Annotated in this window: 49 protein-coding genes and 1 tRNA gene (1 of these 50 running past the window's edge); 33 read left to right on the forward strand and 17 right to left on the reverse strand. The window is 64.0% G+C overall.

The annotated features are described in order from the left end of the window. Positions 1-214: 214 nt before the first annotated feature. The 4 genes from rplU to ACVOLI_RS03685 all read left to right on the forward strand — a co-directional run bounded on the left by rplU (position 215) and on the right by ACVOLI_RS03685 (position 2,558). Complete coding sequence (gene rplU, locus ACVOLI_RS03670) at positions 215-523, forward strand: 50S ribosomal protein L21 (protein WP_282269142.1); 309 nt, start codon at positions 215-217, stop codon at positions 521-523. A gap of 19 nt (positions 524-542) precedes the next feature. Further along, positions 543-803, forward strand: a complete 261-nt coding sequence (rpmA, locus tag ACVOLI_RS03675; protein WP_282269141.1) for a 50S ribosomal protein L27 — start codon at positions 543-545, stop codon at positions 801-803. Positions 804-971: 168 nt separating this feature from the next. Then, positions 972-2,030, forward strand: a complete 1,059-nt coding sequence (gene obgE / locus ACVOLI_RS03680) for a GTPase ObgE (protein WP_481533568.1) — start codon at positions 972-974, stop codon at positions 2,028-2,030. A 207-nt stretch (positions 2,031-2,237) separates the two neighbouring features. After that, positions 2,238-2,558 (forward strand): hypothetical protein, encoded by a 321-nt coding sequence (locus ACVOLI_RS03685; protein WP_481533569.1) that lies wholly within the window; start codon positions 2,238-2,240, stop codon positions 2,556-2,558. A gap of 78 nt (positions 2,559-2,636) precedes the next feature. Here ACVOLI_RS03685 and rpsT read toward each other — a convergent pair whose 3' ends face one another. Then, complete coding sequence (gene rpsT, locus ACVOLI_RS03690) at positions 2,637-2,906, reverse strand: 30S ribosomal protein S20 (protein WP_057629708.1); 270 nt, start codon at positions 2,904-2,906, stop codon at positions 2,637-2,639. A gap of 115 nt (positions 2,907-3,021) precedes the next feature. On the opposite strand from rpsT, the gene murJ reads away from it, so the two are divergent. The 5 genes from murJ to ispH all read left to right on the forward strand — a co-directional run bounded on the left by murJ (position 3,022) and on the right by ispH (position 10,052). After that, positions 3,022-4,623, forward strand: a complete 1,602-nt coding sequence (gene murJ / locus ACVOLI_RS03695; protein ID WP_481533612.1) for a murein biosynthesis integral membrane protein MurJ — start codon at positions 3,022-3,024, stop codon at positions 4,621-4,623. 65 nt (positions 4,624-4,688) lie between these two features. Further along, on the forward strand, positions 4,689-5,636 hold the full coding sequence (locus ACVOLI_RS03700) for a bifunctional riboflavin kinase/FAD synthetase (protein ID WP_481533570.1): 948 nt from the start codon (positions 4,689-4,691) through the stop codon (positions 5,634-5,636). Continuing rightward, positions 5,633-8,464 carry an isoleucine--tRNA ligase gene (ileS, locus tag ACVOLI_RS03705; RefSeq protein ID WP_481533571.1) on the forward strand — a complete coding sequence of 944 codons (2,832 nt, stop codon included), beginning with the start codon at positions 5,633-5,635 and terminating at the stop codon, positions 8,462-8,464. The genes ACVOLI_RS03700 and ileS overlap by 4 nt, the downstream gene beginning before the upstream one ends. A 78-nt stretch (positions 8,465-8,542) precedes the next feature. Next, entirely contained in the window at positions 8,543-9,049 is a 507-nt protein-coding gene (lspA, locus tag ACVOLI_RS03710) for a signal peptidase II (RefSeq protein ID WP_481533572.1), read from the forward strand. Positions 9,050-9,101: 52 nt separating this feature from the next. Next, positions 9,102-10,052 carry a 4-hydroxy-3-methylbut-2-enyl diphosphate reductase gene (gene ispH, locus ACVOLI_RS03715; RefSeq protein WP_481533573.1) on the forward strand — a complete coding sequence of 317 codons (951 nt, stop codon included), beginning with the start codon at positions 9,102-9,104 and terminating at the stop codon, positions 10,050-10,052. A 55-nt stretch (positions 10,053-10,107) separates the two neighbouring features. Here the strand turns inward: ispH and ACVOLI_RS03720 are convergent, their stop codons facing one another. Beyond that, positions 10,108-11,058: a LysR family transcriptional regulator gene (locus tag ACVOLI_RS03720; protein ID WP_481533574.1), complete on the reverse strand. Its 951-nt coding sequence runs from the start codon at positions 11,056-11,058 to the stop codon at positions 10,108-10,110. Between the two features lie 153 nt (positions 11,059-11,211). Here ACVOLI_RS03720 and ACVOLI_RS03725 point away from each other — a divergent pair, with 153 nt between their 5' ends. The 9 genes from ACVOLI_RS03725 to cyoD all read left to right on the forward strand — a co-directional run bounded on the left by ACVOLI_RS03725 (position 11,212) and on the right by cyoD (position 20,441). Beyond that, a complete protein-coding gene (locus tag ACVOLI_RS03725; protein WP_481533575.1) occupies positions 11,212-12,804 on the forward strand; it encodes a GMC family oxidoreductase in 1,593 nt (530 codons plus the stop codon). Further along, positions 12,804-13,061, forward strand: a complete 258-nt coding sequence (locus ACVOLI_RS03730) for a hypothetical protein (protein WP_481533576.1) — start codon at positions 12,804-12,806, stop codon at positions 13,059-13,061. The genes ACVOLI_RS03725 and ACVOLI_RS03730 overlap by 1 nt, the downstream gene beginning before the upstream one ends. Before the next feature lie 18 nt (positions 13,062-13,079). Further along, entirely contained in the window at positions 13,080-14,561 is a 1,482-nt protein-coding gene (locus ACVOLI_RS03735) for an aldehyde dehydrogenase family protein (RefSeq protein WP_481533577.1), read from the forward strand. A 63-nt stretch (positions 14,562-14,624) separates the two neighbouring features. After that, complete coding sequence (locus tag ACVOLI_RS03740; protein ID WP_481533578.1) at positions 14,625-15,629, forward strand: catalase; 1,005 nt, start codon at positions 14,625-14,627, stop codon at positions 15,627-15,629. Positions 15,630-15,692: 63 nt separating this feature from the next. Continuing rightward, a tRNA-Thr gene (locus ACVOLI_RS03745) sits at positions 15,693-15,768 on the forward strand. A 596-nt stretch (positions 15,769-16,364) separates the two neighbouring features. Further along, positions 16,365-17,468 carry a ubiquinol oxidase subunit II gene (gene cyoA, locus ACVOLI_RS03750; protein WP_481533579.1) on the forward strand — a complete coding sequence of 368 codons (1,104 nt, stop codon included), beginning with the start codon at positions 16,365-16,367 and terminating at the stop codon, positions 17,466-17,468. Between the two features lie 2 nt (positions 17,469-17,470). After that, a complete protein-coding gene (gene cyoB, locus ACVOLI_RS03755; protein ID WP_303747026.1) occupies positions 17,471-19,468 on the forward strand; it encodes a cytochrome o ubiquinol oxidase subunit I in 1,998 nt (665 codons plus the stop codon). Further along, positions 19,465-20,103 carry a cytochrome o ubiquinol oxidase subunit III gene (cyoC, locus tag ACVOLI_RS03760; protein WP_481533580.1) on the forward strand — a complete coding sequence of 213 codons (639 nt, stop codon included), beginning with the start codon at positions 19,465-19,467 and terminating at the stop codon, positions 20,101-20,103. The genes cyoB and cyoC overlap by 4 nt, the downstream gene beginning before the upstream one ends. Then, on the forward strand, positions 20,103-20,441 hold the full coding sequence (cyoD, locus tag ACVOLI_RS03765) for a cytochrome o ubiquinol oxidase subunit IV (RefSeq protein ID WP_282271076.1): 339 nt from the start codon (positions 20,103-20,105) through the stop codon (positions 20,439-20,441). The genes cyoC and cyoD overlap by 1 nt, the downstream gene beginning before the upstream one ends. 390 nt (positions 20,442-20,831) lie before the next feature. On the opposite strand, the gene ACVOLI_RS03770 is transcribed toward cyoD, so the two are convergent. After that, positions 20,832-22,892, reverse strand: coding sequence for a putative bifunctional diguanylate cyclase/phosphodiesterase (locus tag ACVOLI_RS03770; RefSeq protein WP_481533581.1), 2,061 nt, complete (start codon positions 22,890-22,892; stop codon positions 20,832-20,834). 133 nt (positions 22,893-23,025) lie between these two features. Between ACVOLI_RS03770 and radA the strand changes: the two genes are divergently transcribed. Beyond that, positions 23,026-24,408: a DNA repair protein RadA gene (gene radA, locus ACVOLI_RS03775; protein ID WP_481528516.1), complete on the forward strand. Its 1,383-nt coding sequence runs from the start codon at positions 23,026-23,028 to the stop codon at positions 24,406-24,408. A gap of 343 nt (positions 24,409-24,751) precedes the next feature. Here the strand turns inward: radA and ACVOLI_RS03780 are convergent, their stop codons facing one another. Beyond that, entirely contained in the window at positions 24,752-25,543 is a 792-nt protein-coding gene (locus ACVOLI_RS03780; protein ID WP_481533582.1) for a cytochrome C assembly family protein, read from the reverse strand. Positions 25,544-25,653: 110 nt separating this feature from the next. On the opposite strand from ACVOLI_RS03780, the gene ffh reads away from it, so the two are divergent. The 5 genes from ffh to cls all read left to right on the forward strand — a co-directional run bounded on the left by ffh (position 25,654) and on the right by cls (position 31,027). After that, positions 25,654-27,033, forward strand: coding sequence for a signal recognition particle protein (gene ffh, locus ACVOLI_RS03785; protein WP_282266648.1), 1,380 nt, complete (start codon positions 25,654-25,656; stop codon positions 27,031-27,033). Between the two features lie 38 nt (positions 27,034-27,071). Further along, a complete protein-coding gene (locus tag ACVOLI_RS03790) occupies positions 27,072-27,506 on the forward strand; it encodes a hypothetical protein (protein WP_282266650.1) in 435 nt (144 codons plus the stop codon). A gap of 32 nt (positions 27,507-27,538) precedes the next feature. Further along, entirely contained in the window at positions 27,539-28,612 is a 1,074-nt protein-coding gene (locus tag ACVOLI_RS03795) for an NAD(P)H-dependent flavin oxidoreductase (RefSeq protein ID WP_481533583.1), read from the forward strand. Beyond that, entirely contained in the window at positions 28,609-29,403 is a 795-nt protein-coding gene (locus ACVOLI_RS03800; protein WP_481533584.1) for an aminotransferase class IV, read from the forward strand. The genes ACVOLI_RS03795 and ACVOLI_RS03800 overlap by 4 nt, the downstream gene beginning before the upstream one ends. A gap of 124 nt (positions 29,404-29,527) precedes the next feature. Then, entirely contained in the window at positions 29,528-31,027 is a 1,500-nt protein-coding gene (gene cls, locus ACVOLI_RS03805; RefSeq protein WP_481533585.1) for a cardiolipin synthase, read from the forward strand. A gap of 9 nt (positions 31,028-31,036) precedes the next feature. On the opposite strand, the gene ACVOLI_RS03810 is transcribed toward cls, so the two are convergent. The 4 genes from ACVOLI_RS03810 to ACVOLI_RS03825 form a co-directional block, all read right to left on the reverse strand. Beyond that, complete coding sequence (locus ACVOLI_RS03810; protein WP_481533586.1) at positions 31,037-31,657, reverse strand: HD-GYP domain-containing protein; 621 nt, start codon at positions 31,655-31,657, stop codon at positions 31,037-31,039. Between the two features lie 98 nt (positions 31,658-31,755). Next, positions 31,756-35,343: a transcription-repair coupling factor gene (mfd, locus tag ACVOLI_RS03815; protein WP_481533587.1), complete on the reverse strand. Its 3,588-nt coding sequence runs from the start codon at positions 35,341-35,343 to the stop codon at positions 31,756-31,758. Positions 35,344-35,479: 136 nt separating this feature from the next. Continuing rightward, entirely contained in the window at positions 35,480-36,025 is a 546-nt protein-coding gene (locus tag ACVOLI_RS03820) for an N-acetyltransferase family protein (protein WP_481533588.1), read from the reverse strand. Between the two features lie 96 nt (positions 36,026-36,121). Next, positions 36,122-36,979 carry a 23S rRNA (adenine(2030)-N(6))-methyltransferase RlmJ gene (locus ACVOLI_RS03825; RefSeq protein WP_481533589.1) on the reverse strand — a complete coding sequence of 286 codons (858 nt, stop codon included), beginning with the start codon at positions 36,977-36,979 and terminating at the stop codon, positions 36,122-36,124. A gap of 163 nt (positions 36,980-37,142) precedes the next feature. On the opposite strand from ACVOLI_RS03825, the gene creB reads away from it, so the two are divergent. The 7 genes from creB to ACVOLI_RS03860 all read left to right on the forward strand — a co-directional run bounded on the left by creB (position 37,143) and on the right by ACVOLI_RS03860 (position 46,156). Further along, on the forward strand, positions 37,143-37,844 hold the full coding sequence (gene creB / locus ACVOLI_RS03830) for a two-component system response regulator CreB (RefSeq protein ID WP_481533590.1): 702 nt from the start codon (positions 37,143-37,145) through the stop codon (positions 37,842-37,844). Between the two features lie 3 nt (positions 37,845-37,847). Next, entirely contained in the window at positions 37,848-39,284 is a 1,437-nt protein-coding gene (creC, locus tag ACVOLI_RS03835) for a two-component system sensor histidine kinase CreC (RefSeq protein WP_481533591.1), read from the forward strand. A gap of 82 nt (positions 39,285-39,366) precedes the next feature. Beyond that, positions 39,367-40,713, forward strand: a complete 1,347-nt coding sequence (gene creD, locus ACVOLI_RS03840; protein WP_481533592.1) for a cell envelope integrity protein CreD — start codon at positions 39,367-39,369, stop codon at positions 40,711-40,713. 67 nt (positions 40,714-40,780) lie between these two features. After that, a complete protein-coding gene (locus ACVOLI_RS03845) occupies positions 40,781-41,191 on the forward strand; it encodes a hypothetical protein (protein WP_481533593.1) in 411 nt (136 codons plus the stop codon). Positions 41,192-42,022: 831 nt separating this feature from the next. Then, positions 42,023-43,615, forward strand: coding sequence for a M20/M25/M40 family metallo-hydrolase (locus ACVOLI_RS03850; protein WP_481533594.1), 1,593 nt, complete (start codon positions 42,023-42,025; stop codon positions 43,613-43,615). A gap of 641 nt (positions 43,616-44,256) precedes the next feature. Next, positions 44,257-45,657, forward strand: coding sequence for a glutamate--tRNA ligase (gltX, locus tag ACVOLI_RS03855; RefSeq protein WP_481533595.1), 1,401 nt, complete (start codon positions 44,257-44,259; stop codon positions 45,655-45,657). A 13-nt stretch (positions 45,658-45,670) separates the two neighbouring features. Continuing rightward, complete coding sequence (locus ACVOLI_RS03860) at positions 45,671-46,156, forward strand: Fur family transcriptional regulator (protein ID WP_282266682.1); 486 nt, start codon at positions 45,671-45,673, stop codon at positions 46,154-46,156. A 280-nt stretch (positions 46,157-46,436) separates the two neighbouring features. Here ACVOLI_RS03860 and ACVOLI_RS03865 read toward each other — a convergent pair whose 3' ends face one another. The 8 genes from ACVOLI_RS03865 to ACVOLI_RS03900 form a co-directional block, all read right to left on the reverse strand. Beyond that, positions 46,437-48,131 (reverse strand): amidohydrolase, encoded by a 1,695-nt coding sequence (locus ACVOLI_RS03865; RefSeq protein WP_481533596.1) that lies wholly within the window; start codon positions 48,129-48,131, stop codon positions 46,437-46,439. 189 nt (positions 48,132-48,320) lie between these two features. Further along, positions 48,321-49,478, reverse strand: a complete 1,158-nt coding sequence (locus ACVOLI_RS03870; protein WP_481533597.1) for an HlyD family secretion protein — start codon at positions 49,476-49,478, stop codon at positions 48,321-48,323. Further along, positions 49,475-51,139 carry an MFS transporter gene (locus tag ACVOLI_RS03875; protein WP_481533598.1) on the reverse strand — a complete coding sequence of 555 codons (1,665 nt, stop codon included), beginning with the start codon at positions 51,137-51,139 and terminating at the stop codon, positions 49,475-49,477. The genes ACVOLI_RS03870 and ACVOLI_RS03875 overlap by 4 nt, the downstream gene beginning before the upstream one ends. Continuing rightward, positions 51,136-51,705: a TetR/AcrR family transcriptional regulator gene (locus tag ACVOLI_RS03880; RefSeq protein ID WP_481533599.1), complete on the reverse strand. Its 570-nt coding sequence runs from the start codon at positions 51,703-51,705 to the stop codon at positions 51,136-51,138. Before ACVOLI_RS03880 ends, ACVOLI_RS03875 begins: the two co-directional genes overlap by 4 nt. Positions 51,706-51,781: 76 nt before the next feature. Further along, positions 51,782-52,993, reverse strand: a complete 1,212-nt coding sequence (locus ACVOLI_RS03885) for an MFS transporter (protein ID WP_481533600.1) — start codon at positions 52,991-52,993, stop codon at positions 51,782-51,784. Then, complete coding sequence (locus ACVOLI_RS03890; protein WP_481533601.1) at positions 52,990-53,418, reverse strand: MarR family winged helix-turn-helix transcriptional regulator; 429 nt, start codon at positions 53,416-53,418, stop codon at positions 52,990-52,992. Before ACVOLI_RS03890 ends, ACVOLI_RS03885 begins: the two co-directional genes overlap by 4 nt. Before the next feature lie 110 nt (positions 53,419-53,528). Then, positions 53,529-53,912: a hypothetical protein gene (locus ACVOLI_RS03895; RefSeq protein ID WP_481533602.1), complete on the reverse strand. Its 384-nt coding sequence runs from the start codon at positions 53,910-53,912 to the stop codon at positions 53,529-53,531. 100 nt (positions 53,913-54,012) lie between these two features. Further along, on the reverse strand, positions 54,013-56,211 hold the full coding sequence (locus ACVOLI_RS03900; RefSeq protein ID WP_481533603.1) for a TonB-dependent receptor: 2,199 nt from the start codon (positions 56,209-56,211) through the stop codon (positions 54,013-54,015). A 138-nt stretch (positions 56,212-56,349) separates the two neighbouring features. On the opposite strand from ACVOLI_RS03900, the gene ACVOLI_RS03905 reads away from it, so the two are divergent. Together ACVOLI_RS03905 and ACVOLI_RS03910 are read left to right on the forward strand one after the other, a co-directional pair. Then, a complete protein-coding gene (locus tag ACVOLI_RS03905) occupies positions 56,350-56,766 on the forward strand; it encodes a MerC domain-containing protein (RefSeq protein WP_282266698.1) in 417 nt (138 codons plus the stop codon). Between the two features lie 105 nt (positions 56,767-56,871). Next, positions 56,872-57,051, forward strand: a complete 180-nt coding sequence (locus ACVOLI_RS03910) for a 30S ribosomal protein THX (protein WP_296251805.1) — start codon at positions 56,872-56,874, stop codon at positions 57,049-57,051. Positions 57,052-57,146: 95 nt separating this feature from the next. Here the strand turns inward: ACVOLI_RS03910 and ACVOLI_RS03915 are convergent, their stop codons facing one another. Continuing rightward, on the reverse strand, positions 57,147-57,671 hold the 3' portion of the coding sequence (locus ACVOLI_RS03915; protein WP_481533604.1) for an alkaline phosphatase family protein. The gene runs 726 nt beyond the window's last position; the window shows 525 of its 1,251 coding nt (coding positions 727-1,251); its start codon lies off the right edge, out of view; its stop codon occupies positions 57,147-57,149.

The following is a 57,671-nucleotide window of genomic DNA, read 5'->3' on the forward strand; positions in this document are numbered from 1 at the left end:
GGGGTTTGTTTTTGGGGGTAATTTGCCTGTTTGGCCTGGGGTGTTTCCGGGCTGTGGGCGGTTTGCGGGGGGGGGGCTTAAACGGGGGTTCCGGCCCGGCGGGTCAGGGCAGGGGGTGGGTTGACCCGAGCTTGGTCTGCCCGGTAAAATCCCGCTTCTGTCCGCCCTCGATGGCGGGCAAGGCGACCACAATAACTACAGAGGAAGTCTGGTCATGTATGCAGTTCTGGTAACTGGCGGTAAGCAGTACCGCGTCGTTCAGGGTGAAACCCTGCGCGTGGAAAAACTCGAAGTCGAAGCTGGCAACGAGATCAAGTTTGACAACATCCTGATGCTCGGCGATGCCGACGGCATCAAGCTGGGTGACGCGCTGAAGGGCGCTTCGGTGACCGCCAAGGTTGTGGCCCACGGCCGCGCCGACAAGGTCCGGATCATCAAGTTCCGTCGCCGCAAGCACCACATGAAGCGTCAGGGTCACCGTCAGTACTACACCGAAATCGAAATCACCGGCATCGCCGGCTAATTGCTAAGGAGAATCCGTCATGGCACATAAAAAGGGCGTAGGTTCCTCGCGCAACGGTCGCGATTCCAACCCGAAATACCTCGGCGTCAAGATCTTCGGTGGCCAGGCCATCGAAGCTGGCAACATTATCGTGCGTCAGCGCGGCACCCAGTTCCACCCGGGTGCAGGCGTCGGCCTGGGCCGTGACCACACGCTGTTCGCGCTGGTCGATGGCAAGGTTGAGTTCACGGTGAAGGGTGCCAACAAGCGCCGTACCGTCAGCGTTGTCACGGAAGCTTAATTCCGTACGCGCAAGCCGCCCATACTCCGGTGTGGGCTGCTGACGAGAGCCCCGCTTCGGCGGGGCTTTTCGTTGGAACCCCGACATTCCGGGGTGCAGTGCCGATAATGGGCTGTACCTGCTTCTGCTATTCCCCAATCCCCATTTCCCAATCCCGGCGTTAAATTCATGAAACTTGTAGACGAAGCGGAGATCGAAGTCATCGCTGGCAAAGGCGGCAATGGCTGTATCGGCTTTCGCCGCGAAAAGTTCATTCCGCTCGGTGGTCCGGATGGTGGCGATGGCGGCAATGGCGGCAGCGTCTGGATCCGTGCCGACGAGAACCTGAACACCTTGGTCGACTTCCGTCATGACCGCATCTTCAAGGCGCAGCGTGGCGAGAACGGCATGGGCCGTCAGGCGTATGGCAAGGGCGGCGAAGACCTGGTCATCACCGTGCCGGTCGGCACCGTGGTGATGAACGTCGACACCGACGAAGTCATTGGCGACATGACCACGCATGGCGATCGCCTGCTGGTGGCCAAGGGTGGCAAGGGTGGCCTCGGCAACATGCACTTCAAGAGCTCCACCAACCGCGCGCCGCGTCAGGCGCTGCCGGGTGAAGAAGGCGAGGAGCGCCTGCTCAAGCTGGAGCTGAAGCTGCTGGCCGACGTGGGTCTGCTGGGCTTCCCCAATGCGGGCAAGAGCACCTTGATCCGTGCGGTTTCGGCGGCAACGCCGAAGGTCGCTGATTACCCGTTCACCACCTTGTACCCGAACCTGGGTGTGGTGAAGGTCGAGAATTACCGCAGCTTCGTGATCGCCGATATTCCGGGCCTGATCGAGGGTGCGGCTGACGGTGCTGGCCTGGGCGCGCAGTTCCTGCGCCATCTGCAGCGCACCCGTCTGTTGTTGCACCTCGTCGACATCTCGCCGATGGAAGGTGGGGTTGAGGGCATCTCCCCGGTTGAGCAGGTGCGTGCGATCGAGCGCGAGCTGGGCAAGCATGACCCGGAACTGCTGGAGAAGCCGCGTTGGCTGGTGCTGAACAAGGCCGACCTGATGTTCGAGGACGAGGCCAAGGCAGCGGCTGAGCAGGTCATCAAGGAGCTTGGTTGGACCGGCCCGTGGTATCTGGTGTCGGCGCTGGGTCGTGAAGGTACCTGGCCGATCATGAAGGACATCATGGCCTTCTTTGATCAGCAGAAGATTCTGGAAGCTGAAGAGCGTCACGCCGCGGGCGAGTAAGTTTTTCGCCGGCAGTTGATGTTTGAGGAAAGCCCGGCGAAAGCCGGGTTTTCTGTTTTGGCTTTAGTTTTAGCTGTGGCTTTGGCTTTGGCTTTGGCTTTGGCTGTGGCTTTGGCTGTGGTTTTGGCAGTGGCTGGTGCTGGTGCTTGTGCTTAAAGCCCCTCTCCCGGCTGCGGGAGAGGGGTTGGGGTGAGGGCAAGCTTTTGCTTGAAAAGCCAAACCCAGGTCAAAGGCTCCCTCATTCGCCCTCCGGGCACCTTCTCCCGCAAGCGGGAGAAGGGAATTGTTCAGGTTTTTCTTGGCCGGCCCAAAGCCAAGGCCAAGGCCAAAGCCAAAGCCAAAGCCAAGGCCAAGGCCAAGGCCAAAGCCAAGGCCAAGGCCAAGGCCAAGGCCAAAGCCAAGGCCAAAGCCAAGGCCAAGGCCAAGGCCAAGGCCAAGGCCAAGGCCAAAGCCAAGGCCAAAGCCAAAGCCAAAGCCAAAGCCAAAGCCAAAGCCCTGCGGGAGGGGGGCCTGCCTCACTTCCCCTGAAAATCGCCCAACAAAAAACCCGACACAAGGTCGGGTTTTTCATGCCGGGAGTCTTGCGACTCCTGGTGATCGCACGGATCAGGCAGCCTTGATGGCCTTGATGCGAGCGGTCAGACGGCTCTTATGGCGCGCAGCCTTGTTCTTGTGAATCAGGCCACGGGCGCTGAAACGGTCGAGGATCGGCTGGGCGACGGCAAAGGCTGCCTCGGCGCCAGCGGCGTCGTTGGCATCCAGAGCCTTGATCACCTTCTTGACGGCGGTGCGCAGCATCGAACGCTGAGCCGTGTTGCGCGCGTTGCGCACAACGGTCTGCTTGGCGCGCTTCTTGGCGGACTTGATATTGGCCACAGTGGTGGTTTCCTGAAAATCGGTGTGGTGGGAACAGCAAGCATGCAAGTATGATGGCTGTCCGATTGAACGTCAAGTCAAGTTGTCAAGGGGGCCGTGGGTGAGTTCACCGCGCATGTTGCGGGGGCTGCTGTCGTTCAGCAGCATGACGATGATTTCCCGGGTTCTTGGCCTGGTTCGTGATCAGGTTATCACTACCACCTTCGGTAGTAACGCGGTCACCGACGCCTTCTGGGTGGCGTTCCGTGTGCCCAATTTCCTGCGTCGCCTGTTCGCCGAAGGCTCCTTCGCCACGGCGTTCGTGCCGGTCTTCACCGAGGTCAAGGAAACCCGTCCGCATACCGACCTGCGCGAGCTGATGTCGCGGGTGTCGGGTACCTTGGGTGGCGCGCTGCTGGTGGTCACCGCATTGGCGCTGATCTTCACGCCGCAGCTGGCCTTCCTGTTCAGCAGTGGTGCGACGGATCCGGCCAAGCAGGGCTTGCTGATCGACCTGTTCCGGCTGACCTTCCCGTTCCTGCTGTTTGTCTCACTGACCGCCTTGGCTGGCGGTGCGCTCAATAGTTTCCAGCGATTTGCCATGCCGGCGCTGACGCCGGTGATCCTCAACCTGTGCATGATCGCCGGCGCGCTGTGGTTGGCGCCGCGGCTGGGCGGCACGCCGGAGAAACAGATTCTGGCATTGGGCTGGGCGGTGCTGGCGGCAGGTGTGCTGCAGCTGTTGTTCCAGTTGCCCGGGCTGAAGGGCATCAATCTGCTGACCCTGCCGCGTTGGGGCTGGAACCACCCGGATGTGCGCAAGGTGCTGACCTTGATGGTGCCGACCCTGTTCGGCTCTTCGGTGGCGCAGATCAACCTGTTGCTGGACACCGTGATCGCCGCGCATCTGACTGACGGCTCGCAGTCCTGGCTGTCGTTGGCTGATCGCTTCCTGGAGCTGCCGCTTGGCGTGTTTGGGGTGGCTTTGGGGACGGTGATCCTGCCAGCGTTGGCCCGTCATCACGTCAAAACCGACGGCGAGGGCTTCTCCAATGCGCTGGATTGGGGCCTGCGCATGACCTTGCTGATCGCAGTGCCGGCGATGCTGGCACTGCTGCTGTTGGCCGAACCGCTGATCGCCACGCTGTTCCAGTACAAGAAGTTCACCGAATTCGATACCCAGATGACCGCACTGGCGGTCTACGGCCTGAGCTTCGGTCTGCCGGCATTCGCCTTGCTGAAAGTGGTGCTGCCCGCGTTCTACTCGCGTCAGGACACCAAGACCCCGGTGCGTGCCGGTCTGGTCGCGCTGGTCGCCAACATGGTCTTCAACTTCATCCTGCTGGCAGTGGTTTTCCACCTCATGGTGCCGCCGGAGCTGAAGGCGCAGGGCGTGATGGTGGCGCTGGGCAAGCAGCCGGGCCTGCATCTGGCGCTGGGTATTGCCAGTGCGTTGTCCAGCTACCTGAACCTGATCCTGCTTTGGCATTGGCTGGGCAAGACGGGCGTCTATCAGCGCCGGCCGGGCTGGGGGGGCTATCTGCTGCGTCTGGCGTTGGCCTGTGCGGTGATGGTGGCGGTGCTGCTGGGCCTGCTGCACTGGCTGCCGGCGTTCACGCCGATGGATAAGTGGCAGCGTGCCAGTGCCCTGGCGCTGCTGGTCGGCGCCGGCGGTGCGAGTTATCTGCTGGCAATGGTTGCGATGGGCTTCCGTCCGCGCGACCTGCGCGGCCACTGAGCTGCCCGTTATACTTCAGGGCTACACACGACAGAACCGGCCCGTATGGGCCGGATCCGGATGGAATGAGCAGGCTTTTTAGAGACGTCGAAGGCGGGGTGTTGTTCCCGCAGGGAAGCGTGGTCTGCATTGGTGCCTTCGATGGCCTGCACCTGGGCCATCGGGCGCTGGTGCGCCACGCGGTTGCCCGTGCCCGCGCCTTGGGTGTGCCGGCCGTAGCCTTGGGCTTCGAGCCGCTGCCGCGCGAGTTCTTTGCCAAGGACAACCCGCCGCCGCGGCTGATGCTGGCGCGTGACAAGGTCGCCACCCTGCGTGAGCTGGGGGTCGACAGCGTCGGCCTGCTGCGCTTTGACGCCAAGATGGCGGCGATCACCGCCGAGGACTTCGTCCGCGACATGCTGGTGCGCCGGCTCGGTGCGCGTGAAGTCTGGATCGGTCCCAAGTTCCATTTCGGCAACCGCCGTGGCGGCGATATCGCACTGCTGCAGGCGATGGGCGCCGAGCTCGGCTTTGTCGCCGACGAGATCGAGCCGGTGCACCTGAACGGCGAGCGCATTTCCAGCACCCGCATCCGCGAGTTGATCGTGGCCGGCGAGTTCGCCCATGCCGGCGAATTGCTGGGTCGTCCGTATGCGATCGGCGGCCGGGTCGTGCGCGGGCGTCAGCTCGGGCGCACCCTGGGCTTCCCCACCGCCAACTTGCGTTTCCCGAAAACACCCGCACTTTCTGGTATCTACGCTACGTGGGTACACGGTGTGTTCGAGCAGCCATGGCCGTCGGTGTCGAGCTTTGGCACGCGCCCCACGGTTGAAGGTGTGGAGCCGCTGCTTGAGGCACATCTGTTCGACTTCAATGGCGACCTGTACGGCCGTCACATCGAAGTTGAGTTCGTGGCCAAGCTGCGGGATGAAGAGAAGTTCAACGGTCTGCCGGCATTGACCGAGCAGATGCACCGCGACGCAGAACAGGCGCGTCGCATCCTCAACGAACACAGATTGCGAGCTACCGCGTGAGCCAGGATTACAAAGCCACCCTCCATCTGCCGGCAACGGAATTCCCGATGCGCGGCGACCTGCCCAAGCGTGAGCCGGGCATCCTGGCACGTTGGGAAGAGCAGGGTATTTACGCGCAGCTTCGCGACAACGCGAAGGGTCGCCCGCTGTTCGTGCTGCATGACGGCCCGCCGTATGCCAATGGCCAGATCCACCTGGGTCATGCGGTCAACAAGATCCTCAAGGACATCATCGTCAAGTCGCGCTACCTCGACGGCTTCGATGCGCCCTACGTGCCGGGCTGGGATTGCCACGGCCTGCCGATCGAAATCGCGGTCGAGAAGAAGTGGGGCAAGGTTGGCGTCAAGCTTGATGCCGAGCAGTTCCGGCAGAAGTGCCGTGAGTACGCCGAAGAGCAGATCAACCTGCAGCGCTCTGACTTCAAGCGTCTGGGTGTGATCGGCGATTGGGAGAACCCGTACAAGACGCTGAGCTTCGACTTCGAGGCCAATGAAATCCGTGCGTTGGCCAAGATCGTCGCCAATGGCCACCTGGTGCGCGGCGCCAAGCCGGTGCACTGGTGCTTCGACTGTGGCTCGGCGCTGGCTGAAGCTGAAATCGAGTACCAGGACAAGACCTCGCCGGCCATCGACGTGGCGTATGCCGCGCGCGATTCCAAGGCGCTGGCGGCCAGCTTCTGTGTCGATCTGCCGGCCGGTGTGGAAGTGGCGGTGCCGATCTGGACCACCACGCCGTGGACGCTGCCGGCATCGCTGGCGGTGTCGCTGGGTGCAGATATCGAATACGCGCTGGTTGAAGGCCCGGCCCACAACGGCCAGCCGCGCTGGTTGGTGCTGGCTTCTGCCCTGGCTGAGCGCTCGCTGGGCCGCTACGGCGTGGCCGAGGTGGTCGTGCATGGTCACGCCAAGGGTTCGGCGCTGGAGAACCAGCTGCTGGCGCACCCGTTCTATGCCAACCGTGACATCCCGCTGCTCAATGGCGAGCACGTGTCCGATGCCGACGGTACCGGTGCGGTGCACACCGCGCCTGGCCACGGCCAGGAAGACTTCGCGGTCAGCCAGCAGTACGGCTTGATGGACAAGTACAACGCCGGCCAGATCAATCCGGTCGATGGCCGTGGCGTCTACCTGTCGTCGACGCCGCCGGCTGGCACGGTTGAGCTGGCTGGCCAGCACCTGTGGAAGGCACAGCCGCTGATCGTCGATGTGCTGCGCGAGAGCGGCGCACTGCTGGCTTTCTTCGAGATCCAGCACAGCTACCCGCATTGCTGGCGCCACAAGACGCCGGTGGTGTTCCGCGCCACCCCGCAGTGGTTCATCTCGATGGACAAGGCCAACCTGCGCAATGATGCGATGGCTGCCATCGACAACGTGGGCTGGTTCCCGAGCTGGGGCAAGGCGCGTATCAGCAGCATGGTCGACGGCCGCCCGGACTGGTGCATCAGCCGCCAGCGCACCTGGGGTGTGCCGATTGCCTTGTTCACCCACCGCGAAACCGGCGAGCCGCACCCGCGCAGCGTCGAGTTGATGCAGCAGGTGGCCGACCGCGTGGAGCAGGGCGGCATCGACGTCTGGTATTCGCTGGACGCCACCGAACTGCTTGGCGATGAAGCCGCCCAGTACGAAAAGGTCACCGACATCCTCGATGTCTGGTTCGACTCCGGCGTGACCCATGAAGGCGTGCTGCTGGCACGTGGCTATGGCAAGCCGGCCGACCTGTACCTGGAAGGCTCCGACCAGCACCGCGGCTGGTTCCAGTCCTCGCTGCTGACCGGCGTGGCTATCGACAAGCACGCGCCGTACAAGCAGTGCCTGACCCACGGCTTCACCGTGGACGAGCACGGCCGCAAGATGTCCAAGTCGTTGGGCAACGGCATCGAGCCGCAGGAAATCATGCGCACCCTGGGCGCCGACATCCTGCGCCTGTGGATCGCCTCGGCCGATTACAGCAACGAGATGTCGCTGTCGCAGGAGATCCTCAAGCGCAACGCCGACGCCTACCGCCGCCTGCGCAACACCGCGCGCTTCCTGCTCGGCAACCTGGACGGTTTCGATCCGGCCCAGCACCTGGTTGCGTTGCCGGACATGGTCGCCCTGGACCGCTGGATCGTGCATCGCGCGTTCGAGTTGCAGGAGAAGATCAAGGCTGCCTACGCCAACTACAACATGGCCGAGATCGTGCAGTTGCTGCTGAATTTCTGCAGTGTCGACCTGGGTTCGTTGTACCTGGACGTGACCAAGGACCGCCTGTACACGATGCAGGAAGATTCGCGCGGCCGTCGTTCGGCGCAGACGGCGATGTTCCACATCGCCGAAGCGTTCGTGCGTTGGGTTGCGCCGATCCTGACCTTCACCGCCGAAGAGCTGTGGGGCTACCTGCCGGGCAAGCGCGTCGACAACGTGCTGTTCTCCACCTGGTATGAGGGCCTGGCGCCGTTGCCGGCGGATGCACAGCTGACCGCTGCCGATTTCGACCAGCTGCTGGCGCTGCGCGAGCAGGTCTCCAAGGTGCTGGAGCCGATGCGTGCCAATGGTGCCATCGGTGCGGCGCTGGAAGCCGAGATCACCGTTGCTGCCAACGAAGAGCAGGCCGCACGCTGGCAGCCGCTGGCCGAAGAGCTGCGCTTCCTGTTCATCAGTGGCGATGTCAGCGTGCGCCCGGCCACCACCGACGAGGTGTTTGTCAGTGCGCAGCCGACCGACAAGGCCAAGTGCGTGCGTTGCTGGCATTACCGCGCCGATGTCGGCTCGGTCGAGGCGCATCCGGAGCTGTGCGGCCGTTGCGTCAGCAATATCGACGGCGCTGGCGAAAACCGTCGCTGGTTCTAATCAAACCGTAACGCGGAGCGGGTGGGGTGGCGAGCAGCGCTCCATCCGTTTCATCGCAGTCAACTACAGGCGTACTACATGCAAGCAAAGGCTGTTAAACCCAATGCGATGATCTACCTGCTGGTGTCCGTGGCCGTGATCGGCCTGGACCAGTGGAGCAAGGCCTGGGTGCTGTGCAGCCTGCCTGAGTTCACCCCGGTGCCGGTGATCGATGGTTTCTGGAACTGGTACCGCACCTACAACACCGGCGCGGCATTCAGCTTCCTCAGCGACGCCGGTGGCTGGCAGCTGTGGTTCTTCACGTTTCTGGCCATCGCGATCAGTGGCCTGATGGCGTTCTGGCTGTCGCGCACGCCGCGCGCCAACTGGCGCAGTGCGCTGCCGTATGCGCTGGTGATAGGCGGTGCCATCGGCAACGTCATCGACCGCCAGATTCATGGTCACGTGGTTGATTTCATCCAGTGGTATATCGGTGATCACTACTGGCCGTCGTTCAACATTGCCGACGCGGCGATCGTGGGCGGCGCCATCGGCATCGCCTTGATGGGTCTGCTTGATGGCAAGGCCGAGAAAAAAGCCGGATGATGCCGGCATCTGTTCCCGCATTAGCGACCGTCAGCGGTCGGAGTCGTTGAAGATGGACGTATTGCTCGCCAATCCCCGTGGTTTCTGTGCCGGTGTAGACCGCGCCATCGAGATCGTCAAACGCGCCATCGAAACCCTGGGCGCGCCGATCTATGTGCGCCACGAAGTGGTGCATAACCGTTTCGTGGTCGATGACCTGAAGGCACGCGGCGCCATCTTCGTTGAAGAGCTCGACGAAGTGCCGGACGGCAATACCGTCATCTTCAGCGCGCATGGTGTATCGCAGGCAGTGCGTATCGAAGCCGATCGCCGCGGCTTGAAGGTGTTCGATGCCACCTGCCCGCTGGTGACCAAGGTGCATCTGGAAGTTGCACGCCACTGCCGTGCTGGCCGCGATGTGGTGCTGATTGGCCACGAAGGTCATCCCGAAGTGGAAGGCACGATGGGTCAGTGGAACCGCGAGAATGGCAAGGGCAGCATCTACCTGGTCGAGAGCGTGGAAGATGTGGAAGCGCTGCAGGTCTCGCAGCCGGAAAATTTCGCGTTCACCACCCAGACCACCTTGTCGGTGGATGACACCCGTGCAGTGATTGAAGCACTGCGCAAGCATTTCCCGATGGTGCAGGGGCCGAAGAACGACGACATCTGTTATGCCACGCAGAACCGCCAGGATGCGGTGCGTGACCTGGCTACGCAGTGTGATCTGGTGCTGGTGGTCGGTTCGCCGAACAGCTCAAACTCCAACCGGCTCAGCGAACTTGCACGTCGTGAGGGCGTGGAGTCGTACCTGATTGATGGGGCGGACGAGATCGATCCGCAGTGGGTGGTTGGCAAGCAGCACATCGGCCTGACCGCTGGTGCATCGGCACCGCAGGTGCTGGTGGATGGCGTGATTGCACGGCTGCGCGAGCTCGGCGCTGGCAGTGTCCGTGAAACCGGCGGCGAGCCGGAGACCATGGTGTTTGCGTTGCCCAAGGAGCTGCGTCTGCGCCTGGTGGACTGAGTTTTCGCCTGGTATCGCAGCTGATGAAGCCGGCCGTAGGGTCGGCTTCACTCGTTCAGGGCTGGCCCGACGCTGCGGTGCTGGTGATGTTGAACAGGTTGCCTGCTCGCTTCGAGATGAACTCGATGAAGACGCGCACGCGCAGTGCCTGTGCGGACATCGGTGGCCATACGAGGAAGACGCCGAGCGGCGCGACAGCGTTGCTTTGGAGCACTTCCTGAAGTCGGCCAGTGGCGATGTCCTCGCGCACCACAAAGTCCGGTAGTTGCACGATGCAGAGTCCGGCCACGGCTGCTTCTACCAACGCACCGGCATCGTTGAGGTGGCAGTCCGGGGCGGGGATCGGAGGCTTGGAGATGGTGTGGTTCTGGAACCGCCAAGGTTCCAGCCGCTGATTGCCGCGGTGGCGGTAGTGAAGGCAGCAGTGGCTGCCCAGCTCGGCGATCGAGGTTGGCGTGCCGTTCTCGGCAAGATAGCCCGGCGAGGCGCAGGTGATCAGTGCATACGATCCCACGCGCCGCGCCTGCAGGCTGGAATCTTCGAGCTCGCCGGCCCACAACGCCAGATCAAAACCTTCCTCGATGATATCGGGTCGAGGAAGATCGAAACTGAGCGCAACCTTGACCTCCGGATAGAGTGCGTGGAAGTCGTGCAATGCGGGCACCAGGAACCTGCGGCCCAGAACGGGAGTGGCGGTGATCCGCAGGCGGCCGCGTGGCGTGCCTTGGCGCGTGTTCAACTCGCGCTCTGCCTCCTGTAGGTCCTTCAATACCTTGTCGACGTAGTGGTACAGCACCTCGCCTTCGTCGGTAAGGGCCAGCGAACGGGTAGTGCGGTTCAGCAGGCGCGTGCCCAGGCGGAACTCGAGGCGTTCCACTGCCTTTCCCACTGCCGAAGCGGATAGGCCCAATTGCCGGCCTGCGGCCGAGAAGCCACCCGTCTGCACGGCAGATGCGAACGCGATCAAGCCATTCAATGATTCCAGCGATGAGAGGACTGAGGACATTTTTTCCTGAGTGTCATGACGTGTGCAGGGATTCCGCCTGCGCCGGCTGGGGTCGAGGATGGCCACCGTGGTCCCGGTGCCAGCAGTGCTTGCATCAACGTTCGCAGGTGACGGGCGGTGGCAGGAAGGATGGGTTGCGAGGAGATGTTCGCCATGGTTACTCGGCAAAAATACGCGGGTACAGGCATGCAGGTGCAGGGTGACAGTGCGCATGCAGTGGCGGTTTCGGGCCATTCGTACTACGACGTGGTCATTGTCGGCGGTGGCTCGGCCGGCGCGGTGATGGCGAGCCGGCTCAGCGAGGATCCATTCCGGCGCGTGCTGTTGATCGAAGCTGGGCAGGCTTATGCGCCGGATGCCTATCCTGATGCGGTGCGGTTGCAGCACATCATCGGTGGCGATTCCGCACACGACTGGGGCTACTCGGCCGAACCCAACATCTATGGCGCGACGATGCAGGTGCCACGCGGCAAGGTGCTTGGTGGTTGTTCTGCGGTCAATGCGGGTGTGGCGATGCGCGCACCCGCTGGTGACTTCGAGCGTTGGACCGCGGCCGGTCTTGAGCATTGGACCGCGCAGGAGGCTTTACCGTTCTTCCAGCGCAGCGAACGCACTGTGCACGGTAACGATGCCATGCATGGGCGAGGCGGACCGTGGCCTAACCACTACCTGCAGGATGACGAAGTCTCGGACATGCAACGCGCCTTCGTGGCCTCCGCCGTGCAGGCCGGGTTTGCCAGGGTGACCGACTTCAACGGCGAGCAACCGTTCGGTGTTGGTCCTTACCCGATGAACAACCGGATGGGGCAGCGGCTCAATACCGGCATGACCTATCTATCCCTGGATGTACGGATGCGCCCCAATCTGTGCATCCGCAGCCAGACCCTGGTGGACCGGGTAGCGTTTGAGGGTCGCCGCGCAGCGGCGGTGGTGTTGGCTGATGGTCAGCGCATTGAAGCCGACAGCATCGTCCTGAGTGCGGGCACCTATGGCACCGCAGCGGTGCTGCTGCGCTCGGGTATTGGTCCCGCCAATGATCTACTGGAGCTGGACATTGATGTGGTTGCCAATCTTCCAGTCGGTCAACGCCTGCAGGAGCACCCGTTCTTCTACACCACCTGGGCCGCGCGCCCGGATCGGCTCGGTCTGCCGGTGCCACCCGTGGGTGCGATTCTGTGGGCGCAGTCATCCAAGGCGGCTGCCAATGTCGGGGACTTCCACGTCTCGGCAGTGCATTACGGTGATCCGCAGGCATCGCCCACTGGCGCCATCTTCATGCTGGCTTTGGCGCTGACCCGGCCGCGCTCGCTGGGGAGGGTGACGCTGCGCTCGCGTGCTGCCGATGCGGCGCCGATCATCGCGCTCAACCTGCTGGCCGACGCGCAGGACCGGCAATTGATGGTGGAGGGCATCGAGCTGATCCGGCGCATTGCCCGGCAAGGACCACTGGCGTCGATGATCGCAGAGGAACTGGTGCCGGGCGCGCTGTCGAGCTCATACGAGGACGTGGAAGCGGCGTTGCCGATGGCCCTGGATATCTACCACCATCCCACCTCCACCGCGCCAATGGGCGGTGCCAACGATGTACATGCGGTACTCGACTACCAGGGACGTGTGCGCGGCATTGATGGCCTGCGCGTTGCCGACGCCTCGGCGTTCCCTGATGTTCCCTGCGTGGCAACCAACCCAACGGTAATCATGCTGGCTGAGCGCATCAGCCAATGGATGCGGGATACGGACGGCTGATGTGGCGCACCGAGCTCGTACCGCGCTTGAAGCGTACCGCGCTGATCTGGCTGGCGGTGTATCCGACCGTGCTGACGGTGGTGAGTGTGCTCGGTCCGTACGTCGGGCAATGGCCGTTGCCGCTGCGGGTGCTGGGGTCGACGCTGGTCATCGTACCGATCGTGGTCAATATCAGTGCGCCATTGGTGGAAACGCTGGTATCTGCAGTGCGTCGCTATTGGCTGCGTCACAAGCAGCGGTCGACCAGTCATGAGTAATCAATGTGTGGAGGTCACATGAGCAGTGCAACCAGGTCCCCCGCGCAACTGCGCCGCGCGGCCAACTGGATCAACGGCATTCCGCGCTTTGATGGTGTGCTCAAGGATTCGATCAACCCGGCTACCTATGAGGTGATCGGCAGCTACCCGGACAATGGCCGCGCGGCGGCGATGGCGGCGGTGTCTGCCGCATCTCAGGCGTTCCAGCAGACCATGTGGGCGCACGACCATGAGCTGCGTACACGGGTGCTGGAGCAGCTGGCGCAGGCGTTTGAACGCAATCGCGCGCGGCTGGCGGAGATCCTGTCGTTGGAGAACGGCAAGATCGCTGCCGAGGCCGCGTTCGAGCTGGACATGGTGCCGAGCAAGCTGCGTTATTCGGCGGCGACGGCGATGCTGGAAGCAGGCCGTGCTCTGCGACCAAAACCGGGACGGCTGTCGATGGTCCTGCGTCAGCCAATGGGTGTGGCGGCGGTGATCGCACCCTGGAACTCGCCGGTGGTGCTGACCATCCGTTCGTTGGCGCCGGCACTGGCGGCCGGTTGTACCGTGGTGATCAAGTTGCCGTCGCAGGTGGCGCAGACCGCCAGCACCATGGCCAGGATCATGGCCGAGGCCGAATCACTGCCGCGCGGTGTGATCAACCTGTTTTTCGAAAGCGGCCCGGAAGGTTCCAGCTACCTGGTGGATGCACCGCAGGTGCCGGTGGTCAGTTTCACCGGTTCCACCCGCACCGGTCGTGCCATCAGCAGCAGCGGCGCGAAACACCTCAAGCGTTTCGGCATGGAGCTGGGTGGCAAGACACCGATGATCCTGTTCGAGGATGCCGATCTGGCGCAGGCGCTGCCGGTGATCGAGAAAGCACTGACGGTATTCAGTGGTCAGTTCTGCATGACGGGCTCACGGCTGCTGGTACACGACCGCATCTACGACGCGGTGCGCGATGGCATGGGCGCGCGCCTGCACATGGTCAAGGTCGGGCCCGCGTCCGACCCAAGCAGCGACATGGGGCCATTGATCGACCGCGCCAATGTGCAGCGGGTTGAAGCGGTGGTGCAGGAGGCAATCCGTTACGGTGCGGTGGTGGTTGAGCGCGGTGGGCCCATTACCAGCGGCCCGCTGCGCAAGGGCGCGTTCTTCCGTCCGGCCCTGCTGGAAGTGTTCGACAACGCGTTGGACATCATCCAGCAGGAAACCTTTGGTCCAGTGCTCACCATTCAACGCTTCAGCGATGAGGCGCAGGCGATTCGCCTGGCCAACGACAGCGAGTATGGATTGGCGGCCAGTGTGTGGACGCGCGACGTTGATCGCGCGCTGCGCGTCGCTGAAGCGCTTGATGCGGGCTCGGTCTGGATCAACGACTGGGCGCGGGTGTTCGACGGCACGGAGGAGGGTGGTTTCAAGCAGTCAGGGCTCGGGCGGCTCAATGGATTGGCCGCCTTGGAGGATTTTCTGGAATACAAACATATCGCGCTGCACCCAGGCTTGGGAGAGCGCTGACCAACGCCGCATCTTCGCGAGCTGCTGTTTGCTGCCACGGTGGTGCGGTGGGAGGACACGGCGATGGCGACAGACATGTCGCAGGCGTTGTTTGCTGCCCTGCAGGCCGGGGCGAAAGTTGCAGCTGGCGGCCGGGTGAATCATGCGCGCGGCCTGCTGGTGGAAGGCCACTTCCGCGCCACTGCAACAGCACCACAGTTCTGCATGGCGGCGGTATTCGGCGGCGAGGATCTGCGCGTGTTGGCGCGCTTCTCAAGCTCGGGCGCCAATCCGCATATTGATCAGCGCAGTCCCGCAGGCGAGCCGCGCGGCCTGGCGCTGCGGATCGGCAACAAGGCGGCGATGGTGCTGGTCGGTCACTCGCTCGAAGGCTTCCCGGCCAGTGACCCCGAAGCGTTTCTCGCTTTCTTGAATGCCGTGAATCAGCGTGAGCGCGCGCCAGCGATGCTGGCCGCACAGATGGCCGGTTGCCCGGCTGTCGCGCACTTCGAGGAATTGCGTGCGGGTGCAGTGACCAGCAGCTTCAGCGCCTTGGATTACCTCATGCTGCACGCCTACCGGCTGATCGCCACGGACGGACATGCACGGATCGGCCGCCTCAGCGTGCGCGCGACCAAACCCTACGTCGCTCGCGCGCCGCCGGACGGTCCGGACTACCTGGACAAGCGCCTGCGCGGCGAGCTGTCCAAGGGCAGCGTGGTATTCGCCCTGCTGTTCACCCCGGTACCCGAAGGCGAGGACCCGAGCGACATCACCCGCGGCTGGGACCCTGCCACACCGTCGTTCGCGCTGGGCCACATCTGGCTGGAACGTCTGCTGCCGCAGCAGGCCAGCCAGCGCAGAACCGTGTTCGACCCCGCGTTGCTACCGGCGGGGATGGGCTTTGCCGGCGACCCGATGCTGCATGCGCGGTTGCAGGCGTATCGGTTGGCTGCGGCGCGGCGGTTGGGGGGGGTAAGGGGGCGTGGCGCCGGGCTACCAGCAGTGGCTTTCCCCTTGGCGCTTGGCGCGTCGTGGCCACTCCGGGACATCGCAGGGCCACGGCAGTGGCAACCGTCCGAGGTTTGAGACGGCTCCGTGCAAAGGGCGGATTGACCGCGGCTACCCGCTTTGCCTACAATTCGCGCCTTCGCCGGAATAGCTCAGTTGGTAGAGCGGCGCATTCGTAATGCGTAGGTCGTAGGTTCGATTCCTATTTCCGGCACCAGATCAGGCCCGCTTAATGCGGGCCTTTTCTGTTGGTGAGGCGGTGGGCTGAGCTGCGAGGGATCGTTGTGTTGCTCCTGTCCGTCGCCTGTCTCGCTGCACTGTTGGTTGTGGATTGGTGACAAGCAGTGGTGTGTTTGGTTGCGCTTGCGCCATCGGCTGCTGGCCCGGCTTGCGACACACGACGCGTAAGGCTGCCGATCATGTCGCAGGTGGGCTACTCATGAACCTGAACGAGGCGGCATCTGCACAGACACATGCGGCCATTCATCGCAGCTGGTGTGAATGCAACGGGTCCGTGCTTCTGGCGTTGGTGCGAATGCGAAGCGACGCAGCCGTTGCGAACGGCTCGGCACTTTGCCGAATCTGCCCCTTGTCCTGCGCAGGTGCGACAACGTGTCGCACGGAGTTGCCCGCTTTTGCTGCGCGAAATCATTGTCAATCCCTTTCTTAAGTGGTGTGTGAAGGCCTAAAATTGCGGGGCTGAAATCTGACAACCCCCTACATGTCTCCCCGGTGGGCAATCCCCGGGCGCTTGTTCGCGTTTGCATGTATGGGCTTGCCAGGTCCGGCTCTCCCTCGCAATTGGATCGACCGATGATTCCGTTGAAAACTCTTGGACGCTTTTTGCGTCCGGGCCTCATTGTCGCTATGGCCGTCATGATGACGGGCTGCGACTGGGCCCTGTTTGACCCCAAGGGCCAGATCGCCCGGGACGAACTCACGCTCCTGATCACCTGTACGGTGCTGATGCTGCTGGTGGTCATCCCGGTGATCGTGCTGACGCTGGTGTTCGCGTGGAAGTACCGCGCATCCAACACCAAGGCCCGTTACGAGCCCAACTGGTCTCACTCCACCGCCATCGAAGTGGTGGTCTGGTCGATCCCGTGCATGATCATCCTGGTCCTGGCCGTGCTGACCTGGCGTTCTTCGCATGCGCTGGATCCGTACAAGCCGCTGGAGTCCGATGCCAAGCCGGTGGTGATCGAAGCGATCTCGCTGGACTGGAAGTGGCTGTTCGTCTACCCGGAAGAGAACATCGCCGTGGTCAACGAGCTGACCTTCCCGGTTGATGCCCCGCTGAACTTCAAGATCACCGCCGATACGGTGATGAATGCGTTCTTCATTCCGCATCTGGGCAGCATGATCTACTCGATGGCCGGCATGGAGACCAAGCTGCACCTGATCGCCAACGAGGCCGGCAGCTATGAAGGCCGCTCCTCGCATTACAGCGGTGCAGGCTTCAGCAAGATGCATTTCACCGCGCATGCGGTGAGCAATGAGGAATACCAGGCCTGGTTGGCCAAGGTGCGCGGCGATGCCAAGGTCATGGACCAGAAGGCATTCGCCGAACTCACCACCGAGCAGAACCACGACTGGCACCCGGTGACCTACTACGGCAGCACCGAGAAGGGCCTGTTCGACACCATCATTGCCAAGCATGCCGGTGAGAACCACCACTTCGGCATGAAGCACGATGGCAAGAAGATGTCGCACGAAGGTGCTGGCCACGAGGCGATGCAGCCCGAAGCCATGGACCACGCTGCGATGGGCCATGACGCGATGGACCACGCCGCCATGGGCCACGAGGCTCCTGCCGCCGCTGCGCCTGCTGCCGCCACGGCTGACGGCCACGCCGGTCACACTGCCAACGAGCCCGCCGAAGCCGCACATGCCGGCCATGGCGCCTCGGGAGAATGACGATGCTTGGAAAACTCTCTCTTGATTCACTGCCGCACGATCCCATCGTGCTCACCACCCTGATCGGCGCGATGCTGGGCGGCCTGGCTGTTGTAGCCGCGGTCACCAAGTTCAAGCTGTGGGGCTACCTGTGGAAGGAGTGGTTCACCTCGGTGGACCACAAGAAGATCGGCGCGATGTACCTGATCGTGGCGTTCGTGATGCTGCTGCGCGGCTTCTCCGACGCGATCATGATGCGTGCCCAGCAGGCAGTTGCTGCTGGCGGTGCCGAAGGCTATCTGCCGCCACACCACTACGACCAGATCTTCACCGCCCACGGCGTGATCATGATCTTCTTCGTGGCCATGCCGCTGATCACCGGTTTGATGAACCTGGTGGTGCCGCTGCAGATTGGTGCGCGCGACGTTGCCTTCCCGTTCCTGAACTCGCTGAGCTTCTGGCTGTTCGTCGCAGGCTGCGGCCTGATGATGATCTCGCTGTGGATCGGTGAATTCGCCGCGACCGGTTGGCTGGCGTTCCCGCCCTTGTCAGGGTTGGAATACAGTCCAAGCGTAGGTATGGATTACTACATCTGGGCGCTGCAGGTCTCCGGCCTGGGTACCACGCTGAGCGGTATCAACTTCTTCATCACCATCCTCAAGATGCGTAGCCCGGGCATGAAGCTGATGCACATGCCGGTGTTCAGCTGGACCGCCCTGGTCACCAACCTGCTGATCATTGCTGCCTTCCCGGTGCTGACCATCACCCTGGTGCTGCTGACCCTGGACCGTTACCTGGGTACGCACTTCTTCACCAACGATGGTGGCGGCAACGCCATGCTGTACATCAACCTGATCTGGATCTGGGGCCACCCCGAGGTCTACATCCTGGTGCTGCCGGCATTCGGTGTGTTCTCTGAAGTGATCGCCACGTTCTCGCGCAAGACCCTGTTCGGCTACAAGGGCATGGTCTACGCCACCTGTGCGATCGGTGTGCTGTCGTTCCTGGTGTGGTTGCACCACTTCTTCACCATGGGCTCGGGTGCCAACGTCAATGCCTTCTTCGGCATCACGACGATGATCATCTCGATCCCGACCGGCGTGAAGATCTTCAACTGGCTGTTCACGATGTACCGCGGCCGCGTGCACTTCACCTCGCCGGTGTTGTGGACCATCGGCTTCATGGTCACCTTCACCATCGGCGGCATGACCGGCGTGATGTTGGCGATCCCGGCCATCGACTTCGTGCTGCACAACTCGCTGTTCCTGATTGCCCACTTCCACAACGTCATCATCGGCGGCGTGGTGTTCGGCATGTTTGCCGGTATCACTTACTGGTGGCCGAAGATGTTCGGCTTCACCTTGAATGAAACCTGGGGCAAGCGCGCGTTCTGGGGCTGGTTCATCGGCTTCTACGTGGCCTTCATGCCGCTGTACGCACTGGGCTTCATGGGTGCTACGCGTCGTATGCAGAGCTACCCGAACATGGACTACCAGCCGTACTTCATCGTTGCCGCTGTCGGCGCCGCGATCATCGCCCTCGGCATCCTGTGCCAGGTGATCCAGATCGCCGTGTCCATCCGCGACCGCAAGAAGAATGCTGACCTGACTGGCGATCCGTGGGATGCCCGTACCCTGGAGTGGGAAACCGCTTCCCCGGTGCAGTTCTACAACTTCGCTACCCTGCCCAAGGGTGAGGAGCTGGACGAATTCTGGCACCGCAAGCAGCGCGGCGAAGCCTGGCAGAAGCCGGCCAAGTACAGCGACATCCACATGCCGAAGAACACCGGTACCGGTGTTGTCATCGGCGCGTTCAGCCTGGTGCTGGGCTTTGCGATGGTCTGGCACATGTGGGTGCTGGCCATCATCGGCCTGGTCGGCATGATCGCCACCTTCATCTACCGTACCTTCGACAAGGACGTGGATTACTGGGTGCCGGCTGCCGAGGTGGAACGTATCGAGAACGAACACCGTAAGCACCTGGAAGCTCAGGGCTTGGTGAAGACCGAGGTGAAGGCATGAGCACGAACGCCCACACGATGACCCACGGTTCCGCAGCGCACGCTGCGGACCATGGCGATGACCATCACGAGCATCACGACACGAGCGAGAACACCGTCTTCGGTTTCTGGGTGTACCTGATGAGCGATCTGCTCATCTTCGCCACCCTGTTCGTGACGTATGTGGTTTTGTCCGGCGGCACCAATGGTGGCCCGTCGGCCAAGGACCTGTTCGAGCTGCCGTTCGTGGCGTGGGAAACCGCGCTGCTGCTGGTGTCCTCGCTGACCTTCGGCCTGGGCATGATCGCCATGCACCAGTCGAAGAAGGGCCTGATGTTCTTCTGGCTGGTCATCACCTGGCTGCTGGGTGCCGGCTTCATGGGCATGGAAATCTGGGAGTTCAACCACCTGATCCATAACGGCCACGGCCCGGACAAGAGTGCCTTCCTGTCGGCGTTCTTCGCCCTGGTGGGTACCCACGGTCTGCACGTGACCGCTGGTCTGCTGTGGTTGGCGGTGATGTTCGTCCAGCTCAAGCAGGATGGCCTGACCCCGCGCAACAAGACCCGCATGGCGTGCCTGAGCCTGTTCTGGCACTTCCTGGATCTGGTCTGGATTGGCGTGTTCTCTGTCGTTTATCTGTCGGGAGCGATGTAATGTCCGCACATGACAATCATGCACACGGTGCCGCTGGTGAGAGCCACGGCAGCGTCAAGTCTTACCTGATCGGCTTCGTGCTGGCAGCCGTGCTCACCATCATCCCGTTCTGGGTGGTGATGAGTGGTGGCATGTCGTCCTTCGCCACTGGCGCGGTGATCGTGGTTGCAGGCATCCTGCAGCTGCTGGTGCACCTGGTGTTCTTCCTGCACCTTGACCGTTCCTCGGCTGCCCGCTGGAACGTCAATGCCGGCATGTTCACTCTGGTGGTGATCGGCATCATCGTGCTGGGCACGCTGTGGGTCATGTGGAACATGAATCACCACATGATGCACTGAGCGGCTTGATCGCTTGATGCACAGCAAAGGCCGCCGCAAGGCGGCCTTTGTTTTTGCTTTTTGTAGTGCCGAGCGATGCTCGGCAAGGGAATTCCCAACAACCCGTCAGCCGACCGTGGTTGTGGAAGCGGCGTAAGCCGCGAAGCTGACAATCCTCCAGCGATCAGCATTCCTGGGATCTGCAGAATCGCGGCTTCGCGGCTTACGCCGCTCCCACAAGGCTGGCTGGCATTGTGGGTGAAGCCAATGCCGAGCATGGCTCGGCACTACGCTGTTGCTCCCTCCCTTTGGCGAAGCCAAGGGGAGGGCCGGGGGAGGGGTTGGCCTTTGGGCTTTTCAGGCGTTGCCAGCTTCGCGGCTTACGTCGCTCCTGCAAACGGCGCGCTGGCTTCAGCTGTTGCGGCTTACGAAATCGGCGGCTGCCATTGGCCGGCCCAGGTGATAGCCCTGCAATACGTCACAACCCAGTTCACCGAGGAAGTTGCGCTGCGCTTCGGTTTCCACGCCTTCGGCGACCACCTGCAGCTGCAGTGTGCGGCCCAGTGCGATGATCGAGGAGACGATGGCTGCATCCTCGCTGTTGTGTTCCAGGTCGCGGACGAAGGCGCGGTCGATCTTGAGCTCCGTGGCCGGCATGCGCTTGAGATAGAGCAAGCTGGAATAACCGGTGCCGAAGTCGTCGATGGCGATACGCACGCCCATCGCAGTCAGTGCCTCCAGCATCTGCAGGCTGGCTTCCACGTCCTTCATCGCGGTGCTTTCGGTCACCTCCAGGGTCAGCTGGCGCGGGTCCAGCGCATGGCGCTCGAGCGCGCCACGCACGGTTTCCACCAGCGTCGGCGAGGCGAACTGCAGCGGTGACAGGTTCACCGCCATTGACCAATCGGTGTTGCCGGCGTCATGCCAGGCACGCAGCTGGGCGCAGGCCGCATCCAGCACCCATTCGCCGATCTGGATGATCAAGCCGCTGCGCTCGGCAACGGGAATGAACACATCGGGCGACAGCAGGCCAAGCTCCGGGTGATTCCAGCGCAGCAGTGCTTCAGCACCGTTGGCGCGGCTGCCGCCTGCCGGGAACTTGGGCTGGTAATGCAGCACCAGCTCATTGCGCGCGGTTGCGTGGCGCAGGTCCTGCAGCAGGCGCAGGCGCTGGCGGGTGCCGGCCTGCATGGTCGAGGTGAAGAACGCGTGGCCGTTCCGGCCGCTGTGCTTGACGTGATACATCGCCGCATCGGCATGCATCATCAACTCACGTTCGGTGCTGGCGTCTTCCGGGTACAGCGCGATGCCGATGCTGGCGCTGACCAGCAGCTCGGCGTTGTCGATGAGGAAAGGCGCGCTGATCGCGGCGCTGATCTGCTCGGCCATCAGGGCTGCGTCGTCGGGTGAATCGATGGTCATCACGATGACGAATTCATCGCCACCGAGGCGGGCAAAGGTGTCCTGGCTGCGCAGCAGCGCGCTGACCTTCCTGCTGAACTGCACCAGCAGGCGGTCGCCAAGCTGGTGGCCGTAGGCATCGTTGACGTTCTTGAAACCGTCCAGGTCGCAGAACATCAAGGCCAGGTCGAACCCGCTCCGGTTGGCTTTTTCGATGGCGCGCTCGATGCGGTCCTGCAGCAGTACCCGGTTGGGCAGTTGGGTCAGAGGGTCGTGCAACGCGGCCTGCACCAGCTTTTCATTGGCATTGGCCAGGGAATGAGCGAGTACGCCGGTGCGCAACCGCATCTGCCCGTCGAACACCGAGGCCAGCAGTGCGACTGACAGGGTGGCAATCGTGGTGACGATGACCAGTCCCGCGAGCAGGTGGATATCCAGGCCCCCGTCGCTGATGGCACCGCAGATGGCATCGACGGGGAAGCGGGCGGCGGCCATGCCGGTGTAATGCATGCCGACGATGGCAATGCCCATCACCAAGGATGCCAGCAGGCGCATCGGCATCAGGCGGGGCTGTTCATGGCGCAGGCGTTGTGCGATCCACAATGCGGCCGCCGACGCGCCAATGGCGATAAGGATCGAGGCGGCGAACCAGATCGGGTCATAGTCGATGCCCGGTTGCATCTGCATCGCGGCCATGCCGATGTAGTGCATGGCTGCGATGCCCAGCCCCATCAGTACCGCGCCGGACAGCAGGCGGCCGATTGGCAGGCGTTGGCGTGACACCAGCCACAGCGCGTACATCGATGCGCCAACGGACGCCGCCAGTGAGCAGGTGGTGAGGAAGAGGTCATAGCCGACCGGGATCGGCAGCTTGAACGCCAACATGCCGATGAAGTGCATCGACCAGATGCCCAGGCCCATGGCCACTGCGCCGCCCACCAGCCAGATGCGCGCGGCTCTGCGGCTTTGGCTGCTGGCGACACGCGCTGACATGTCCAGCGCGGTATAGGAGGCGAGTATCGCCACCAGTAACGAGACGACAACGAGGCTCTGGTTGTAACTGCCAATCATTGGGGGTTCCTGAAGCACTGATGCGGGGCGCAGCCCCGCTTACATAGCGGCGGTGGCGGCACGGACTTTAGCTGTCGCAGCCTTTGCGACCTTGGTGGGCTATCCTGCGGCGCTGACGCACATAGGAATTTCCATGGCCAAGACCCGCAGTGCATACGTCTGCAGCGAATGTGGCGCCGAGTACAGCAAATGGCAGGGCCAGTGCACCGAATGCGGTGTATGGAACGTGCTGAGCGAGATCGTGCTCGAGACCGCCGCGGCCGCAAAGGCGCCGGCGGCACGCCGCAGCGGTTGGGCCGGCAAGGTAGAGGCGCCCAAGATCACGGCCTTGAAGGATGTGCAGCAGACCGAGCATCTGCGGGTTTCCACCGGCATCAGCGAGTTCGACCGGGTGCTGGGTGGCGGCCTGGTGGAGGGTGCCGTGGTGCTGGTTGGTGGCGACCCCGGTATTGGCAAGTCCACCTTGCTGCTGCAGGCGGTGGCGAAGATGGCCAGCACCTTGCCGGTGCTGTACGTCACCGGTGAAGAGTCGCTGTCGCAGGTGGCCGGCCGGGCGGTGCGCCTGGACCTGCCGCTGGAGGGCATCAACGCACTGTCCGAGACCGGCGTCGAGAACATCCTGCAGCACGCGGTGAAAGCACGGCCCAAGCTGATCGTCGCCGACTCGGTGCAGACGCTGTGGACCGAGGCGCTGACGGCCGCGCCGGGTTCGGTCAGCCAGGTGCGCGAGAGTGCGGCGCGGCTGGTCCGCTTTGCCAAGGAAACCGGTACGGCAGTGTTCCTGGTTGGCCATGTCACCAAGGAGGGCGGTATCGCCGGCCCGCGTGTGCTGGAGCACATGGTCGATGCGGTGCTGTATTTCGAAGGTGAAAGCGGCAGCCGCTTCCGCATCCTGCGCGCGTTCAAGAACCGCTTCGGCGCGGTCAATGAGCTGGGCGTGTTCGCGATGGGCGAAAAGGGTTTGAAGGAAGTGCCCAATCCATCGGCGATCTTCCTGTCCGGCGGCAGTACCCGCCAGCCCGGCAGCTGCGTGATGGTGACCCGCGAAGGCACGCGCCCGTTGCTGGTGGAAGTGCAGGCGCTGGTGGACTCCTCGCCGCTGTCCAATCCGCGCCGGGTGGCGGTGGGTCTGGAGCAGAACCGCTTGGCGATGTTGCTGGCAGTGCTGCACCGTCATGGTGGCGTGCTGGTCGGCGACCAGGACGTGTTCGTGAACGTGGTCGGTGGCATCCGCGTGCAGGAAACCGCTGTCGATCTGCCGGTGCTGTTGGCGGTGCTGTCCTCGTTGCAGGACCGGCCGCTGGCGGAGAAGACCATCGCCTTCGGCGAAGTGGGTTTGTCCGGCGAGATCCGCCCGGTGCCGAACGGTGAGGATCGCCTGCGCGAAGCGGCCACGCATGGCTTCAAGCGCGCGATCGTGCCCAAGGCCAACGCACCCAAGGCCGGCACGGTGAAGGGCATGGAAGTCATTGCGGTGGAGCGGCTGTCGCAGGCACTGGAAGCAGCGATGGAATAAGCAGCGACTGTAGTGCCGAGCCATGCTCGGCAGAGGCTTTCCCGGCAATGCCCAGCGTAGTGCCGAGCCATGCTCGGCAGAGGCCTTACCAACGATCCAGCGTGTGGGAGCGGCGTAAGCCGCGAAGCTGATGATCAATCCGATCCAGAGGTTCCCGCAATTGCATTGCCGCCAGCTTCGCGGCTTATGCCGCTCCTACAAGATGCAGGTGGGTTGGTGCATTGTTGGGAAAGCCCCTGCCGAGCATGGCTCGGCACTACAGTTTGGGTTTGTCAGTAATGCCCCTGCCGAGCATGGCTCGGCACTACGGGGCGCAACGCAATGTCCATTGCCAGGGAATGGCTCAGCCGCGGCCCAACACCAGCTCGATCACGAAGCGGCTGCCGAAGAACGCCAGCAGCAGCAGCGCCATCGCGGTCAGGGTCCAGTGCACGGCCTTGCCGCCGCGCCAGCCGTAGCGGCGACGGCCGATCAGCAAGGTGCCGAAGACGATCCAGGACAGTACGCTGAGCACGGTCTTGTGCACCAGCTTCTGCTCCAGCAGGTTGTCGACGAACAGCACGCCGGTCAGCAGGGTCAGGGTCAGCAGGCAGAAGCCGACCGTGATCGTGCGGAACAGCAGGGTTTCCAGGTCGGCCAGCGGCGGCAGGGCACGCAACCAGGGGCGGAAGTCGCGGCGGCGCAGGGCCCGCTCCTGCAGCCACAGCATGATTGCCAGCAGCGCGGCCACGCTCAGCGTGGCGTAGGCCAGCAGTGCGAGCCAGGCATGGGTGGCCAGGCGCCAGCCCAGCAGCTTGCTCGGTTCGTGGCCGTAGCCGTGGTAGGCCAGCAGCAGGATCGCCGCCATCGGGAACACCACCACGCCCAGCGCCGACATGCGTCCGCGTGCGCCAACCACGGCGGTCAGTGCCGCCATGCCCAGGCCCACCAGCGACAGCGCCGCGAAGAAGTGCATGTCCGGCCCGCCAGCGGTCTTCATCGCTACCATCAGGTGGTAACCGGCATGCAGCAGCACGGCGGCGATGGTCGGCAGCAGCCAGCTGCGTGGGGGCGGACTGCGTTCGCCGGCCAGCCCGCGTACCAGCAGGGCGGTGGACACCAGATAGAGTGCGGCGGCGATGAGAACGATTGTCATCGCTGCAGTTTCGCATACAGGCCCGTCGCTGGCGATCTGAACCGGCGGTGGCGGCGGCTGGCCGTTATACTGACTGCCTCTGTTTCCACGATTTTCGCAGGTTCCGTCGCATGTTCGAGTCACTGACCCAGCGCCTTTCCGGCACCATCGAGCGCCTGCGTGGGCGCGGCCGCCTGACTGAAGAAAACATCCGCGAGGCCACCCGCGAGGTGCGCATCGCCCTGCTGGAGGCCGATGTGGCCCTGCCGGTGGTGCAGGCCCTGATCGAGAAGATCAAGGTTCGCGCGGTTGGCCAGGAGGTTCTCAAGTCGCTTACCCCGGGCCAGGCCCTGATCAAGGTCGTGCGCGACGAGCTGACCGCCGTCATGGGTGCCCAGGCCACCGACCTGAACCTCAACGTGCCTGCGCCGGCCATCATCCTGATGGCGGGCCTGCAGGGTGCCGGCAAGACCACCACGGTGGGCAAGCTGGCCAAGCACCTGAAGGAAAAGCGCAAGAAGAAGGTGATGGTGGTGTCTGCCGACGTTTACCGTCCGGCCGCCATCGAGCAGTTGAAGACCCTGGCCGAACAGGTCGGCGTGCTGTTCTTCCCGTCCGCGCCCGACCAGAAGCCGGTGGACATCGTCCGCGCTGCCATCGATGACGCGCGCAAGTCGTTCGCCGACGTGCTGCTGGTCGATACCGCCGGCCGCCTGGCCATCGACGAAGCGATGATGGCCGAGATCAAGGCCCTGCACGCCGCGGTCAACCCGGCCGAAACCCTGTTCGTGGTCGATGCCATGACCGGCCAGGACGCCGCCAACACCGCCAAGGCCTTCGGCGAAGCGCTGCCGTTGACCGGCGTGGTGCTGACCAAGACCGACGGTGACGCCCGCGGCGGTGCCGCGCTGAGCGTGCGTTACATCACCGGCAAGCCGATCAAGTTCACCGGTACCGGTGAAAAGGTCGACGGCCTGGATGTGTTCCACCCGGAACGTGTGGCCAGCCGCATCCTCGACATGGGCGACGTGCTGTCGCTGGTGGAGCAGGTCGAGCAGCAGGTCGACAAGGACAAGGCACAGAAGCTGGCCGAGAAGGTTGCCAAGGGCAAGAAGTTCGATCTGAACGACATGCGCGACCAGCTGGAGCAGATGCAGAACATGGGCGGCATCGGCGGCCTGATGGACAAGCTGCCGGGCCTGGGCCAGATCCCCGAGCACCTCAAGGCGCAGGTCAGCCAGAGCAAGGAAGTGCCGCGCATGATCGCCATCATCGGCTCGATGACCAAGAAGGAGCGCCGCAACCCGGGCCTGCTCAATGGCTCGCGCCGTGCCCGCATCGCGCGTGGCTCCGGCACCCAGCCGGCTGACGTCAACAAGCTGATGAAGCAGTACATGCAGATGGAAAAGATGATGGGCAAGCTGGCCGGTGGCGGCATGAAGGGCATGATGCGCAACATGAAGGGCATGCTCGGCGCCATGGGTGGCAAGGGCGGCCTGCCGTTCCGTTGATAACGTTTGATTCCAACCGGTTGAACAGGGAGTGGTGCATGAAGAACAGGATGTATCTGGTGTTGGCGGTGCTGGCGCTGGGCGCATGTGGCGAGGACCGCTCGCTGTCGCAGAAGGCGGGCAGCGCGATCAGCGGCACCGCCACCGATTTCGTTGCCGGCCTGGGTGAGGGCGTCGACAAGCGCATGTCGCTCAAGCTCGACGTCGCGCCGGAAGTGGTCAGCAACGGCATGACCGTGACCTTGGGCAAGAGCCGCGGCATGGGCTCCAAGGATGCGTCTGTGTATGTGGTGGCAACCAAGCCGTACAAGGGTGCATTCCTTGCGCGCGCACTGGACGAGTCCGGCGCTGAAATCGGCCGCTCGCGGGTGGACGTGGATTTCGCTGCCGATGATGCGCAGTATGTGAACTTCACTTTCAACGAAGAGATGGACAGCCAGCTGGTGCGTTCCTACGCACTTTCGCTGCGCTGAGTAGCGCGGGCATCGGCGGTATGATCACCGCCATGCACAACGCCCTCATCTCAGCCCGGACCGAAGCGTTCTGCCAGCGCTTCGGTCTTGAACTTCCCATTCTGCTGGCGCCGATGGCCGGCGCCTGCCCGGTGCCGCTGTCTGCAGCGCTTGCCAATGCCGGCAGCATGGGCGCGATGGGCGCGGTACTGTCCACGCCGGAACAGATCAGCCAGTGGATGCAGGCATTCGGCCAGCAGTCGCAGGGGCCGGCGCAGGTGAACGTGTGGGTGCCGGATGCGGCTCCGCGGCGGGACCCTGCCGCCGAAACGGCGACGCGTGAGTTTCTTGCGCAATGGGGGCCGCAGGTCGCGGCGGAAGCCGGTGATGCAGGTCCTGCCGATTTTGACGCCCAGTTCGATGCGTTGGTTGCCGCCCGGCCGGCGGTGGCTTCCACCATCATGGGGGTATTTTCCGCCGCACAGGTGGCACGGCTGCAGGCTGCCGGCATTGCCTGGTTCGCCTGCGCGACCACCTTGAGTGAAGCACTGCAGGCGCAGGCCGCCGGTGCCGATGCGGTGGTTGCGCAGGGCATGGAGGCGGGTGGCCATCGTGGTGCGTTTGACCCAGCGCTTGCCGAACGGCAGATGGTCGGTCTGTTCGCCTTGCTGCCGCGTCTGGTCGATCACCTGAGCGTGCCGGTGATCGCCGCTGGCGGCATTGCCGATGGTCGTGGTGTCGCGGCGGCCCTGATGTTGGGTGCCAGCGCGGTGCAGGTGGGCACGGCATTCCTGGCCGCCGATGAATCCGATATTCCCGCGGCGTGGAAGCAGGCGTTGGCCGTTGCCGAGCCCGAAGCCACGCGCGCGACGCGGGCCTTCAGTGGCCGACTTGGACGCGCCCTCGATACCGCCTATGTGCGAGCTGCCGAGGCTGCCGACGCGCCAGCCCCACGTCCCTATCCGGTGCAACGCGGACTGACCGCCAGCATGCGCAAGCAGGCCAGCGCCACCAACCAGCTCGATGCGATGCAGGCGTGGGCAGGGCAGTCGGCATGGATGGCCAGGCACGCACCGGCGGCGCAGATACTGCGTGCCATGTGGGCACAGGCGCAGGCGCTGCCGTGACGGTGCTGTTCTGCAACGGGCAATTGGCCGATGCCGGGGCGTTGAGCGCGGCGCTGGTCAATTACGGGCACTTCACCTCGTTGCAGGTGCGCACTGGCGCGGTGCAGGGCTGGGCGCTGCACCTGCAGCGGCTGCAGGTGGGCACGCGTGAGCTGTTCGATGTTGAGCTGGATGGCACGCAGCTGGTGGCATGGCTGCGGCAGGCATTGCAGCAGCTCGACGCGGCGGATGCATCGGTAAGGATCACGGTGTTCTCGCGGCAGTTCGATTTCCGCCAGCCGCTGCGTACGGTGCCGGTGGATGTGTTGATCGCCGTCGCCGCGCCGGCATCGATTCCAGTGCTCGCACGTTCAGTGCTGCCGCTGCCGTATCAACGCGAGTTGGCGCATATCAAGCACGTGGGGACGTTCCCGCTGTTCCACCTGCGCAGGCAAGCCTTGCAGCGCGGATTCGATGACGCCCTGTTTGTCGATGCGCAAGGCCGCATCAGCGAAGGCACCACCTGGAACCTGGCGTTCTGGGACGGCGCGCAGGTGTGCTGGCCACAGGCATCGGCGCTGCGTGGTTGCACCGAGCGTCTGCTGATGGAAGGTTTGACCCAGCTTGGTCAGGCGCAGACCCACGTCGAGGTGCACTTGCCGTCGTTGTCCCGGTTCAGTGGCGCGGCGGCATTCAATGCCTCCGGCATCTGGCCCTTGGCAGCCATTGGTGAGCAGCACCTGGAGCAGTCCGACGTGTTGCTGGCCCACCTGCAGGTCGCATTGGCGCAGGCACCTTGGCTGGCGTTGTAACACGGGCAGTAGCTGTGCGTTTGGGCCACGGGTGGGCCTGGCTTGATCAGCTGTGCACCGCGCGCATGTCATGTCGTTCGCGTTGCGTCGGCTGCACTCGATCGGGCTGCTGTCAGGAGATCGCATGATGTTGGACCTGAGTGACCCGCATGCGACGCTGCATTGGCTGATGAGCATGTTGCTGTTCGTGCTGCATCTGGTGATCGCAGCACGGGCGCTTACCCGCGCCAACCGGACACCTGCATCCCGCGCAGCCTGGGTACTGGTGATCATGCTGGCGCCGGTCATCGGCATGCTGGCCTATCTACTGCTCGGTGAAACCAATGTTGGCCGGGCGCGCCTGCGTCGGCTGCAGCAGACAGCGCGGATGCTCGCGGACTTGAATGATGCGGCTCACAACGACGTCGCGCTGGCATCGCTGCCTGCGCCAGCGTCATCGTTGTTTGCCTTGGCGACATCGATCAACGGAGCCCAGCCTCAACGCGGCAACCGCATTGTTCTGCTCGGCGCCACCGACAGCCATCCGACAGCGCCCATGGACGATTGCAGGGCTGCCATCGATGCCCTGGTGGGCGATATCGCGCAGGCGCGGCAGAGTGTGCACATCGCCTTCTACATCTGGCTGGATGACGATGCTGGCGGTCGCGTTGCTGACGCGGTTGCCGCCGCGGCAGGTCGTGGCGTGGCGTGCAGGGTGATGGTGGATGCGCTGGGTTCACGCGCCTTCATCGGCAGCCCGCGTTGGGCGCAGCTAGCGCAAGCCGGGGTCAAGCTGCTGCGGACCCTGGACGATCTCAATCGTCTGCAGCACATGGCCTTCAGCCGCATGGACCTGCGTGATCACCGCAAGATCGTGGTCATCGACAACCGTATTGCCTACTGCGGTAGCCAGAATTGCGCGGATCCGGAATTCCGGGTCAAGCCGCGTTTTGCACCATGGATTGACCTGCTGCTGCGTTGCGAAGGTCCGGTGGTGGCGCAGACGCAGCGCTTGTTCCTGAGCGGTTGGATTCCGGAAAGCGGTGAGCCGGGGCTGGACGGATACGCGGCCGACGTGGCGCAGCCCATTGCCGATGGGTGCATGGCGCTGGCGTTTGAAACCGGTCCGGTGACCCGTCACAACGTGATGACCGATATGTTTGCCGCCTGTGTCTATGCGGCGCAGCGCGAACTGGTGATCAGTACGCCATATTTCGTGCCGGACGAAGCGCTGCTGCGTGCGATCTGTGCGGCGCCGCGCCGCGGCGTACGCACGCGGCTGATCCTGCCCAGGCACAATGACTCCTGGCTGGTTGGGCAAAGCAGTCGCAGCACCTATGCCGATCTGCTGCAGTGTGGTGTGGAGGTCTATGAATACCCGCTGGGCCTGCTGCATGCAAAATCGCTGACCATCGACGGCGAGATTGCCCTGGTCGGCTCGGCCAACATGGACCGCCGCAGTCTGGAATTGAACTTCGAGAACAACCTGCTGATCGCCGACAGTGCGGTCACCGCCAGCATCGTGCGGCGACAGGAAGGCTATCTGTCGGTATCCGAGCCGGTGCTGTTGTCGCAGGTGATGGCGTGGCCGCTGCCAATCCGCCTGCTGCAGAACGCCGTGGCGATGATGTCGCCGGTGTTGTGACGCGATGGCTCAGACGGCGGGTGCACCATCACCGCGCAGCAGGCCCATGAACTCGCCGAACAGGCGCCGGTCGATCAAACGCCCGCGGTCGTTGGCCAGGATCTCGATGGCCCGCTGTATCGGCATCGGGCCACGGTAGGGGCGCTGCGAGGTCAGTGCGTCGAAGCCATCGACGATGGTCAGGATGCGTGATTCCAACGGAATGTCTTCGCCCTGCAGGCCGTGTGGGTAGCCGCTGCCATCCCAGGCTTCGTGGTGATGGCGGATCAGCGTGGCAACGGCTTTGGCATCACTGCGGCCGGTGCTGGTGAACAGGCGTGCGCCGCGTTCCGGATGGGTGCGCATCACCGTGATCTTGTCGTCGTCGAGTTTGCCGGGGTGCAACAGGACCTCATCACGGATGCCAATCTTGCCGACATCATGGAAGCGCGCGGCCAGCACGAGATGGCCGATACGCTCTTCGGACAGATCGCAGCGGCGGCCCATGGCCTGGGCAAGTTGCGAGACGCGATCGCAGTGGTGGTCGGTATAGCTGTCGCGCTGGTCCAGCGCGGCGGCCAGTACATCGATGGCGCAGGAGCTGTCATCCGGTGGATGCGACAGGCCCACGGGCGTGGTGATGGTCAACATGATGACGGAGCCGTGTGGGGAACGGCTGCGAGCGTAAGAGAGGGGGCGTTATTTTCAACGCCCTTTCGCCTTCACGCAATGTTTACAGATTGATTTATTCAGGCGCGGCCGGGATGCAGCGTGGTCAACAACGCACGTGCGGCGTTGAAACGGTCAGCGCTTTCCGGCAACGGATGTTTGATGCGCAGCTTGTCCGGGCCATCCATCTGGTAGAGCTTGGGCTGCTTCTGGATCAGCTGGATCACCACCATCGGATCGATGTTGGGCTTGCTGTCGAAGACGATGCGACCACCGTTCTCGCCCAACTCCAGTTTGCGGATGCCCAGTTCGTTGGCCTGCAGCTTGAGCTCGGCGATGGCGAACAGATGCTTGACCGGATCCGGCAGCAGGCCGAAGCGATCGATCATTTCCACCTGCAGTTCGCGCAGGCGTTCGTTGTCGCGCGCCGAGCTGATGCGCTTGTACAAGGTCAGGCGGGTATGCACATCTGGCAGGTAGTCTTCCGGAATCAAGGCCGGTACATGCAGCTCGACATCGGCGCCGCGTGCTTCTTCACCGGCATCCAGGTCCGGCAGCTTGCCGGACTTGATCGAGCGGACCGCGCGTTCCAGCAGTTCGGTGTACAGGCTGAAGCCGATCTCGGCCATCTGCCCGCTCTGGTCTTCGCCGAGCAATTCACCCGCACCACGGATTTCAAGATCGTGGGTGGCCAGGGTGAAGCCGGCGCCCAGTTCGTCCATCGAGGCGATGGCATCCAGGCGCTTCTGCGCGTCTGGCGTGATCGAGCGCTTGTCCGGCACCAGCAGATAGGCATACGCACGGTGATGCGAGCGGCCAACGCGGCCACGCAGCTGATGCAACTGCGCAAGACCAAAACGGTCGGCGCGGTTGATGATGATGGTGTTGGCGTTGGGGATGTCGATGCCCGATTCGATGATGGTACTGGCCAGCAGCACATTGAAACGCTGCTTCTGGAAATCCAGCATCACCCGTTCCAGCTCGCGCTCGGGCATCTGCCCGTGGGCCATGCCGATGCGTGCTTCGGGCACCAGTTCGGACAGCTCGCGCTGCATCCGTCCCATGCTTTCCACATCGTTGTGCAGGAAGTACAGCTGGCCGCCACGCGACAACTCGCGTTGGAAGGCTTCGCGCAGCTGCGCGTTGTCCCATGCGGTGACGAAGGTCTTCACTGCCAGACGGTTCGGCGGCGGGGTGGCGATGATCGACAGGTCGCGCAGGCCGGCCATGGCCATGTTCAAGGTACGCGGGATCGGCGTCGCGGTCAGGGTCAGCAGGTGCACGTTGGCGCGCATCGCCTTCAGCGCTTCCTTCTGGCGCACGCCAAAGCGCTGTTCTTCATCGACGATGACCAGGCCCAGGTCCTTGAACTTCACGTCCGGCTGCAACAGCCGGTGCGTGCCGATGATCACATCGATGGTGCCTTCGGCGACCTTGTCGAGCTCGGCCTTGATTTCCTTGCTGGTCTTGAAGCGCGACAGCACTTCCACCCGCAGCGGGTAATCGGCGAAGCGGTCGCGGAAGTTGCGGTAGTGCTGTTCGGCCAGCAGCGTGGTCGGCACCAGTACCGCAACCTGCTTGCCGCCGCTTGCCGCGGCGAACGCAGCACGTACGGCGACCTCGGTCTTGCCGAAGCCGACGTCGCCGCAGACCACGCGGTCCATCGGCTGGCTGGATTGCAGGTCACGCAAGGTGGCCTCGATCGCCGCCTGCTGATCGGGGGTTTCCTCGAACGGGAAGCCTGCCGCGAACGGCTCGTAGATCGAACGGTCGACATCCAGTGCCAGGCCCGCACGGGCGCGGCGACGGGCCTGGATTTCCAGCAGCTCGGCGGCAACGTCGCGGACTTTCTCCGCAGCCTTGCGCTTGGCCTTGGCCCACTGTTCGCCACCGAGTGAATGCAGCGGCGCGGTTTCCGGCGACGCGCCGGAGTAGCGGCTGATCAGGTGCAGTTGCGCGACCGGCACGTACAGGCGGTCGCCCTTGGCGTACTCGATCTCGAGGAATTCGCCGGGCATGCCGCCGACATCCATCGCGATCAATCCGCGGTAGCGGCCAACACCATGATCTTCATGGACGATGGGCGCGCCTTCGGTCAGCTCACCAAGGTCACGGATGATGGATTCGGGCTCACGCCCGGCCCGCCGCGTACGCCGCGCCTGGCCGGCGCGCTCGGGGAACAGCTGGCGCTCGGTGAGCACCGCCAAGGCCGGCTCGCTGAGCGCAAAGCCGTCATCCAGCGGCGCCACGGTAATGGCGAACTTGAGCCCCTCTCCCTTCGGGAGAGGGGTTGGGGAGAGGGTAGGGGGCGCAAGCCCACCAGCTGTCTGGCTCTTGCCGGCAGCCTTACCCCCATCCGACCCTTCGGGCCACCTTCCCCCGATGGGGGAAGGAAGGAACTCATTGAAGCTCCCAACAACCTCAGGCCGCAATTCAGCAGCCTGCAACACTTCCAACAAAGCCTCACGCCGTCCCGGCGAATCCGCCGCGATCAGCACCCGCCCTGGGTAATGCTCGATGAAGGACTTCAGTGCCTGTCCCGCCGGCGCATCCTTGGCTGCGACCGGCAACGGCGGCAGCGGCTGGTCCCCCAGCGGCTGCGCCTCGGCGGCACGCGGATGATCGGCCGCGCAGACTTCCACGCGCGGCAGTTTGTTGAACTGCTCGCGCAGCTTGTCCGGAGACTGGTAGATCTCGTCCGGCGGCAGCAGCGGCCGTTCGATATCGTGGCGACGCTGCTCGTAACGGCTGTTGGTCTGCAGCCAGAACGCGTCGGAGGCTTCGCTGACGCCGTTGCCGAGCACGGTCATGAAACCGTCCGGCAGGTAGTCGAACAGGGTCGCGGTCTGGTTGAAGAACAGCGGCAGCATGTATTCGATGCCCGAAGGCGCCAGACCCGCCTTCAGGTCCTGGTACAGGGGACTGCGCCGGGTATCCACGTCGAAGCGTTCGCGCAGCGATGCCAGCACCTTGTTGAGGCTGGCCTCATCCATCGGCACTTCGCGGCCGGGCAGCATCTTCACTGCCGTCACCTTGTCCAGCGAACGCTGCGATTCCGGGTCGAACTCGCGGATGGAATCGATGTCCTCGTCCAGCAGCTCGATGCGCAGCGGCGCGTCGGCGCCCATTGGATAGACATCGAGCAGACCGCCGCGCACGGCGAAATCACCCGGGTCCATCACCTGCACGACATTGCGGTAGCCGGCGCTTTCCAGCCGGCGCTTCTCCGCGTCCATGTCCAGGCGCTGGCCGACCTTCAGGTCGAAGCTGCCGCCGACGATGTAGCTCAATGGCGCCAGCCGCTGCAGCAGAGTCTGCACCGGCACCACGACGATGCCTTGCTTCAGTGTCGGCAGGCGGTGCAATGCGGCCAGACGCTGCGAAATGATGTCCGGGTGCGGGCTGAACTGGTCGTAGGGCAGGGTTTCCCAATCCGGGAACGGTACCACCGGCAACTGGCTGTTCGCACCCAGCAGGGTCTGCAGATCAGCGACCAGCTGATGCGCGCTGTGGTTGTCGCGGGTGATCAGCAGCAGCGGCTTGGCGTGCGCCTGCGCGGCGCAGGCGACATGCCAGGCCAGCGCACTGCTGGAAGCCGGAGCGCGCCACCAGGCGCGGAGCTGGCCCGAACGGGGCAGCGGCGGAATGGGGTAGGTAATAGGCGACATGAACCGCGAATTTTACCAGATGCGTCCCGGTCGCCCGTTTGGGCCTGATCCGGATTGCAGGTGCGGGCGTTGCAGGGCCGATAACGCGACAGGCGCCTTGCCGGCGCCTGTCGTGGGCTGAATGGAGAACCGGCGCTTAGTTGGCCAGTTCCAGCACCATCCGCACCAGCCCGGGGGCGGCGGAAGGGTGTGGCACCTGCTTGAAGCCCAGCGAAGCGGCCAGCTGCAGCATTGGCTCGTTGTCCTGGGCGATGTCGCCATACAGGCGGTCCAGATACTTGCCGCGTGCCCATTTGACCAGTTTGCGCATCAACTGCCGGCCCAGACCCTGACCGGCAAGGAAGCCGCTGACCAGAATGGCGTACTCGGCATCGCGGGTGCCCGGGATGATGGAGGCACGCGCGACCGCGCCGACAACCGCTTCGCCGGGTGGCAGCGGCTCGGCTGCGACCAGTGCGATCTCGGTTTTCGGGTTCGGGTGGGTCAGGCGCTGGGCGGTCTCATCCGACAGTGTTTCAACCGACTGCAGGAACTTGTCGCGCACTTCTTCCGGCCCGAACAGGGCAAATGCGCCCTGCAGCGGCGCACCGTCTTCAGGGCGGATGGGTCGTATCAGCAGCTCACGGCCGCTGGGAGCCTTGAAATTTTCATGCCACGGGGGCATGCGGTTGCGTGTGGCCATGACTACGTTTCCTCCAAAGTCGCCTGATTCTGTCACCGCGGCTGCTACGTTCTGTGAACGCGGTCCAAAGCGGCTGCAGATTGCCGGCGCCGCCCGTCATTCGGGCGTCTTCAGCCACTCCAGCCGGGTCGAGGTGCCGGTTTCACCCAGATACTGCTTCAGGACCGGCAAGGCCGGGGCCAATACCTGCTCGAACTGCCATGGCGGGTTCAGCAACAGCATCCCGCTACCATTCAGACGCAGTGGAGAGTCGTCGGCCCTCACCATGAATTCGGCAACCAGGATGGACTTGGCCGGCAGCGCGGCCGCCTTGCGGAAGAACGGCTGCAGGGTGCGGCGCTGCTTGATCGGGTACCAGACTGCGCATTGCGCCTGTGGCATCCGGGCAAGAATCTCACGCAGGGTTGAGATGATCAGCGGGTACTCGGCGTCCTGCACCTCATACGGCGGATCGATCAACACCAGCGCCCGCCCGATCTTGATCGCGCCGCTCTTGGGCGGCAGGAAGGCGCGGATGGCTTCATAGCCGTTGCCGGCGTGCACCTGTACCCGGCGGTCGTGGGCAAACAGCTCCTTGAGTGCGGTGACCTCATCCTTCTGCAGCTCGCAGGCGGCCATGCGGTCCTGTTCGCGCAGGGCGCGCGCGGCCAGCAGCGGCGAGCCGGGGTAGGAGATCAAGGCGCCGACCGGGTTGTCGGCCTGCACCGCGCGCAGGTACTGCTCCACCACTTCGGGCAGCGACGGGGTGGTCATCAGCCGCAGCACACCTTCATCGATCTCGGCGGTTTTGCGGCTTTCCTCCGCGGACAGCAGGTAACGGCCGCGGCCGGCATGCGTGTCCAGCACGAAGAAGGGCGAGTCTTTGCGCTTGAGCGCGTCGATCATCGCCAGCATGACGATGTGCTTGAGGACGTCGGCGTGGTTACCGGCGTGGAAGGCGTGGCGATAATTCATCGGCGAAGTTTACGGCTTGCGGCGTGGTGTGGGCGTTTTCATTGGAGGGAGCCGGTTGGGCGCTGTTTGCGCGGCGGTGCTGGGGGCCGATCCGAAGGGGTCCAATACGTCCCGATTGCTGCCGGCCGCTGGCGTCTGCAGCAAGGCCAGCTATGCTGATGCAATGTCCAGCCAACCTGCCCGGGTACTCGTCGTCGAAGACGAGGCCGCCATCGCCGACACCCTTCTTTATGCGCTGCGCAGCGAAGGCTATGCCGCCAGTCACTGCACGCTGGGTCGCGAAGCGCTGGCCTTGCTGCGCCAGCATGGCGCCGATGTGCTGGTGCTGGACGTCGGCCTGCCCGACCTGGGCGGCTTCGAGGTCTGCCGTGAACTGCGCACTTTCAGCCAGGTGCCGGTGATCTTCCTGACCGCCCGCAACGACGAGTTCGATCGCGTATTGGGGCTGGAGCTGGGCGCCGACGACTATGTGACCAAGCCGTTCTCGCCGCGCGAGATGGTGGCCCGGGTACGCGCGCGATTGCGCCGGACCGCGCCTGCTGCACCAGTTGCAGCGGAGGAGGGTGGCTGGAAGCAGCTGGGGCGGTTCGCGATTGACCACGACGGCCGCCGCATCCGTTACGACGAGGCGTTGCTGGACCTGACCCGCTACGAATACGCCTTGCTGGCGGCACTGCTGCAGCGGCCCGGGGCGATCCTGAGCCGGGCACAGCTGATGGAGCGTGGCTGGGACCACGCCAGCGACAGCACCGACCGTACCGTCGATACCCACGTCAAAACCCTGCGCGCGAAGCTGCGTGCGGCCGGCGCTCAGGGCGAACCGATCCGTACCCACCGTGGCGTCGGCTACGCTCTGGATGTCTGACCGATGCGTATCGGGCTGAAGCTGTTCCTGGGGTTCTTCCTGATTGTCGGCATCGCCGCGTTCTTCGTGATGCGTGTGTTCGTCAACGAAGTGAAGCCCGGCGTGCGCCAGGCGATGGAGTCGACCCTGGTGGACGCGGCCAATGTGCTGGCGGTGATGGCTGCGCCGGATCTGAAGGCTGGCCACATCGGCGACGGTGACTTCGCCGCGCGCCTGGCCACTGCCCAGCGCCGCGATCCCAAGGCGATGGTGTGGCGTTTCCCCAAGCGGAGCATCGATTATCGGGTGACGGTGACAAATGCGCAGGGCATCGTGGTCTACGACTCACGCGGGCAGGACGTGGGCCGCGACAACTCGCGCTGGAATGATGTCTACAGAACCCTGCGCGGTGAGTACGGCGCGCGTTCCAGTCCGGAGATACCGGGCGACGAAACCAACACCGTGATGCACGTGGCCGCGCCGATGTACGACCCGGCTGACGGACGCACCCTGATCGGCGTGCTGACGCTGTCGCAGCCCAACGACACCATCGATCCCTTCATCGTTGCCAGCCAGCGCGCCATCATCGCGCGCGGTGCCTGGTTGATCGGTTTGTCGGCCTTGATCGGTTTGCTGATGACGTGGTGGTTGTCGCGCGGCATCAGCGGGCTGAGTCGTTATGCCAAGGCCGTCAGCGCCGGTGAGCCGGTGCCGCCGCCGAAGCGGCGCCGCGACGAGATCGGCGACCTCGGCCGGGCGCTGGAAACCATGCGCCGCAAGCTCGAAGGCAAGGCCTATGTCGAACAGTACGTGCAGTCGCTGACCCACGAGATGAAGAGCCCGCTGGCGGCGATACGCGGCGCTGCCGAACTCCTGCAGGAGCCCTTGCCGGAAGCTGACCGGCAGCGTTTCGCCGCCAACATCGTGCAGCAGGAGCGGCGCCTGACCGAAACCATCGACCAGTTGCTGCGGCTTGCCGAGGTTGAACAGCACGGTTGGCTGCAGCGGCGCACCGAGGTGGATCTGGTCGCGGTCTGCCGCGCGCTGGCCGAGGATGCGGCGCCACGCCTGCAGGCCGGGCAGATCCAACTGGATGTGCAACTGCCGGAGCGCGCAGCGGTGCAGGGCGATGCTTTCCTGCTGCGGCAGGCGCTTTCGAACCTGCTGGACAACGCGATCGCGTTTTCCGCGCCGGGCGGTCGCATCGTGCTGAGCGTGCAACGCCAGCAGCAGAACTGGCGCATCGCCGTGCGCGACAACGGCCCTGGTGTGCCGGAGTACGCGCAGGAGCGGGTGTTCGAGCGCTTCTATTCGCTGGCGCGGCCGGGTACGGGGCAGCGCAGTTCCGGCCTGGGCCTGCCATTTGTGGCCGAAGTGGCGCGCCTGCATGGCGGCGTTGCGGAACTGGGCAATCATCCTGAAGGTGGCGCCGAAGCGCGCCTGCTGCTGCCGGCCGGCTGACTTCACATTCGCTTCAAACTCGGCACAAACCCTGCTCACCGGTCGCGTTCAACCTGTCCCTGTTTCCACACGAGGACGGGACATGACTTCCCTGAAACTGCTGTTGCGCTTCGCCATTGTCGGCGGGCTGGTGTTGTTGCTGCTGATTCCCCTGCTGCTGATCCGCAGCACCATCAATGAGCGTGAGCGTTACCGCGACGAGGCGGTCGAACGGGTATCGCAGAGCTGGGCCGGCGAGCAGTCGCTGATCGGCCCGGTGCGGGTGCTGCCGTGGACCCAGCAGCGCGAAGTCGAGATTCCGGCCGAAGGCAACAATCCGCGCAAGACAGAAATGCGCGTTGAAAGCGGCTACGACCTGCAGATGCCGACGCGCTTGAATGTGCAGGGTAATATGCGCACCGACGAGCGCACCGTCGGCCTGTTCAAGGTGCCGGTCTACAACTGGCAGGCCAAACTGCAGGCCGAGTTCGCCGAGAGCAGCTATGTGGCGGTGCCGGGGCGCACCTACGGCCGTCCCTATCTGGCGATGGGCGTGTCCGATGTGCGCGGCCTGGTAGGTACGCCGAACCTGCGCGTCGACGGCCGTGCGATCCAGCTGCAACCCGGCTCCGGCGCTCTGGAAGGAACCTCCAAGGGCTTGCATGCGCCGCTGTCGGTATTGCCGGATTCGGTGCAGGGCGTGCTGCGCGAGGGGAGCAAGGTCGAGCTGGAGTTCGTGCTGGGCGGCACCCGTTCGCTGGCGGTTGCGCCGGTGGGTGACGACACCCGCGTCTCGCTCTCATCAACCTGGCAGCATCCGCTGTTCGGCGGCAGCTTCCTGCCCAACGAGCGCAGCATCGATGCCAGCGGCTTCAAGGCGGAGTGGGCGGTGTCATCGCTGGCCTCGGCGGCACAGGCGCAGCTGGTCAGGGCGATCCGCAGCGACGGTGGCAGCGTGGAGGCATTGAACGTGGCCTTGGTGGACCCGGTGGACACCTATACGCAGGTGGACCGTGCCAGCAAGTACGGCATCCTGTTCGTGCTGCTGACCTTCGTTGGCTTTGCATTGTTCGAGCTGATCAAGCAGCTGAAGATCCACCCGCTGCAGTACCTGCTGGTTGGTCTGGCATTGGCGATCTTCTTCCTGCTGCTGCTGAGCCTGTCCGAGCAGATTGCGTTCTGGAAGGCGTATCTGATTGCGGCGGCGGCGTGTATCGGCCTTCAGGGTTTCTATCTCAGCGGGGTACTGCACAGCTGGAAGCGCGGTGTCGGTTTCGCAACGATGCTGACCATGTTGTACGGCGTGCTGTACGTGCTGCTGGTCTCGGAGAACAACGCGTTGCTGATGGGTTCGCTGCTGCTGTTCGGCATCCTTGCCGCGATCATGTGGATCACCCGCAAGGTCGATTGGTACGAGCTGAGCAATCGTGCGGTGAGCAAGCAGGCTTGATCTCGCAGTTGCGATGACAGGGCGGGGTGGCGTTGGCCATCCCGCCCCTTTCGCAGGGAGGAATGACATGAATCGTGCATTGATCCATCGCCGTGCGCAGCGCTTGTTGCCTGCGGGTATCGAGACCTGCGGCTTGTTGCACTTCGGCTTGGCGCCGGGGCAGGTGGAGCGGGCGCTATTGGGCAGTGTGTTTGCTGGTGGGCAGGCGCAAGGGGTTGTGGCGCTGCGCTTGTCGTTGTCGACGGCGTTGGCGATCCGGCGCAAGGGGCTGCGGTATTTCGAACCAGGCGATTGGGTTTATTCAGCGTTTGCCGAGGCTCATTCGTCGGATGCCGGTGGTTTTGCGTGTGGAGCAGAGGGCTTGGGTGCGCTGCCGACGACACATGGCGCTGGATACTCCGCCGTCGCTCAAGATGGCCGTTCGTGGTTTGTGGTGCTGCCGGTGGAACGTCTCGTGGTTTATGGGTGGTGGGAGTGAGGGGCGCTGGGTTCTTGCCATGTTGCGCACGTGCTCCCTTCTCTCGCGTTCGCGAGGAACACTGGGCCTTCTGCCGCAAAGGCGGGATGCTTGAGGAGTCGGCCCCGCGAAGGCGGGCTGCGGGCGCACGCCGGGCCGAATGATTCTCCCTTCTCCCGCTCGCGGGAGAAGGTGCCCGGAGAGCCTGCCCCCGCGAAGGCGGGGGGCGGATGAGGGAGCTTTGGGTTTGGCTGTTGCTCTGTTTTTGTGAAAGGCCAATGCGGCAGCAACAACCAAAAACAGAGCTTTCACTCCCCTGCGGGGAGCGAGTTACTTCTCTTTGCTTGTGCAAAGAGAAGATAACCAAGAGAAACACACCCTTCCTCCGCGCCCACGCCGCTGCGCGACGTGGGTCCACTCCGCTGGCAGGATTTTTCGACGATACATCCATGTATCGTCGAAAAACGACGCACAACCATGTGCGCCGCCCCGGTCGGGGTCGTGTGTGCCCGCTCCGTCGCTGCGGAAGGGGCCCGGTAAGTCAATGGCGGAAGCAACAGCAACAGCAACAGCAACAGCGGCAACGGCAACGGCAACAGCAACAAGCGCAACGACTGTGGGCTGATACGGATCCGGGTTGCGCACCCTTGAGAACTGCCGGGATGTGTTCCGAAAGCCAATGCCCTTGATCGGCAAAGTCGGCGGCTGCCTGTGCTGGCGTATGTGCTGGTGACTCGTGCGGGTTGAATCGCACCGTCGTTGCCAAACCATGACCATTGGCCGACTCGGCAGCTGCTGTGTACTGGCTAGACTCGGTGGTTTGTCGTCATTGGGCCTTGGGCCGGGGAAAGCATGATCAAGCGGGGTTTGTTGGCGTTGTGCATGGGCTTGGCGGTGAGCGCTACGGCGCAGGCGGCCGAGCAGGTGGATCTGGACATGGTCAGCAAGATCCGCCAGGAGGCGTTCCACCGTTCGCAGGTGATGGACACCTTCAGCCATCTGACCGAAACCATCGGCCCGCGCCTGACCAATTCGCCGGCCATGACCCAGGCTAATGCCTGGAGCCGCAGCAAGTTCACCGAGTGGGGCCTGGTCAATGTGCACGACGAGGCCTTCGAGGACTTCGGTCGTGGCTGGGAGTTCAGCTCGGCCAGTGTCGAGATGCTGGGCCAGCGCGTACAGCCGCTGCACGCCCTGCCCAAGGCCTGGACGCCGGGCACCAATGGCGCGGTGGAAGGCGAGCTGATCCAGGTCGATATCAAGAAGCTGGCCGACCTGGAGAAATACAAGGGCAAGCTGCGCGGCAAGATCCTGCTGCTGGGGGACGCGCGCGAGTACAAGCGTGGCACCGAGTCCGATTCGCACCGCCACGACGCGACCTCGCTGGAAGGCCTGCAGGCCTTCACCATCCCCAAGACCGCGGAAGAAGACCGCGCAAAGCGGGTGAAGGAATACAACGAGCGCCAGGAGCTGGGCAAGGCGGTCAATGCTTTCTTCGTCGAGGAAGGCGCGCTGGCCGCGATCAGCATCAGCGGCTGGGACAACGGCATCATCCGTGTCGCCGGTGGTGGTTCGCGCAAGGCCGGCGAGTCGGTGGGCATTCCCGAGCTGGCGATGATCGCCGAGCATTTCAATCCGCTGGTGCGCGCACTCAAGGACAAGCAGACGGTGACGCTGCGGGTCAATGTGGATGCGCGCTTCACCGATGAGACCAACCAGCCGGGCCACAACACGCTGGCCGAGATCCGCGGCAGCAGCAAGGCTGACGAGATCGTGATGCTGGGTGCGCACATGGACTCCTGGCACACCGGTACCGGCGCGGCCGACAACGCCGCCGGCGTGGCGGTGATGATGGAGGCGATGCGTATCCTCAAGGCGGTGGGCGCCAAGCCCAAGCGCACCATCCGTGTCGGCTTGTGGAGTGGTGAGGAGCAGGGCCTGATCGGTTCGCAGGCCTATGTGGCACAGCACTTCGCGCGCTACCCGGAGCCGACCGATGCGGCGCAGAAGGCGTTGCCGGCGTCGTTGCGTGAGCCGACCGGTCCGCTGCAGAAGCTGCGTGATTACGACAAGTTCCAGGTCTACTTCAACATGGACAATGGTTCGGGCCGGTTCCGTGGCATCTATGCGCAGGAGAACATGGCGGCGATGCCGATCTTCGAGGCGTGGTTGAAGCCGTTCAACGATGTGGGTGCGACCACGGTGGCCACGCGCAATACCGGCAGCACCGATCACATCAGCTATGACCGGGTGGGTCTGCCGGGCTTCCAGTTCATCCAGGACCGTCTGGATTACTTCAGCAATGTGCATCACAGCCATCTGGATACCTGGGATCACGCCGAGGCGGAGGATCTGAAGCAGGCGGCGGCGATCGTTGCATCGTTCGTCTATAACGCTGCGATGCGTGAGGAGCGGTTCCCGCGTAAGCCGTTGTTGGAGAAGTGAGTTAGCCGGATTTGCTAGAAGGAAGGGCCGCATTGCGGCCCTTCTGCTTTTCGCGCAGAACGAACAGATGCTTGGTGCGTCCCTTCTTCCGCTTGCGGGGGAAGGTGCCCGAGGGGCGGATGGGGGGAGCTTTGGCTTCGGTTGTTGCTCTAAGCAACAGCAAGAGCAAGAGCTTTCGCTCCCCTGCGGGGAGCGAGTTACTTCTCTTTGCTTGTGCAAAGAGAAGGTAACCAAGAGAAACACACCCTGCCTCCGCGCCCACGCCGCTACGCGACGCGGGTCCACTCCGCTGGCAGGATTTTTCGACGAGACATCCCTGTCTCGTCGAAAAACGACGCACATCCCTGTGCGTCGCCCCGTGCGGGGTCTTGTCTGCCAGCTCCGTCGCTGCGGAAGGGGCCCGGTAGATCAAAGGCTGGAGCAACGGCAATGGCAACGGCAACGGCCGAAGCCAGAGCCAGAGCCAGAGCCAGAGTTGCCCTCACCCCAAGGCCTCTCCCGTGAGCGGGAGAGGGGCTTATAGCGGCAGGTCGCTGGCTCTTGTTGCGTCTTTCGGTCCGCGCGCGAAGGGCTGGAGCGGGTTCGAAGCACCGGCAGGGGGGAAAAGGTAAAATGCCCCGATTCCAACTTCTGCGCCCGTCATGACCGTCCGTACCCGCTTTGCCCCCAGTCCCACCGGCTACCTGCATATTGGTGGCGCCCGCACCGCGCTGTATTGCTGGCTGGAGGCGCGTCACCGTGGCGGTGAGTTCGTGCTGCGCATTGAAGATACCGACCGCGAGCGCTCCACCCAGGCCGCCATCGATGCCATCCTCGAGGCGATGGACTGGCTGGGCCTGGGCTATGACGAAGGCCCGATCTACCAGACCGCGCGCGTTGCCCGCTACCAGGAAGTGGCCGAGCAGCTGATCGCCTCGGGCAAGGCATATTACGCCTACGAGACCAAGGAGGAGCTGGACGCCATGCGTGAAGCCGCCATGGCCAAGCAGGAGAAGCCGCGCTACAACGGCGCCGCCCGCGAGCTCAACCTGCCGTACAAGGACGACCCGAACCGCGTCATCCGCTTCAAGAACCCGCTTGAGGGCACAGTGCTGTTCGATGACCTGATCAAGGGCAATATCGAAATCGCCAACAGCGAGCTGGATGACATGGTCATCTTCCGCCCGGACGGCTACCCGACCTACAACTTCGCGGTGGTGGTCGACGATTGGGACATGAACATCAACGAGGTCATCCGCGGTGATGACCATATCAACAACACCCCGCGCCAGATCAATCTGTACGAGGCCATCGGCGCGCCGGTGCCGAAATTCGGCCACATGCCGATGATCCTGGACGAGCAGGGCGCCAAGCTGTCCAAGCGCACCGGCGCGGCCGACGTGATGCAGTACAAGGACGCCGGCTACCTGCCCGAGGCGCTGTTGAGCTACCTGGCCCGTCTGGGCTGGTCGCACGGTGACCAGGAGATCTTCACCCGCCAGGAACTGATCGACCTGTTCGACGTCACCAACTGCAATTCCAAGGCCGCGCGCCTGGACATGGCCAAGCTGGGCTGGGTCAACCAGCACTTCCTGAAGACCGAGACGCCGGAGTCCATCGTTCCGCACCTGGTCTACCAGTTGGAAAAGCTCGGTCTGGACATCAGCAAGGGCCCGGCCCCGGTCGATGTGGTCATCGCCCTGCGTGAACGCGTGCAGACCCTGAAGGAAATGGCCGAGAAGGCCGTGGCCTGGTACACCTCGCTGAACGAATACGACGACGCAGCCGTGGCCAAGCACTTCAAGGCCGGCGCCGAGGTGCCGCTGGCCAAGGCCCGCGAGCTGCTGGCAGCAGCTGAATGGACCGCCGAAGGCGTGTCCGTGGCACTGCATGAGGTGGCCGCGCAGCTGGAAATCGGCATGGGCAAGGTCGCCCAGCCGCTGCGCGTAGCCATCACCGGCACCCAGGTGAGCCCTGACATTTCCCATACCGTGTATCTGGCTGGGCGCGACGAGGCCTTGAAACGCATCGACGCCGCACTCATCAAGATCCCAACGGCCTGACCCCGAGGTAGACATGACCGACGCACACTCCTGCACCGCCCCGCACCACCACGTCGAAGACGCGGCCGGTTTTGTCGCGGTGGTCGAACGGGTGTGCCGCGAGCGCGGATTGCGGTTGACCCCGATCCGCGCCAACGTGCTGCGGCTGATCGCCGAGGCCGGCAAGCCGGTCAAGGCTTATGAACTGCTGGAATGGGTGCGTGAAGGCAAGGGTGTGGGCGCCGATGCCCCACCCACGGTCTACCGCGCGCTGGACTTCCTGATGGCCAACGGTTTCGTGCACAAGCTGTCGTCGGTCAACTCGTTCGTCGCCTGCCACCACCCGAGCAGCAACCAGCATTCGGTGCCGTTCCTGATCTGCGACCGCTGCCATAGTGCAGTGGAGCTTGAAGACCGCGACATCGTCCGCCAGCTCGAAGCCCGTGCCAAGGAGCTGGGCTTCAAGCCGCAGGCACAGACGCTGGAAGTACACGGCCTGTGCGCGAACTGCGCAGGCTGAGTCTTTAGCCCCTCTCCCTGCGGGGAGAGAGGGGCAGCATGCGAACCATTGGTTCGCTGCCCATCGAACGCCCTTGCGCCAGCGCAAGGGCCGGGGTGCGGAGCAGGGGTTGGGGTGAGGGTGAAGCGCCCCGCGGAAATGATTTTTGTAGGAGCGGCGTAAGCCGCGAAGCCGATAGGCTTCGACCGCCCCGGCTACTTCGGTGTGGTCAATGCGCTATCGGCTTCGGATGTTGCGGTGGTTTCGCGGCTTACGCCGCTCCTACAACAGCCCACTGTGCTTACGGCTTTGCCTCGTAGACCACTTCGCCATCCTTGATCGTCTGCAGCACCTTGATGGTGTGCAGCTGGCTGCGTTCGATGGTCATTGGGTTGTCCGACAGCAGCGCCAGGTCCGCACGCTTGCCGACTTCGATCGAGCCCTTGCTGCTCTCCTCGCCGTACTGGCGCGCTGCCCACAAGGTGATCGCTTTCAGCGCGATCGCCGGTGATACGCGCTGCTCCGGTCCCAGCACGCGACCACTACGGGTCACGCGGTTGACCGTCGCATCCAATACCCGCATCGAATCCGGAAACACCACCGGCGCATCGTGGTGGGAGGTGAACACCATGCCCGCGTCCAGCACCCATTGCGTGGGCGAGATGTTCTCGGCGCGCTCCGGACCCAGCACCGAGTCGCGGTGCCAATCACCCCAGTAATAGGTATGCATCGGGAACAGCGAGGGGAAGATGCCAAGACGGCGCAGCTCACCGACCTGATCCTTGCGCAGGGTCTGGCCGTGGATCAGTACCGGCAGCAGGTGTTTGTCCGGGTACTTGGCTTCTGCGACGGCGACGGCGTGGATCAGCTGATCAATCGCGGCATCACCATTGGCATGTGCCTGTACTTGCCAGCCATGGCCCCAGGCCTGGGTGATGAGGTCATCGACCTTGGCGGTGGGGAAGGCGGGATAGCCGGCATAGTCCGGCTTCTCGCCCTCGGGGACCTTGTAATATGGCTTGGTCAGCCACGCGGTTTTGCCCTGTGGCGAGCCATCCAGGCTGATCTTCACGCCGGCGATGCGGAAGTGGTCGGTGTAGTTCAGGCCATAGAAGGGACCTTGCATGGCCGGGTTCTGCAAGGCCACTTCGATATCCGGATAGGACACCACGTCGATCTTGAGTTTGCCGGCCTTGGCCGCCATCGGCAGCAGTTGCAAGGTGCCTGCGTCGGTCTTGGCGTCCTGGGCGGTGGTGTAGCCGTATTTCATATACAGCGCCTGGCCAGCTTCGAGCATGGCCAGGGATTGCTCGACAGTCATCGCCGGCATCAGCTTGGCCAGGGCGATGTTGTGCGCGCTTTCCTCCAGCACACCATCGGGCACATTGCTGCCTGGCTCGCGGCGGATCACGCCGCCGGGTGGGTTGGGTGTGTCGGCGGTGATGCCGGCCAGTTCAAGTGCCTTGCTGTTGTAGGCGCCGAGATGGCCGGACTGGTGCATCAGGATGATCGGTATGTCAGTGGCGATCGCATCCAGATCCTGGCGGGTCGGATGCCGCTGTTCGACCAGTTGCGAATCGTCGTAGCCGAAACCGATCAGCACCTTGTAGCCTTCGGGTGTGCTCGGATGCGCGCGGAACTCGCGCATGATCTTCTGCAAGGCGGGGATCGAGTTGCCTTCGCCATCAGGTGCGGGCAGCAGGTTTGCCGACAGCGCCTGCAGCCCAACGCCTGAAACGTGGCCGTGCGCGTCGATGAAGCCCGGCGTCAGCGTATGACCCTGCAAGTCGATCTGCTGCGCTTGCGGGCTGAAGCGGCGTGCCGCCTTGCGGGTGCCGACAAAGGCGATGCGACCATCGCGCACGACGATGGCTTCCGCTTCGGGGTGGTGGTCGTCCACGGTGACGATGGGCCCACCGGAATACAGCGTGTCTGCTGCGTTGGCGGAGGTGGCCGTGAGTGCGGCCAGGACGGAGAGCGCCAGAATCAGTTTCACCGAGGGTTCTCCCGGTTGTGGGCAGGGCTACAGCCTAGCGCAATCGGGTGAAGGCCTTGCTCCCTCCCCTTGCGCAGCAGGGGAGGGCTGGGGAGGGGTTGGCTCTGGGCCGTTCTCGCAATGTCAGCTTCGCGGCTTACGCCGCTCCCACAAGATGGTCGGTAAGCCCTTGCCGAGCATGGCTCGGCACTACCGCTGTTGCTCCCTCCCTTGCGTAGCAGGGGAGGGTTGGGGAGGGGTTGGGCTTTGCGCAGGTGACGCCGCGGTGTCCACTTCCACCACCACCGACATGCCGGGGCGCAGGCGCGCGGCCAGTGGCTGGTCGGGGTCGATGGCGATGCGGATCGGCAGCCGCTGCACCACCTTGGTGAAGTTGCCGCTGGCGTTGTCGGGCTTGAGCACCGAGAACTCCGAGCCGGTGGCCGGGGCGATCTGCTCGATGTGGCCGCGCAGCTTCTTGCCCTGGAAGGCATCGACGCTGAATGTCGCGGGTTGGCCGATCGCCATGTTCCAGGTCTGGCCTTCCTTGTAGTTGGCTACTACCCACAGCGTGTCCGGGACCAGGAACAGCAACTGGCTGCCGGCGGTAACGTACTGCCCAAGCCGAACGGTCGCTTCCGATACCTGGCCATCACGCGGCGCCTTGATGACGGTGTTGTCGAGGTCGATCTTCGCCAGTTCCAGGGCGGCTTCAGCCATGGCGACCTTCGCCTCCAGACCCTTGCGCGCCACTTCGGTGGAGGTGAGGGTTTCTTCGGCGATATGGATGGCTGCCTGCGATTGCGCCACGCCGGCAGTCGCCGCCTGCGCCGAGGCGCGCAGCTTGTCGCGGTCGCTGTTGGAAACCAGTCGCTGTGCGGCCAGGGCTTCATAGCGCTGCAACTCGGTGCGGCTGCGTTGCTGCTCGGCCTGTTGCGCCGAATGGTTCGCGCGTGCGGAACTGATCTGGGCGCGGTTCTGCGCCTGGCTCTGGTCGGAGTTGGCCAGCTGCGCGCGTGCATCTTCGAGGGAGGCCTGCGCTTGATCCACCTTCTGCCGGTAGATGCGCTCATCGATGCGCAGCAGCGGTTGGCCTTGTTTGACATGGTCGAAGTCGCTGACCAGCACCTCGGTGACATAGCCGTTGACCTGCGGTGCCAGCACGGTCACCTGGCCGCGCACATAGGCATCGTCGGTGTGCATGAGCGTGCTGTTGAACGGCCACAACTGCCAGGCGCGCAGGATCAAGGTCAATCCGACCAGGGCGACGATGATCATCACCACCACCGCACGGCGACTCGGGCGGTTGTACTTGGACACCGGCGTGGGCGCCGGGGTTGAAGTGTTCTTTTCGGTCTTGTTGCTCATGTTTCTGCTCGGTTGTCCTGGGCCCCGGCGCGGTCACGCCGGATCACCTGTTTCACGCGGGGATTGCGCAGCGTCACTTCCAGCAGCAGCCAGCTCAGGAAGCAGATCGCGACCCAGCCACTGAAGGCGAATACATCGTTGAAGGCGCGTACATTGGCCTCGCGTTTTGCCGCCGCTGCCAAGGCGGCACTGGCCTGTGCCTTGAGTTGTACCGGGTCGGTGATGACGCGGGCGTAGGCTTGCTGCTGCAGCTGCAGGCGGTGCGCCACCTGTGGATCGGCGGGATTGAGCTGGCTGACCAGTGCGGTCGAATAGAGGTGTTCGCGGTGCAGCTGGTAACTGCTCAGGAACGCCGAGCCGGCGAGGCTGCCGAAGCTCTGGGTCAGCGACAGGATCACGATGAAGGACACGATGTGGTCCAGCCCGCGCGCCATCGCCTGGCGTATGCCGATCAGCATCAATGGGCCCATGAACATGCCGCTGCCCACCGCCGCCAGGAACTGGCTGAGGGCGAAATCCATCGGCCGGTCCATGCTGGTGCGGTGCTGGTCGAGGAAGGCGGCACTGCCGAGCAGGATGATCGACACCAGCAACTGCGGGATCAGCGCCTTCGGCCCGAAGGTCAACGCACCGGCAGCGATGCCGACCAGCACGCCGATCAGGATCACCCCGAACAAGGGCGCCATCTGGTCCGGGCCCATGCCCAGCGTGCGCATCATCGAGATCATCCCGTAGGACTGCTCGTTGGTCAGGAAGCGGATCAGGAACGCGCCGACGATGAAGCGCAGCATCACCGGCCCCATCAACCAGCGCACCTGCAGCAGCGGGTTGCGACGCTGGTGCTCGATGCACAGACCGGTGGTGATCAGCACCACCGCCGCAGTCAATGCCCAGCCCAGCCATGGGGAGTCGAACCACCAATGCAGGTAGCCCTGGCTCAGCACCACCACCAGCAGCGCCAGACCCGGCGCGAGCAGGGCGAAGGTGAGGAAGTCGGTGCGCTCGAAGACCTTGATCTGGATGCCGGGCGGCAGCTTCAGTACCACCACCGCGGCAAACGAACACAGTGCCAGCCCGGCCTCGAACAGATACAGGTTCTGCCATTCGCCATGGTCGAGCAGGCCGGGCGACAGCAGCCACGCCAACGGCACGGCGAGCTGCGACAGGCCGACGCCTATCACCAGCAGGTTGCCGACGTATTTGCGCGGCAAGGCCTGCAGCATGTACAGCGTGCCCAGCGTGGTGCAGGCGGCACCGGCAAAACCGCTGCCGGCGCGTACCAGCAAGGTGGTCGCGTTGTTGCCGACAAACAGATGCAGCACCGCCAATGCGGCATAGGTGCCCAGGCCGATCTCGGCGAACAGGCGGATGCCGTACTCCTGGCGGAACTTGAACACCAGCAGGTTGGCGCTGACATTGACCATCAGGTAGGCGGCGACCAGCCAGTTGGCCTCGCTGGCCTGCAGCCCCATCTGGCCGGTGATCAACGGCAGGTTGGCGCTGATCAGGGCATTGCCCAGCCCGCCGGTGATCGCCACCAGCACCGCCACGGCGGCGTAGGCCGCACGCCGGTGCGGGGGATGCCAGGGCATCGAGGCCGAGCCGGGCAGGCTGGGCTTCTCGTGCTCTTCCCAGTCCGGAATGGGCTTGAGGGGTTTCATGTGCGTTCCGTTGCAGCCTGCACGGACAGGCCGGGACGCAGCAATTCAATCGCACGCCGTGCGAGGGTGGCGCGATCTTCGACGGTGCGGCCGCGCAGGGCGGCGCCGAGCATGCCGGAGATCAACGAGATATCCGACAGCTGCAGGTCAAGCCGGCACAGCCCTGCGGCCTTGGCCCGCAGCAGTGCCGGTTCGGACAGGCCGAGAATGCGCTCGCGTGCGGCCTTGATCGTGGGCTCGTCCGGGTCCACCGCGCGCCAGTAATCGGCCAACGCAGGCGAATGCACGATGCGCCTGGCCATGCCGATGATCAGCTCGAACAGGGCATCGTCGCGCTCGCCCAGTTCCTGCAGGTGCGCTTCGATCTTTTCCACGGTCCGCTGCAGCAGGGCTTCGATCAGCGCGGTGCGGTCGGGGAAGTTGCGGTACAGCGTTGCCCGGCCCACACCGGCGCGAGCCACCACCAGATCAAGTGGAGCGGTGATGCCGTGCTCGCCGAACACGGCGTCGGCCGCATCCAACAGCAAGGCACGACGCACGGCGGCATCGGAGCGAATGGAAGTCATGCCGCATATGATCCGGACAAAAGTGTCCGGTTTCAATGGGCACGATGAAACGGGCCGTTGCAGCGGCCCGTTTCGTTCAGCTCGCAGCGAGCTGGCGGCGCAGTGGTGCTTCGCGGATCGGCAGGTTGATCAGTGCTGCAGCAGCGGCCAATGCCATGTCCGCGTACCACATCCAGCTGTAGTCGCCGCCATATTCCAGTGCCACGCCACCCAGCCAAGCACCGAAGAACGCGCCGATCTGGTGCGAGAACAGGGTCAGGCCGAACAAGGTGCCCATGTGACGCGGACCGAACAGCTTGCCGACCAGTCCCGCGGTGGGTGGCACCGTCGCCAGCCAGGTGAAGCCCAGTGCGGCGGCGAACACATAGAAGGTCATCGGTGTCGGCGGTGATGCCAGATAGACCGCGATCAGCACCGCGCGGCTGAGGTACATCCAGAACAGCAGCCACTTCATGCGGAAGCGTTCGCCAAGCGCACCGATGATCAGGCTGCCGGCAACATTGAACAGGCCGATCAGGGCAATCGACACCGAGGCCACGTTCGGCGACAACCCGCAAAGCGCGATTTCGCCGGGCAGGTGGGTGACCAGGAAGGCGATATGCACGCCACAGGTGAAGAAGCCCAGATGCAGGCACCAGTAACTGCGATCACGCAGGGCGCGCTGCAGCTGCGGACGCAGCGCTTCGCCGTCGTCACTGGCCTCGTTGCGTGGCGCACGCTTGCGCAACGGCCAGGCCAATGGCAATGACAGCAGCACGATGAAGGCCAACGCATACAAGGCCTTGATCCAGCCGAAAGCACTGAGCAGCAGCTGCACCAGTGGTGCGAACAGGAACTGGCCAAGTGAGCCGCCGGCATTGATGACGCCGGCGGCCATCGAGCGCTTCTGCGCGGGAATACGCCAGGCGGTTGCGCCGATCAGCACCGAGAAACTGCCGGCACCGGCACCGGCTGCCAGCAGCAGGCCGAAGCTGAGGTTCAGTCCCCAGGCGTCGGGAAGCAAGGTTGCCGCGATCAGGCCGACCGCCAGCAGCACGCCGCCGCCGACCAGTACCGGCAGCGGTCCGCGCTGGTCGGCCATGGCACCGAAGAATGGCTGCACCGCACCCCATACGAATTGGCCGATCGCCAGCGAGAAACTGATCTGGGCGATGCCAAGTCCGGTCGAAACATGGATGGGGTCGATCAACAGACCGCTGGTCTGGCGCACGCCCATGGTCACCATCAGGATGCTGGAGGCGGCGAGCAACAGCAGCCAGGGAGTGCGGGCAGGAGCTTGCGTGGTCATGCTGCTTGCTCCTGTTCCAGTGCCTGGGTAAGTGCTTCCAGCTGGTGGTTGAGGTCTTCGATGCGTTTGCCGCCGAACAGCATTTCGATCTCCCGCTGGGCTTGCTGCCAGAGAGGAAAGGCCTTCTGCAGGCGGCGCTTGCCGGCGGCGGTGATGTGCAGCTGGCGCTGGCGGGAGTCCGCGCCGGGGGCGGAACTGAGCAGGCCCGCTTCGAGCAGCGGCTTGAGGTTGCGGGTGAGGGTGGTGCGGTCCATGCCCAGCGCATCGGCGAGCTCGCCCAGTGGCCGCGGCTGGCTGGAGCGGCGCAGGATGGAATAGGCGTTGAGGCTTAGATCAGCGGTGGCCAGATGGCGGTCATAGAGCTGGGAAACGCGGCGCGTGGCGCGGCGTAGCTGGAAGCAGGTGCAGGGGCTGGGGGCGTCCATCGGCTTGTGGGGTAGGGCGATGGGCTGGAGTTTATGTGCATATGCACGTAATTGCGAGTGGTGGTTGCTGGCCACGCTGGCGGGTTGTGCGCTTCGCGTTGTGCTGTCGCTTAGGCTTTGGGTCTGGCCATGGCTTTGGGTTTGGCTATGGCTTTGGCTTTGGCTTTGGCCTTGGCCTTGGCTTTGGCCTTGGCTTTGGCCTTGGCTTTGGCCTTGGCCTTGGCTTTGGCTTTGGCTTTGGCTGTTGCTGTTGCTGTTGCTGTTGCTGTCGCTGTCGCTGTTGCTGTTGCTGTTGCCGTGGCCGTGGCTTTCCCTTCTCCCGCTTGCGGGGGAAGGTGCCCGGAGGGCGGATGGGGGGCTTTTGATCTGGCTATGGCTGTACTTGGGCTTGTTTCAACGTAGCTGGTTCCGCACAAAGCAAAAACCACCTTGCGGTGGTTTTTGTTTGGGCTTGGGTTGATAAGCGGGAGAGTCAGAAGCGGAAGCGGAGCCAAGTGCAGAAGCAAAAGCTTGCCCTCACCCCTGCCCCTCTCCCGCAGGCGGGAGAGGGGAAAGCAGGAGCCAAAGCTCAAAGCCAAAGCCTGCAGCAGGCTCTTAGAACCAGGCGCGGATACCGAACGCAACGCCTCGGCCCGGGAGCGGCGAGTAATCCCGCAGCAACGAGGTATGCGGGCGTGCCTCACGGTCAGTCAGGTTGCTGCCATCGAGGAACACTTCGTAGCTGTTGCTGCCATTGCGATCCCAGCGGTACGCCACGTGTGCATCCACCAGCGTGTAGCCGGCGCTGGTTTCCTCGTTCACTGCAACATCCTTCTGGCTGCCGTAGCGCACCGCCCCCAGCGACGCGCGCCAGCCACCCAGCGACCAATGCAGGTCGGCACCAACACGGGCCGGGGCGATGCGCGGCAGGTAGCCGCCATTGGCCAACTCGACGTTGTAGTTGTGTGCGTGGTCACCGTGCGGCACGGCGATGGCGACATTGCGGGTGCCGCTGCCATCAAGTTCGGCCTTCACGTAGTCGCCGAACACGCGCAGGTCCCAGTCGCCGGCCACGTTCTCCAGCATGTGCCAGGTGGCCTCTGCCTCGGCGCCCTTGAAGGTGGCGTCGTTCTGGGTCCAGGTGCGCACCGGCAGGCCGCCTTCGACCACGCCGGTGTCGGCCAGGTAGATGAAGTCCTTGAACTTGGTCTGGTAGATCGCTGCCTGCAGGTCGAAGCGTTCGTTATGCGCGTGCAGGCCCAGCTCGACGCGACGACCGCGCTCGGTATCCATGTTGGCGTTGCCGATTTCCAGCGAGCGGGTGGCGATGTGGGCGCCGGCGGCGTACAGCTCTTCGTTGGTCGGTGCACGCTCGGAAGCGTCCACGCCGAAGCGCAGGTCGAAGGTGTCGTTCAAGGCCCAGATGCCGGACGCCGACAGGTTGGTCGCGCCAAAGCTGCGGTTGCGCTGGGCATCGTTCGGGTCGAGCTTGACCCGGTCATGGCGTGCACCCAGTTCCAGCTTGAACGGGCCGAACTGCTTCTCCTGCAGCACGAAAGCACCAATGGTGTCGGTGGTGGTGCCCGGCACGAAGGCTTCCTCGCCGGTGGCGCCGAAATCGCTGCTGCCGAACTGCACGCCGAAGGCGCCGTCCCAGCCGGCCAGCGGCTGCTGTACCGCTTCGACGCGGCCTTCAAAGCCCTTGTTGGTGAAGCGGGTGGACGGTGTGCCGGCTTCCAGCTCGGTGTGCTCGTAGTCGGTGTAGCCGCCGCGTACGGTCAGGCTCTTCAGGAACGCGGTCGGGTTGTACAGGCCGCCCTTCAGGTCGAAGCGGTTCTGCACCATGTCGATGCGCACATCATGCTCGTCGCCTTCCTCTTCGTGATCATGGTCATGGTCGTCGTGGTCATGATCGTGGTCATCGTCGGCGTGCACGTGGGCACCGTTTGGAATGCCGTAGTTGCTGCGGTAGGTGCCCAGCGAGGCACCGAGGAAGCCGTTCTCGCCGAACCAGGTGGCACCGACGCCGCCGGCGCGGGTGCGCGTCGAGCTGTTGTCCAGGCGGCCGCGGGTGCCGGCGTCTTCGTCGTGGGCATCATGATCATCATGGCCATCGGCATCCAGCGCGTGCGGGTCGATCGCATAGCCGGGGATGCGGTAGTCATCGCCGTTGCGGATCAGTCCGTCGACATGCAGGACAAGGTTGTCGCCACTGACGCCGTCCAGGCGGAACATGCCGCTACGCTCATTGTTGACCGAGTTGCCGCGGACTTCGGCGCGACCGCTGAGCGGGCGGTCCGGAACCTCGCTGGCGATACGACCATCGACCACGTTCACTGCGCCACCAATCGCGCCGCTACCGAACAGCAGGGTGGCCGGGCCTTTCAATACCTCGATCTGGTCAGCCAGGAAGGGTTCGATGGCGGAGGCGTGGTCGGCGCTGACGGTGGAGGCGTCCATGTTGCCGACGCCATTGGACACCACAGCCACGCGCGGGCCTTCCTGGCCGCGGATGATCGGACGGCCGACACCGGGGCCGAAGAAGGTGCTCTGTACGCCAGGCAGTTTGGCCACGGTGTCACCCAAGGTGCCGGACTTGTGCTCGTCCAGATCGGTACCGGCCAACACCTCGACCGGGCGCGCCAGCGACTCGGCAGAGCCCTGCAGTGGTGAGGCGGTTACCTTTACTGCGGTCAGTTCGGTCAGGTGATGGCTCTGCCCGGCGTCATCATCGGCGGCACTGGCGACGGCGGGCAGGGCGGCGGCAAGGGCGAGGAACAGCAGGTGGTGCCGGGTGTGACGGGGGAAGGGCATGAGAGTTCCTTTGTTACTGTGTATCACTGGGGTGGCAGTCTGAACCGGAGGCGGCAGGGGGCTGGCGCAGGCGGCTAGGGCGGGGAGGACAATAATGTTATATTATTCCATAACGTTCTGCCGCCCCTGCTGGAAGTCATGCCCACCCAACCCAACGGACTACGCAAATTCCTCGATCGCTTTGGCGCGACCGGATCCCTGATCTGTGCAGTGCATTGCGCGTTGTTGCCGGCATTGCTGGCGGTGGCGCCGGCGCTGGGGCTGTCGTTCTGGCTCAGTGACGGCGTCGAGTTCACCATCGTCGTCTTCGTTACCGTGCTGGGTCTGTTCAGCCTGATCTGGGGTTATCTGCGCCACCGCGCGCTGATGGCCTTGTTGCTGCTGGTGCCCGGGCTGCTGTTGTTGTGGGCGGGCCTGTTGCATTCGGAACTGCATCATTCGCAGGTTCCGCATGCGGTGGTGATGACCCTGGGTGGCGTACTGGTGGGCTTGGCACATGTGGTCAACCTGCGCTTGAACCACGTGCATGTACACGACGCCAGCTGCGCACATTGAGGGGCGCATGGTAGGCTTCCTGTCCATGCGCGAGGGCGCTTGTTGTGGCCTCGCCAAACCCGTGCATGCACGGGGTAACTGATTACAAACCAAGGAGTTGACGACATGGGTAAGGGTGACCGTAAGACCGCCAAGGGCAAGCGCTACAACGCCAGCTATGGCAATTCGCGCTCGCACGTGAGCAAGGTGGCCGTGGGCGCTGCTGCGCCGGTCGCCAAGAAGACCGTCACCAAGGCTGCCGCCAAGAAGGCTGTTGCCAAGAAGACCGTCGCCAAGGCCGGCTGATCCAGCCAGGCAGTGGTTACAGAAAAGCGGCGCATTGCGCCGCTTTTTTTGTGTTCGTGATAGTTCCCGGGTGCGCTGCGCTTACCCGGGCTACCTCACTTCGATTGGCGCAGCGCCTGGTCCAGTGCGTGCGGGTCGCCATCGTTGGGCTGGGCCGGGATGCCTATCAGGCGGGTAAGCAGCGGATAGACGTCGACGTTGTCGAAGGCGGTGAGCTGTTTGCCCTGCGCGAAGGCCGGGCCCCGCGCGACGAATACCGCCTGCATCGAAGGCAGTGCAGGGTCGTAGCCATGCGAACCGCGATCGCCCGGCGGGCGCTTGGCGATGGTGTCACGCGTCACTGCATCCCAGCCCTCCTGCATCTGGCAGACGATGGCCGGCACGCGTGGGTTGCTGCCGTAATGCCAGCGCGTCGGCAGCTGCGCCTTGTTCCAGCACTGGTAATGCGCGTGTTCGCCGAGCAGTGCCTTTTCCGCTTCGGCCTGCTTGCCCGGCAGCGGGGCGAAGCCTACCGACTGGCCTACCGACACCACCTTGGCGACATCGGCCGGCACCATGTCCTCAATCGCCACCGCATTGCCGAACTTGACCGTTGCCATGCCGTGATCGGACACGACAAT

Source organism: Stenotrophomonas sp. STEN029, from assembly GCF_056760015.1.

Bases quoted from the DNA above. Each gene is read 5' to 3' on its own strand.
- ACVOLI_RS03810 (WP_481533586.1), bottom strand. From the start codon at position 31,657: ATGTTGACCATCACCACGCCCGTGGGCCTGTCGCATCCACCGGATGAC.
- ACVOLI_RS03740 (WP_481533578.1), top strand. From the start codon at position 14,625: ATGGCGACAGACATGTCGCAGGCGTTGTTTGCTGCCCTGCAGGCCGGG.
- rplU (WP_282269142.1), top strand. From the start codon at position 215: ATGTATGCAGTTCTGGTAACTGGCGGTAAGCAGTACCGCGTCGTTCAG.
- ACVOLI_RS03700 (WP_481533570.1), top strand. From the start codon at position 4,689: ATGAGCAGGCTTTTTAGAGACGTCGAAGGCGGGGTGTTGTTCCCGCAG.
- ACVOLI_RS03875 (WP_481533598.1), bottom strand. From the start codon at position 51,139: ATGAAACCCCTCAAGCCCATTCCGGACTGGGAAGAGCACGAGAAGCCC.
- creC (WP_481533591.1), top strand. From the start codon at position 37,848: ATGCGTATCGGGCTGAAGCTGTTCCTGGGGTTCTTCCTGATTGTCGGC.
- mfd (WP_481533587.1), bottom strand. From the start codon at position 35,343: ATGTCGCCTATTACCTACCCCATTCCGCCGCTGCCCCGTTCGGGCCAG.
- cyoC (WP_481533580.1), top strand. From the start codon at position 19,465: ATGAGCACGAACGCCCACACGATGACCCACGGTTCCGCAGCGCACGCT.
- cyoA (WP_481533579.1), top strand. From the start codon at position 16,365: ATGATTCCGTTGAAAACTCTTGGACGCTTTTTGCGTCCGGGCCTCATT.
- ACVOLI_RS03870 (WP_481533597.1), bottom strand. From the start codon at position 49,478: ATGAGCAACAAGACCGAAAAGAACACTTCAACCCCGGCGCCCACGCCG.
- cyoB (WP_303747026.1), top strand. From the start codon at position 17,471: ATGCTTGGAAAACTCTCTCTTGATTCACTGCCGCACGATCCCATCGTG.
- ACVOLI_RS03770 (WP_481533581.1), bottom strand. From the start codon at position 22,892: ATGATTGGCAGTTACAACCAGAGCCTCGTTGTCGTCTCGTTACTGGTG.
- ACVOLI_RS03890 (WP_481533601.1), bottom strand. From the start codon at position 53,418: ATGGACGCCCCCAGCCCCTGCACCTGCTTCCAGCTACGCCGCGCCACG.
- ACVOLI_RS03725 (WP_481533575.1), top strand. From the start codon at position 11,212: ATGGTTACTCGGCAAAAATACGCGGGTACAGGCATGCAGGTGCAGGGT.
- ispH (WP_481533573.1), top strand. From the start codon at position 9,102: ATGGACGTATTGCTCGCCAATCCCCGTGGTTTCTGTGCCGGTGTAGAC.
- ACVOLI_RS03900 (WP_481533603.1), bottom strand. From the start codon at position 56,211: ATGCCCTTCCCCCGTCACACCCGGCACCACCTGCTGTTCCTCGCCCTT.
- ACVOLI_RS03790 (WP_282266650.1), top strand. From the start codon at position 27,072: ATGAAGAACAGGATGTATCTGGTGTTGGCGGTGCTGGCGCTGGGCGCA.
- ACVOLI_RS03795 (WP_481533583.1), top strand. From the start codon at position 27,539: ATGCACAACGCCCTCATCTCAGCCCGGACCGAAGCGTTCTGCCAGCGC.
- radA (WP_481528516.1), top strand. From the start codon at position 23,026: ATGGCCAAGACCCGCAGTGCATACGTCTGCAGCGAATGTGGCGCCGAG.
- lspA (WP_481533572.1), top strand. From the start codon at position 8,543: ATGCAAGCAAAGGCTGTTAAACCCAATGCGATGATCTACCTGCTGGTG.
- ACVOLI_RS03825 (WP_481533589.1), bottom strand. From the start codon at position 36,979: ATGAATTATCGCCACGCCTTCCACGCCGGTAACCACGCCGACGTCCTC.
- cyoD (WP_282271076.1), top strand. From the start codon at position 20,103: ATGTCCGCACATGACAATCATGCACACGGTGCCGCTGGTGAGAGCCAC.
- creB (WP_481533590.1), top strand. From the start codon at position 37,143: ATGTCCAGCCAACCTGCCCGGGTACTCGTCGTCGAAGACGAGGCCGCC.
- rpmA (WP_282269141.1), top strand. From the start codon at position 543: ATGGCACATAAAAAGGGCGTAGGTTCCTCGCGCAACGGTCGCGATTCC.
- ACVOLI_RS03860 (WP_282266682.1), top strand. From the start codon at position 45,671: ATGACCGACGCACACTCCTGCACCGCCCCGCACCACCACGTCGAAGAC.
- ACVOLI_RS03735 (WP_481533577.1), top strand. From the start codon at position 13,080: ATGAGCAGTGCAACCAGGTCCCCCGCGCAACTGCGCCGCGCGGCCAAC.
- ACVOLI_RS03780 (WP_481533582.1), bottom strand. From the start codon at position 25,543: ATGACAATCGTTCTCATCGCCGCCGCACTCTATCTGGTGTCCACCGCC.
- ACVOLI_RS03820 (WP_481533588.1), bottom strand. From the start codon at position 36,025: ATGGCCACACGCAACCGCATGCCCCCGTGGCATGAAAATTTCAAGGCT.
- obgE (WP_481533568.1), top strand. From the start codon at position 972: ATGAAACTTGTAGACGAAGCGGAGATCGAAGTCATCGCTGGCAAAGGC.
- ACVOLI_RS03905 (WP_282266698.1), top strand. From the start codon at position 56,350: ATGCCCACCCAACCCAACGGACTACGCAAATTCCTCGATCGCTTTGGC.
- ffh (WP_282266648.1), top strand. From the start codon at position 25,654: ATGTTCGAGTCACTGACCCAGCGCCTTTCCGGCACCATCGAGCGCCTG.
- creD (WP_481533592.1), top strand. From the start codon at position 39,367: ATGACTTCCCTGAAACTGCTGTTGCGCTTCGCCATTGTCGGCGGGCTG.
- ACVOLI_RS03885 (WP_481533600.1), bottom strand. From the start codon at position 52,993: ATGACCACGCAAGCTCCTGCCCGCACTCCCTGGCTGCTGTTGCTCGCC.
- ACVOLI_RS03850 (WP_481533594.1), top strand. From the start codon at position 42,023: ATGATCAAGCGGGGTTTGTTGGCGTTGTGCATGGGCTTGGCGGTGAGC.
- cls (WP_481533585.1), top strand. From the start codon at position 29,528: ATGATGTTGGACCTGAGTGACCCGCATGCGACGCTGCATTGGCTGATG.
- ACVOLI_RS03910 (WP_296251805.1), top strand. From the start codon at position 56,872: ATGGGTAAGGGTGACCGTAAGACCGCCAAGGGCAAGCGCTACAACGCC.
- ACVOLI_RS03730 (WP_481533576.1), top strand. From the start codon at position 12,804: ATGTGGCGCACCGAGCTCGTACCGCGCTTGAAGCGTACCGCGCTGATC.
- gltX (WP_481533595.1), top strand. From the start codon at position 44,257: ATGACCGTCCGTACCCGCTTTGCCCCCAGTCCCACCGGCTACCTGCAT.
- ACVOLI_RS03880 (WP_481533599.1), bottom strand. From the start codon at position 51,705: ATGACTTCCATTCGCTCCGATGCCGCCGTGCGTCGTGCCTTGCTGTTG.
- murJ (WP_481533612.1), top strand. From the start codon at position 3,022: ATGTTGCGGGGGCTGCTGTCGTTCAGCAGCATGACGATGATTTCCCGG.
- ACVOLI_RS03720 (WP_481533574.1), bottom strand. From the start codon at position 11,058: ATGTCCTCAGTCCTCTCATCGCTGGAATCATTGAATGGCTTGATCGCG.
- ACVOLI_RS03845 (WP_481533593.1), top strand. From the start codon at position 40,781: ATGAATCGTGCATTGATCCATCGCCGTGCGCAGCGCTTGTTGCCTGCG.